Source organism: Arcticibacter eurypsychrophilus (genome assembly GCF_001730525.1).
GTDB classification, from domain to species: domain Bacteria; phylum Bacteroidota; class Bacteroidia; order Sphingobacteriales; family Sphingobacteriaceae; genus Arcticibacter; species Arcticibacter eurypsychrophilus.
In genome coordinates, this window is sequence record NZ_MDFN01000001.1 from 1 (window position 1) to 57,671 (window position 57,671).

At 37.2% G+C, this 57,671-nt stretch carries 49 protein-coding genes (1 of these 49 running past the window's edge); 10 read left to right on the forward strand and 39 right to left on the reverse strand.

The window, feature by feature from the left end:
• Together BFL47_RS19955 and dinB are read left to right on the forward strand one after the other, a co-directional pair.
• Positions 1 to 195 (forward strand): hypothetical protein (locus BFL47_RS19955; RefSeq protein ID WP_211480903.1); only part of this gene is annotated, 195 nt, incomplete at its 5' end.
• A 396-nt stretch (positions 196 to 591) separates the two neighbouring features.
• Positions 592 to 1,698: a DNA polymerase IV gene (dinB, locus tag BFL47_RS00010; RefSeq protein ID WP_069657745.1), complete on the forward strand. Its 1,107-nt coding sequence runs from the start codon at positions 592 to 594 to the stop codon at positions 1,696 to 1,698.
• A gap of 92 nt (positions 1,699 to 1,790) precedes the next feature.
• Here dinB and BFL47_RS00015 read toward each other — a convergent pair whose 3' ends face one another.
• From BFL47_RS00015 to BFL47_RS19660, 3 genes are all read right to left on the reverse strand, one after another.
• The gene (locus tag BFL47_RS00015) at positions 1,791 to 2,186 is read right to left on the reverse strand and encodes an META domain-containing protein (protein WP_069657746.1); all 396 of its coding nucleotides are present in this window, start codon (positions 2,184 to 2,186) and stop codon (positions 1,791 to 1,793) included.
• A 415-nt stretch (positions 2,187 to 2,601) separates the two neighbouring features.
• Positions 2,602 to 2,790, reverse strand: a complete 189-nt coding sequence (locus BFL47_RS00020; RefSeq protein WP_069657747.1) for a hypothetical protein — start codon at positions 2,788 to 2,790, stop codon at positions 2,602 to 2,604.
• 650 nt (positions 2,791 to 3,440) lie between these two features.
• A complete protein-coding gene (locus BFL47_RS19660) occupies positions 3,441 to 3,590 on the reverse strand; it encodes a hypothetical protein (RefSeq protein ID WP_170827230.1) in 150 nt (49 codons plus the stop codon).
• 164 nt (positions 3,591 to 3,754) lie between these two features.
• On the opposite strand from BFL47_RS19660, the gene BFL47_RS00030 reads away from it, so the two are divergent.
• On the forward strand, positions 3,755 to 4,990 hold the full coding sequence (locus BFL47_RS00030; protein WP_069658019.1) for a PQQ-dependent sugar dehydrogenase: 1,236 nt from the start codon (positions 3,755 to 3,757) through the stop codon (positions 4,988 to 4,990).
• A 492-nt stretch (positions 4,991 to 5,482) separates the two neighbouring features.
• On the opposite strand, the gene BFL47_RS19425 is transcribed toward BFL47_RS00030, so the two are convergent.
• From BFL47_RS19425 to BFL47_RS00085, 10 genes are all read right to left on the reverse strand, one after another.
• A complete protein-coding gene (locus BFL47_RS19425; protein WP_139125704.1) occupies positions 5,483 to 5,647 on the reverse strand; it encodes a HipA domain-containing protein in 165 nt (54 codons plus the stop codon).
• A 99-nt stretch (positions 5,648 to 5,746) separates the two neighbouring features.
• The gene (locus tag BFL47_RS00035; protein WP_211480904.1) at positions 5,747 to 5,950 is read right to left on the reverse strand and encodes a hypothetical protein; all 204 of its coding nucleotides are present in this window, start codon (positions 5,948 to 5,950) and stop codon (positions 5,747 to 5,749) included.
• 410 nt (positions 5,951 to 6,360) lie between these two features.
• Positions 6,361 to 6,549 carry a hypothetical protein gene (locus BFL47_RS00045; protein ID WP_069657750.1) on the reverse strand — a complete coding sequence of 63 codons (189 nt, stop codon included), beginning with the start codon at positions 6,547 to 6,549 and terminating at the stop codon, positions 6,361 to 6,363.
• Positions 6,550 to 6,861: 312 nt separating this feature from the next.
• Positions 6,862 to 7,239 (reverse strand): hypothetical protein, encoded by a 378-nt coding sequence (locus BFL47_RS00055; protein ID WP_069657752.1) that lies wholly within the window; start codon positions 7,237 to 7,239, stop codon positions 6,862 to 6,864.
• Between the two features lie 123 nt (positions 7,240 to 7,362).
• Positions 7,363 to 7,749, reverse strand: coding sequence for a hypothetical protein (locus BFL47_RS00060; RefSeq protein ID WP_069657753.1), 387 nt, complete (start codon positions 7,747 to 7,749; stop codon positions 7,363 to 7,365).
• A gap of 11 nt (positions 7,750 to 7,760) precedes the next feature.
• A complete protein-coding gene (locus tag BFL47_RS00065) occupies positions 7,761 to 8,126 on the reverse strand; it encodes a 5-methylcytosine restriction system specificity protein McrC (protein WP_069657754.1) in 366 nt (121 codons plus the stop codon).
• On the reverse strand, positions 8,093 to 8,296 hold the full coding sequence (locus tag BFL47_RS20430; protein WP_170827231.1) for a hypothetical protein: 204 nt from the start codon (positions 8,294 to 8,296) through the stop codon (positions 8,093 to 8,095). Before BFL47_RS20430 ends, BFL47_RS00065 begins: the two co-directional genes overlap by 34 nt.
• A 797-nt stretch (positions 8,297 to 9,093) precedes the next feature.
• Positions 9,094 to 9,642: a DUF3427 domain-containing protein gene (locus BFL47_RS19960; RefSeq protein WP_317042920.1), complete on the reverse strand. Its 549-nt coding sequence runs from the start codon at positions 9,640 to 9,642 to the stop codon at positions 9,094 to 9,096.
• 3 nt (positions 9,643 to 9,645) lie between these two features.
• The gene (locus tag BFL47_RS00080) at positions 9,646 to 12,237 is read right to left on the reverse strand and encodes a DEAD/DEAH box helicase family protein (protein WP_211480906.1); all 2,592 of its coding nucleotides are present in this window, start codon (positions 12,235 to 12,237) and stop codon (positions 9,646 to 9,648) included.
• Between the two features lie 32 nt (positions 12,238 to 12,269).
• Positions 12,270 to 13,370, reverse strand: a complete 1,101-nt coding sequence (locus BFL47_RS00085) for a Fic family protein (protein WP_069657757.1) — start codon at positions 13,368 to 13,370, stop codon at positions 12,270 to 12,272.
• Positions 13,371 to 13,668: 298 nt separating this feature from the next.
• Between BFL47_RS00085 and BFL47_RS00090 the strand changes: the two genes are divergently transcribed.
• Together BFL47_RS00090 and BFL47_RS19435 are read left to right on the forward strand one after the other, a co-directional pair.
• Complete coding sequence (locus BFL47_RS00090; protein WP_069657758.1) at positions 13,669 to 14,220, forward strand: hypothetical protein; 552 nt, start codon at positions 13,669 to 13,671, stop codon at positions 14,218 to 14,220.
• Entirely contained in the window at positions 14,192 to 14,380 is a 189-nt protein-coding gene (locus BFL47_RS19435) for a hypothetical protein (RefSeq protein ID WP_139125706.1), read from the forward strand. The genes BFL47_RS00090 and BFL47_RS19435 overlap by 29 nt, the downstream gene beginning before the upstream one ends.
• Before the next feature lie 18 nt (positions 14,381 to 14,398).
• On the opposite strand, the gene BFL47_RS00095 is transcribed toward BFL47_RS19435, so the two are convergent.
• The 19 genes from BFL47_RS00095 to BFL47_RS00180 all read right to left on the reverse strand — a co-directional run bounded on the left by BFL47_RS00095 (position 14,399) and on the right by BFL47_RS00180 (position 42,950).
• On the reverse strand, positions 14,399 to 15,391 hold the full coding sequence (locus BFL47_RS00095; protein WP_083256909.1) for an McrC family protein: 993 nt from the start codon (positions 15,389 to 15,391) through the stop codon (positions 14,399 to 14,401).
• 400 nt (positions 15,392 to 15,791) lie between these two features.
• A complete protein-coding gene (locus tag BFL47_RS00100; RefSeq protein ID WP_170827232.1) occupies positions 15,792 to 17,093 on the reverse strand; it encodes a hypothetical protein in 1,302 nt (433 codons plus the stop codon).
• Positions 17,047 to 17,322 (reverse strand): hypothetical protein, encoded by a 276-nt coding sequence (locus BFL47_RS00105; RefSeq protein WP_069657761.1) that lies wholly within the window; start codon positions 17,320 to 17,322, stop codon positions 17,047 to 17,049. The genes BFL47_RS00100 and BFL47_RS00105 overlap by 47 nt, the downstream gene beginning before the upstream one ends.
• A 97-nt stretch (positions 17,323 to 17,419) precedes the next feature.
• On the reverse strand, positions 17,420 to 18,262 hold the full coding sequence (locus BFL47_RS00110) for a hypothetical protein (RefSeq protein WP_069657762.1): 843 nt from the start codon (positions 18,260 to 18,262) through the stop codon (positions 17,420 to 17,422).
• Between the two features lie 623 nt (positions 18,263 to 18,885).
• Complete coding sequence (locus BFL47_RS00115) at positions 18,886 to 19,623, reverse strand: DUF559 domain-containing protein (protein WP_069657763.1); 738 nt, start codon at positions 19,621 to 19,623, stop codon at positions 18,886 to 18,888.
• Between the two features lie 700 nt (positions 19,624 to 20,323).
• Positions 20,324 to 21,979: a hypothetical protein gene (locus BFL47_RS00120; RefSeq protein WP_069657764.1), complete on the reverse strand. Its 1,656-nt coding sequence runs from the start codon at positions 21,977 to 21,979 to the stop codon at positions 20,324 to 20,326.
• 4 nt (positions 21,980 to 21,983) lie between these two features.
• Positions 21,984 to 23,114: a UvrD-helicase domain-containing protein gene (locus BFL47_RS00125; RefSeq protein ID WP_170827233.1), complete on the reverse strand. Its 1,131-nt coding sequence runs from the start codon at positions 23,112 to 23,114 to the stop codon at positions 21,984 to 21,986.
• A 31-nt stretch (positions 23,115 to 23,145) separates the two neighbouring features.
• Positions 23,146 to 25,593 carry an Hsp70 family protein gene (locus BFL47_RS00130; RefSeq protein WP_069657766.1) on the reverse strand — a complete coding sequence of 816 codons (2,448 nt, stop codon included), beginning with the start codon at positions 25,591 to 25,593 and terminating at the stop codon, positions 23,146 to 23,148.
• A 279-nt stretch (positions 25,594 to 25,872) separates the two neighbouring features.
• Positions 25,873 to 27,246 carry a 5-methylcytosine restriction system specificity protein McrC gene (locus BFL47_RS00135; protein ID WP_069657767.1) on the reverse strand — a complete coding sequence of 458 codons (1,374 nt, stop codon included), beginning with the start codon at positions 27,244 to 27,246 and terminating at the stop codon, positions 25,873 to 25,875.
• The gene (locus BFL47_RS00140; protein WP_069657768.1) at positions 27,246 to 29,207 is read right to left on the reverse strand and encodes an AAA family ATPase; all 1,962 of its coding nucleotides are present in this window, start codon (positions 29,205 to 29,207) and stop codon (positions 27,246 to 27,248) included. The genes BFL47_RS00135 and BFL47_RS00140 overlap by 1 nt, the downstream gene beginning before the upstream one ends.
• A gap of 724 nt (positions 29,208 to 29,931) precedes the next feature.
• Positions 29,932 to 30,114, reverse strand: coding sequence for a transposase (locus BFL47_RS19440; RefSeq protein ID WP_139125720.1), 183 nt, complete (start codon positions 30,112 to 30,114; stop codon positions 29,932 to 29,934).
• 106 nt (positions 30,115 to 30,220) lie between these two features.
• Positions 30,221 to 30,568 carry an IS66 family insertion sequence element accessory protein TnpA gene (gene tnpA / locus BFL47_RS00145; RefSeq protein WP_139125707.1) on the reverse strand — a complete coding sequence of 116 codons (348 nt, stop codon included), beginning with the start codon at positions 30,566 to 30,568 and terminating at the stop codon, positions 30,221 to 30,223.
• A gap of 76 nt (positions 30,569 to 30,644) precedes the next feature.
• A complete protein-coding gene (locus BFL47_RS00150) occupies positions 30,645 to 31,532 on the reverse strand; it encodes a hypothetical protein (protein WP_139125708.1) in 888 nt (295 codons plus the stop codon).
• A 152-nt stretch (positions 31,533 to 31,684) separates the two neighbouring features.
• Positions 31,685 to 33,613 carry an ATP-dependent helicase gene (locus BFL47_RS00155; protein WP_069657771.1) on the reverse strand — a complete coding sequence of 643 codons (1,929 nt, stop codon included), beginning with the start codon at positions 33,611 to 33,613 and terminating at the stop codon, positions 31,685 to 31,687.
• Entirely contained in the window at positions 33,595 to 35,691 is a 2,097-nt protein-coding gene (locus tag BFL47_RS00160; RefSeq protein WP_069658021.1) for an ATP-dependent nuclease, read from the reverse strand. Before BFL47_RS00160 ends, BFL47_RS00155 begins: the two co-directional genes overlap by 19 nt.
• Positions 35,692 to 35,783: 92 nt before the next feature.
• Complete coding sequence (locus BFL47_RS00165; protein WP_069657772.1) at positions 35,784 to 38,813, reverse strand: Eco57I restriction-modification methylase domain-containing protein; 3,030 nt, start codon at positions 38,811 to 38,813, stop codon at positions 35,784 to 35,786.
• 638 nt (positions 38,814 to 39,451) lie between these two features.
• Positions 39,452 to 40,810 (reverse strand): tRNA uridine-5-carboxymethylaminomethyl(34) synthesis GTPase MnmE, encoded by a 1,359-nt coding sequence (gene mnmE / locus BFL47_RS00170; protein WP_069657773.1) that lies wholly within the window; start codon positions 40,808 to 40,810, stop codon positions 39,452 to 39,454.
• Positions 40,811 to 40,821: 11 nt separating this feature from the next.
• Positions 40,822 to 41,763 (reverse strand): TIGR02757 family protein, encoded by a 942-nt coding sequence (locus BFL47_RS00175; protein ID WP_069658022.1) that lies wholly within the window; start codon positions 41,761 to 41,763, stop codon positions 40,822 to 40,824.
• 44 nt (positions 41,764 to 41,807) lie between these two features.
• On the reverse strand, positions 41,808 to 42,950 hold the full coding sequence (locus BFL47_RS00180; RefSeq protein ID WP_069657774.1) for a cystathionine gamma-synthase: 1,143 nt from the start codon (positions 42,948 to 42,950) through the stop codon (positions 41,808 to 41,810).
• Between the two features lie 75 nt (positions 42,951 to 43,025).
• On the opposite strand from BFL47_RS00180, the gene egtB reads away from it, so the two are divergent.
• Complete coding sequence (egtB, locus tag BFL47_RS00185; RefSeq protein WP_069657775.1) at positions 43,026 to 44,186, forward strand: ergothioneine biosynthesis protein EgtB; 1,161 nt, start codon at positions 43,026 to 43,028, stop codon at positions 44,184 to 44,186.
• An 8-nt stretch (positions 44,187 to 44,194) separates the two neighbouring features.
• The gene (locus BFL47_RS00190; RefSeq protein WP_069657776.1) at positions 44,195 to 45,175 is read left to right on the forward strand and encodes an L-histidine N(alpha)-methyltransferase; all 981 of its coding nucleotides are present in this window, start codon (positions 44,195 to 44,197) and stop codon (positions 45,173 to 45,175) included.
• 119 nt (positions 45,176 to 45,294) lie between these two features.
• Here BFL47_RS00190 and proS read toward each other — a convergent pair whose 3' ends face one another.
• Positions 45,295 to 46,767, reverse strand: coding sequence for a proline--tRNA ligase (gene proS, locus BFL47_RS00195; protein ID WP_069657777.1), 1,473 nt, complete (start codon positions 46,765 to 46,767; stop codon positions 45,295 to 45,297).
• A 160-nt stretch (positions 46,768 to 46,927) separates the two neighbouring features.
• Between proS and BFL47_RS00200 the strand changes: the two genes are divergently transcribed.
• Both BFL47_RS00200 and BFL47_RS00205 read left to right on the forward strand, forming a co-directional pair.
• Positions 46,928 to 47,896 carry a hypothetical protein gene (locus tag BFL47_RS00200; RefSeq protein ID WP_139125709.1) on the forward strand — a complete coding sequence of 323 codons (969 nt, stop codon included), beginning with the start codon at positions 46,928 to 46,930 and terminating at the stop codon, positions 47,894 to 47,896.
• A gap of 23 nt (positions 47,897 to 47,919) precedes the next feature.
• The gene (locus BFL47_RS00205; protein ID WP_069657779.1) at positions 47,920 to 49,392 is read left to right on the forward strand and encodes an OmpP1/FadL family transporter; all 1,473 of its coding nucleotides are present in this window, start codon (positions 47,920 to 47,922) and stop codon (positions 49,390 to 49,392) included.
• A gap of 337 nt (positions 49,393 to 49,729) precedes the next feature.
• Here the strand turns inward: BFL47_RS00205 and BFL47_RS00210 are convergent, their stop codons facing one another.
• The 6 genes from BFL47_RS00210 to argS are packed head-to-tail and all read right to left on the reverse strand — an operon-like array spanning position 49,730 to position 56,766.
• Positions 49,730 to 51,568, reverse strand: coding sequence for a UbiD family decarboxylase (locus tag BFL47_RS00210; protein ID WP_069657780.1), 1,839 nt, complete (start codon positions 51,566 to 51,568; stop codon positions 49,730 to 49,732).
• Positions 51,569 to 51,602: 34 nt separating this feature from the next.
• Positions 51,603 to 52,553 (reverse strand): aldo/keto reductase, encoded by a 951-nt coding sequence (locus BFL47_RS00215; protein ID WP_317042918.1) that lies wholly within the window; start codon positions 52,551 to 52,553, stop codon positions 51,603 to 51,605.
• Between the two features lie 55 nt (positions 52,554 to 52,608).
• Positions 52,609 to 53,301, reverse strand: a complete 693-nt coding sequence (locus BFL47_RS00220; protein WP_170827235.1) for a phosphatase PAP2 family protein — start codon at positions 53,299 to 53,301, stop codon at positions 52,609 to 52,611.
• Positions 53,267 to 54,544, reverse strand: coding sequence for an adenosylmethionine--8-amino-7-oxononanoate transaminase (gene bioA / locus BFL47_RS00225; protein ID WP_069657781.1), 1,278 nt, complete (start codon positions 54,542 to 54,544; stop codon positions 53,267 to 53,269). The genes BFL47_RS00220 and bioA overlap by 35 nt, the downstream gene beginning before the upstream one ends.
• A complete protein-coding gene (locus tag BFL47_RS00230) occupies positions 54,523 to 54,978 on the reverse strand; it encodes an NUDIX domain-containing protein (RefSeq protein ID WP_069657782.1) in 456 nt (151 codons plus the stop codon). The genes bioA and BFL47_RS00230 overlap by 22 nt, the downstream gene beginning before the upstream one ends.
• A 21-nt stretch (positions 54,979 to 54,999) precedes the next feature.
• Positions 55,000 to 56,766 carry an arginine--tRNA ligase gene (gene argS / locus BFL47_RS00235; RefSeq protein ID WP_069657783.1) on the reverse strand — a complete coding sequence of 589 codons (1,767 nt, stop codon included), beginning with the start codon at positions 56,764 to 56,766 and terminating at the stop codon, positions 55,000 to 55,002.
• A gap of 86 nt (positions 56,767 to 56,852) precedes the next feature.
• Here argS and BFL47_RS00240 point away from each other — a divergent pair, with 86 nt between their 5' ends.
• Positions 56,853 to 57,671 carry the 5' portion of an arginine deiminase family protein gene (locus BFL47_RS00240; protein ID WP_069657784.1) on the forward strand. 621 nt of this gene lie beyond the right edge of the window, so 819 of the gene's 1,440 nt are visible here — the first part of the coding sequence; it begins with the start codon at positions 56,853 to 56,855; its stop codon lies off the right edge, out of view.

Sequence of the window (57,671 nt, forward strand, 5' to 3'; positions counted from 1 at the left end):
CATTCGTTTTGGGATTGCAAAAGTGCGCATTATACCCCAGTCCTGCAAGTTTTTCGCAGCCCTTTGAACAGAAAAACAGGTGCAAATCACACAAAACCTGCAGGGACGCTTATCACACAGCGGGTTAAGGAGATAAAAATAATTCAATTATTTATTAATTTAAAGCGACCTAAATGCGAATTCAGCAGACAATAGTTCCCTGTGATGCGAAACAAAAGGAATCAGTGCTGGATATCTATAAAAAATGAAAAGTATTATATTACAGTAAATTGTAAATACAGCTTCATCAAGCGCATTTAAGCAGCTATACAATACATTAAATTCAAATGCCCAGACATAAAACCAGGCTTTTTAGTAAAAAAAGAGATCCCTATTCATAAATTATCTATACACCAGCATACAAGCATCTATTTGATTAAATTTTTAAACACGTTTAAAATAGGATAACATATCAAATTTAATAATACAGGTTTAATGAATTTAAAAACATCAATGGCATCAAATATTCCACTACACCCAATCGTGAAGAAAGCAAACACAAAATATTTTGAAAGAAATGAAACCCTAAATGATCAATATATTTGCATTTAAATGGAAGCAGCCCCGGAAATAACGTATCGAAAAATCATTCATATAGATATGGATGCTTTTTATGCTTCCGTAGAGCAACGGGACAATCCAGAATACAGAGGCAAACCACTTGTAGTAGGCGGACTGCCAGAAGGCCGTGGAGGTGTAGTAGCTACCGCCAGTTATGAAGCCAGAAAGTTTGGCATTCGCTCTGCTATGCCCTCTAAACAAGCCTTAAAACTTTGCCCTCATGCTATATTCGTTCGTCCCAGATTTGAAGCTTACAAAGAAGTTTCCAAAAGGATACGGGAGATATTCAGTAGGTACACTGATCTGATTGAACCCTTATCGCTTGATGAAGCCTACTTGGATGTTACACAGGATAAGCTTCAAATCGGTTCAGCTTTAGAAATTGCCCGACGAATCAAAGCCGCCATAAAAAACGAGTTACAGTTAACCGCCTCGGCAGGTGTTTCCATCAATAAGTTTGTGGCAAAAATCGCATCGGATATTAATAAGCCAGATGGCTTGAAGTTTATAGGCCCTTCATCTGTGGAGGCTTTTATGGAACAGTTACCTGTAGCGAAATTTTACGGCGTGGGCAAGGTAACTTCCGAAAAGATGAAAAAAATGGGATTATTTATTGGCGTCGATCTCAAGAACTTATCCGAAGCCGAACTGAGCAAAAGTTTTGGTAAATCAGGCCGATTTTATTACCAGATAGTTAGGGGAATTGATAACCGTGAGGTACAGCCGAATCGAGAAACCAAATCATTGGCCGCCGAGGACACCTTTGCATATGATCTCAGCACCATGGAAGAGATGGAGGCAGAACTCGATAAGATCTCCAAACTGGTTTATGAGCGCTTGTTAAAAAAGAATTTAAAAGGACGCACCATTACCTTAAAGGTTAAATACAGTAATTTCAAACAGATCACCAGGAACAAATCTTTTCCAATCCCACTTGCTGACCTAGAAACAATTAATGCAACGGCTAAGCAATTGTTAAAGATCATTTTTTCAGAAACTCACCGTGTAAGACTACTAGGCATCTCTTTATCTAATTTTGGAGAGTTGGATACCAGACCAAAAGGTAATAAAAATGCGGATCAATTAAAACTTTTTTAAATAGTCAAATCCAAACTCGTCATACCCTTAACCTGATTAAAGCCAACCTGAGCTTATCATCAAAATCGTTAACTAATTTGAGTTAATTTCCTCTACCTAACAACTTTAAAACGGGCCAATGGTGCCATTCTAGCTCTATTTAGAGATAAAATATCGCCGTTAAGACTGTAATTATCAGCATCCATCAACGCCTTGGTAAGACCATTTTCAACTTCCATATTTTCGCAAGCCATCCAGGTAGACATACCCTGAGAAAATTCTATTCTTCCATTGTCCTGAAACGTAAACCTACCCCGCATTCCATTAAAGCCTCCGGAAGCCAAAAATCGCCCATCTTTTTGCTGAAGTAAAATAAATGGTTCTTTGCCGTTCAGCTTATCAGGTACTGATTTACCTGCAAGTTCAACCAGCTTCCATCTACGCTCGGTAATTACATTGTTTTGTTGACTATCAACACTCGATTTCTTAAAGATATAACATGCACTCATAGATAGCACACAGAAAACGATCGCTAAGCATTCCAATAGTAATTATTTATTCTCACAACTCTTTTACATTGCCTCAAGGTATTCTTGAGTAATTGGAGCACCTCCAAGAGCTTTGCATTCCTCTTAATACTTTAGCGCATTTTTACAATCACTTTTCATTAGATAAACCGATGATAGCTTGAATATCGTATTTTTATTTGAACAAACCACCTAATCCCCCCAAAGACTTAGAAAGGCTTTCTGAAGTAATACTTTGATCATTGGGATCATTCGCTTTGTGAGCAAACTTCTGAAGGATACCCGGTAAAGCAGCAGCAATTGCACCTGTAGGCGCTGGAGGTAATCCTAGCTTACTGCCAAGGCTGCCTACCAGTCCACGGAGATGGCGTTAGTTATTGTACTTCCAGATCCTAAATTACCGATAAGTGAAGATAACAACCCGCCTATTCCTCTTTGTTCCGCCGCATGGTTTTTTTAAGCCATCATTTATATGTGCCGCCACTTCATTACAAACCGCATCCACTTTGTCATTAGGAATGGTGCTGACCACTTCGGGATTACCGCCTAGCTGATTCTTCACAAGATCTAATATCTGACCAAACATGATTTTCTAATTTAAAAGCCTATACTCAAACACTCCCTGATACATCTTTGGTTGCAATATTTTTTTAATCATTCAGCAGAATAACAGGTAGTTACCACAGGAATTAAACTCAGTTTATAACTAAAACGTGCGAATAATGTTTGAACACAAAAGAATACTTACAACTATTATTGACCGCCACAAGCTAAAAATGAAACCTTTTTATCATAGAGGAAGTAAAAGCAAGAATACCATATTCAAAGCATAAGTAATACTGTCCTATCATACTGATAAAAAAACATGGAAACGATCAATCTAAATATAGAAATACAAAAACCTATTATTTCCCTAAACGGGAAGAATTACTTAATTAACACGCACGAAATCGAAGCATTCTTTAAATCTTGTGAGGCCTTTAGCTTATCTTCATCATCAGACCTGGTAACACAAACTAGAATAATTGCAGATACATTGATAGATCAGGCACCGACGAACATTGAAGTAGGAGATTTAAAGAATAATATCAAATTCTTAAGGGAGATTGAATTTCTATTTCGAGATATTCTAACCCCAATTAAGTAGACCTTAATTGCGATCTGATATAAAGTTATTCGATCGGTTGATTATCCGCCAAAAAAAACTTGCTCTGTGAAGCCAAGAGGTCCAGCATTTTATACACCAAAAATCACAACCTCCATTTCTTCCGCCTTTAATTTAAAATATGCCGCTACACTTTTCGCTAAATTTAAATCCAGCACATTATTTTCCGCATCAATATTCAAAGCCAATCCTTGCTTATCAATGTGGTAAATAAACAACACATGATCAGATCATAGCAGGCTTATAAAAAAAGCAACCTTACCAACATATTCTATACTAGTGAGCAATAACTATATAATTATCCGTAAATTATATCCTCGCTGTCAGAACTTTAGGTACGACCTTTGTACAGAGTAGTATGTGCCTGAAATTAAAACTGTCTCATATGAAAAACCACATCCTCATTTGCCTAGCCAGTTGCTTCATACTGGCGACATCCTGTAAAAATAAAAATTCGGAAACAACAACCCCAACGCCAGAAACAATAACACCCGTCACTTCGGTTGAAACCGATCCGCCAAATTCTACCTATCAACCCTCTTTTGTAGGGCAGACCAGGATCAGTGCAGTTAAAACAACCTCAAGCTTTCGATTTACTATACTTACATCTTCCTTAACCAGCCCATGGGGAATTGCTGCGCTTCCAGACGGAAAGTTCCTAATTACCGAAAAAGCAGGCAATATGCGGGTAGTAACCACTTCCGGACAGATAGGCGCCCCACTGCAAGGTATCCCTGCCGTAAACAGCAATGGCCAGGGCGGCTTACTCGGCTTGTGTATCGATCCCGCATTTGCAACTAGTCGTATGGTTTACTGGTCATTTTCCGAAAGCCGTCCGGATGGCAACCTCCTGGCAATTGCGAAAGGTCGAATCTCGGCTAATGAAACAAGCATGGAAAACGTAACTGTCATCTACCGAGCTACACCAGCTTATTCAGGCACAAATCAATACGGTAGCAGGGTTATTTTTGATAAGACTGGAAATCTATTAGTAAGCAGTGGTGACCGTTCTGATCCAGGCATCCGCGAGCAGGCTCAAGCATTAAACTCTTCAATTGGCAAGATCATCAGAATAACCACTGATGGACAACCCGCTCCTGGTAATCCTTTTATCGGGCAGCCAGATGCACGGCCTGAAATTTATTCAAGCGGTCACAGAAACCAGCATGGACTAGCTATTCATCCGGTTACCGGTGACTTGTGGGAGGGTGAGCTTGGTCCACGAGGAGGAGACGAAATAAACATTATACGGCCCGGCGCTAATTATGGATGGCCGGTCATTACTTATGGAATTGACTATAGTGGAAAACCAATTGGTAATGCAGTCCAGCAGCAAAATGGCATGGAACAACCAGTTTATTATTGGGACCCAGTAGTGTCACCTAGTGGAATGACGTTTTACCGTGGTAACCGAATTCCTGAGTGGGAAAATAATTTGTTTATCGCAGCACTAAGCGGACAACATATTGTCAGACTAGTCATCACAGACAACCGTGTCACCGGTGAAGAAAGGCTTCTGGTTAGTGAGGGACAGCGCTTTCGGGATATCATTCAAGGCATTGACAATGCATTATATTCCATAACTGACCAAGGAAGATTATATCGGATCGACAAGGAATAATCAAAAGGATTATCGAATCTAGTGTTTTGGAAAAAGTACCGTTCTTTTATATTTTATGATGTTGTTTATTTACAACATAAATAATAAACTTGTTGTAAATAAACAACATATCTTTATAATCATAAGATAGCAGCACCAACAACCAAGTAATCAACACGATGTTAATCGACTACACTCACCTTCCTAAACTTGAAATTTCATATATTAAAATTTGATTGCGAATGATCGCATAAAATCGATTATACTGCAAAGGTTAAATCTAATGAAAAAATAGATTTTTCAGATTCGTAGAGTACCTTAATTTGATTAAAATCTATAAAGTCCTGTTCAAAAACCATAGCGTTCTCTGATCATTTAGGTCTACAAGATAACTGTCAGGTGTATTCAAATCAAACTCTCTAGCTAATTCACTACAGATAAACTCCTTTGCAATATAACAACTTTGTGCAGCGTTATTGGGTGTAAATAATTTAACCACACAGGGAATCAATGTTAAACCTGCTCAGACCTAGCTATACCTGTTTCATTAGCCATGACCTTCCACTTCGCAACCGCATTTTTAACCTCTAAAATCACAGCCTCCATATCAAAAGCGGGTGACAACCTCCATCCATTATCATGAAGTATAAACATCATCACTACAATACGTTTCCCCATTTCCTCCGGAGTTTTCCATGCAGTTTCAATCTACTATCATATATTCAACACGATGCACATTAAGTAGCTCGATAAAATCTATGAAATCCTGTTCAAATATCATAGTCTTCTCTGGTGTACAACTTTCACCATTTTTTCAGGAAATTGGCCATCTGCCCAGGTAAAATAATTCTTACGTAGACGGCTCACTTCAGAAAGCCTCTCGGAAGCACTTTTACTCAGCCAAAATAAAACATCAAGACTATCTTCGTCCTCCATTTTTACCTGGTTAACCACCATAGCCATCTTTCTTTCGTGTTTCATTTCCATAAGTTAAAGATGTTTAATTTGAATCACATAACAAAAATAGTTAAAAAAACGCAGCAATTTTAACGAGATCAAGTCAGCCCTTAAGTTTAAATTCGGTCTCCCATGCTGGTCTCGATGTGAGTGTATTTGTATCATATAAAAGACTTTTGGCAGATCTTTTACTATAGCCGTTCTCTTCCAGTTAATCAGCTCATTATCATCATTACCCAAAAACAATCTGGCAGCTATTGCATCAGGATTATGCAACAAACTCATCATAAAATTTACATTCCTTTCAATATTCATAATAGCATTTCATCAAATTGATACATCACTATTGGTATGCTTTACAGACTTCACATATCTATCATACATCTCCATAATTTCAATCTATCTACCTTGATTCCTAGTAAGAGGAGTCTCGTTTATTCATGAACTGATATGGATTCTGAATATGCTGAAGTAGTGCAAGTGAAATTCTGCTCATTCCCATCTATATAAAACTCACTTATGTTAACTTGAAAAGTGTCGGATACCCGCTGCAAAAATACGTCAGGCTCCGGATGATACAATTCTGCCGCGCCAACTTCTCTAATTGTTTTTCCTAATCCCATAATAGCATTGTACTATTCTACCTCTTCACAGCTATAAGAATCATCTACCTTTACTACTTTCTTCTTTCCTTCAAGAATGTCGTAAAAGTCATCTCTTGAATAATTCAGTAATCGAAGTAAATTCTTTACTATAAACTCTGGGATTGGGTCAATATGGCTTTGGAAGATTATAGGCCGATTTAAATCTGACCGAAAATATTTATTATGGCCCTTTTCATTCTTAATGAATTTACAATGAGTAAGCTCTAAAAAGGATTCAAATTTCGATATGGTGATATTTCTTAGGTGTCGAGTGCTCATGCAGGCTTATAATTATAAAGCCATTGCAACTTGCTTCGTCTTAGTGCTTACTCCAGGACGATTTAATACTTCTCTATATGTTTCATTGTCCTCAAGTAAATCTTTTTCTTCCGGAGCATGAATACGCCCCTTCTTTTTATTTACTGTCCATCCAAGCTTTTCAAGCTCATCAAAAAGAGTTTTTTTATTCGCAGTGTAATCTATAAACTGTTGTAAATTAAATTCGAAGGATTCTGTTGCCGCTAAGTCTGATATTCCGTAACCCGTTATGTCAAGAGTTGGTGCATACACATAATGCATTTCTTCATCTTGCCATAATAATAAATTTAATCCTATGTCAATCTTATTAACGCCGCGTTCGTATCTCGCTTCAAAATGCTTATTTGCCATTTAGCTGAGCTTTCTTTTTTGAATTTCAATCATACCGCATGTGTATGCGATTTATTATACTGTAAATATGGGAGTTTTGTTCTGTATTAGTGTAAGATAAATGCTATGTTTTTGCATAGACAACTAAGCCCGAATTCCTATCAACCCCAAACCCTTCAAAATATTTACCCCAATCTCTTTATTCAAAAACCCTTTACCCTCATTACTTACCCAAGCATCCGATACAATAATACCACACGCTTTTTCCCCTAAATCACTTTTCTTAAAGTAGCTTACGTTAGTAAAACTACCTTCCTGTAAATCTGCTTTACCTGGGAACAATAAGTAGCACTTAACCGCATCAAAATAATGGTGATAGGCAAACATCTGTTCCCCTAAATCACTTTTCTTAAAGTAGCTTACGTTAGTAAAACTACCTTCCTGTAAATCTGCTTTACCTGGGAACAATAAGTAGCACTTAACCGCATCAAAATAATGGTGATAGGCAAACATCTGCCTAAGGTCATCCATACCCACATTTTTTATTCCTTTTCGCCGGAAATAACTGTCTTTTCAATAACGATATCAGGTTTGAGATAACGATGCGTGGATTGATGGTTCCAGAACTTGGTAGAGCGTTGGTTATGAATCACCAGTGTGCCGTCATTTGCTTTTTGCAACATCCTGTAAATGTATTCCTCCCATAATTTATTCATATCAAACAGAATAGCAATTGAATGAGAAGAATCAGAACTTATATCGGGGCGATAGTTGAGCAAGAACAATTTAGCAATTTGAATCGCAGATTTATATGATTCATATTTCCGATCAAATATCATTTTATCAAAGGTTGAGGCATCTACTTTCAGATCCTTCACGTCAGCGATTGAAGTTGCAACTGATAACATTGTGAAAGCAGATACTGATTATTACAAATTAGTGGTAAAATCTTAATCACTTTACCCAGAATCTGGTGGAGTACATGATCCCGATCATAAGTAGTTTTTGATATATAGAACAGTTCTTTATGCACCACATTTTTAATGATATGCTTCTGTAGTAACAGCCTACCCTTCAAAGCGGTATGTGATGGAATTTCTTTTGATGAAGCCCTTAAATGTACCTCTTGACATCAAAAAAGATAAGAACGCCAAATGTTTTTAACTCCTTGCTGGCTATAAAGGCTTCTAAAGCAGTCGCAATACAAATGTTCCTAGTTTAGTTGGATATATATGATTGTCATAAATTTTTGTGACCAATTGTTTAAAAAGACCACTACGAACGAATCTATCTTCCTCTGTATGAATACTTACATGTTTATATTGTGCTTCAGGTTCATTTAATACATCTGAAATTTGATTATGTAAATAACCCTCGCCCGTATGCTTCATTACTAAGTAACTAGCTTTATGTTCAGAAAAATAGATATCTAGAAGTAAATGTTGAAAAGTATGTCTCGCCTGTTTATCTGTCAATAAGAGAAATAACTCATCAGCGAAGTCACCATAGGCACATACTGCCGCTAAGGTGGTTACGGATTTAATGTGCCCATTAATCTGACATCCCGGATAAGCTTACAAAAACCAAATTTGTGAGCCCGCTACTTTTTCACTCTGTAAATAGAAAAAAGGTTGAGTAAAATCTGCCTGATGTGAAGTTGGCACCAATAATTGCCAATTCTCTTTGAATGTACCGACTAAATCCGCATTGACTTTAATAACGTTTCTTACTACTAGGCCTTTCTCTATTAATTCAATGATGCTTAACAATAAGACAGGCTTATGAGGCGCCCTCCAATAAATTGTATTTGCTCGTTTCAGTCGAGAAAAGGCACTCAAATATTTTTATACTGATTCTTCCAATTCCTTTTTTAGATTACCCTACCGCCAACTTCCCACTCTCTTTCCAAATATAAGCAGGCATAGGCTCCTGAAGCTTCCATTCCACGTTCATTGGCTTCTGACCACTTGTTCTCATAAAATCAGCCTTCCCTAAAAATACATAAGACATGATATTTCCAAACTCATCCTCATTCTGCTCCCGTACAAAAATCAATATAGTTCTTCCAAGAATATGTTGCGAGATATAAGCTTGACCCGATGCATTATCAGGAGATGCTCTATTCTGAGACTGCCAATGAAAAAGCGATTCACTGATAGCATAATCATCATACAATGTAGTTGGCGAATACTCCTTTTCAGATTTCTTCAATGTCACGAATAATACCTCAGTTTTCAGTTCTTTATTTAAAGCAACACCTTCCCTATTTGACGACTTTTTATCAAAGTGATGAAAATGTAAAGCAGTCAGAATTTCATCACGGTTATACCGGCTATGCATCCGTAAGGGCATTTCGTAATGAAGCTCAATATCCTTTTCTATAAAGTCCACTCTATTAATTAATATTGCCAGGACCTCTTCCAGTTCCTAAACCATAACAGGACTCGTCAACAGCGCTGTTAGACTTTCTTCCAAAGAACCAAATTGAAACTTAGGCCCGGCATCAAGCCAGACATCATAGTGAAACATGAGCTGAAAGAGTTGCTCCTCTTCAGTAGCATCCATCAAAACGAATCTTCCAGCAATTAGTCTTTGGATAAACCGAAAATAACTAATCGAATTCCCCTGCATCAACCGTTTAATACAACGGCTAATCTCCCTTTCATATGGCTCCGTAAATGGAGGAATTATCCCGGCATCGGCACATAACATCTTCCAACTTCCTCTTTTGTAAATTTGAGCCAGTTCCAACCGGTAGAAAGCAGTAAAATTTGCTAGATTCAAAACCAGAGTAGATTGGTGACTGAAATTAACGATCTTCGAAATCAGTTGGTTCCTGTTTAAGTTGAACGCCTTTTGGATGTTTTGCAAAATGACTTCCTTTGCCTTTTTCTCTAATATAATAGAACATCCTAGCGGAAGGTGTGGAAAATCATCTTCAATTTCTTTAAGAATTGACGTATGCGTTTTTCCAACTAAGGACCTGAACTTATGTTCAAAGTCGTATTCTGCTCTAGCCTGACCAACGAAATCTAAAACCGTAAGGCAATCTTTACCTTCTGCTAATCTTAACCCTCTCCCTAATTGCTGCAAGAAGATGGTTAAACTCTCTGTTGGTCTTAAAAACAAAACCGTATCCAATTCAGGCACATCTACCCCTTCATTAAAAATATCAACGACGAAAAGATAATTGATCTCTTTATTTCGTAAACGTGATTTGGCTGATGCCCTATGTTCTTTGGCATTTTCACCCGTTAAATAATCAGCCTTTAAACCTGCATATATAAACTTTTCAGCCATATAACGCGCATGTTCCGTACTTACGCAAAAACCTAATGCCCTGACCTCATTTAAATCGGTGAGGTATTTATCACAGTTAGATAGAATCTCTGCGACACGCCGATCATCTTTAGTGTATATTTTTGTTAGCTCTTTACTTTCGTAACGACCATTCTTCCAAGCCACTGTATCAAGATCTATGGTATCTGAAACAGCAAAGTACTGAAAGGGACAAAGAAGTTTCCTATTCATGGCCTCAGGAAGTCTAATCTCTGCAGCAATAACATGACAGAAGTCTCTCAGAATATTGTCACCATCCATCCTTTCCGGCGTGGCTGTCAATCCTAGCAAGATCTGAGGTTCAAATTTCTCTAAAATTGGTCTATAACTACTTGCCGAGATATGATGAACCTCATCTATGATGATAAAATCGTAAAACGATGCTGATAACTGAAGCTGTTCAATTCGATTATTTAAAGTCTGCACAGATGCAAACACATGATCATACGAAGCAGGCTCCAAGCCATCCACCCATAGCTCCCCAAAGTTTGCATCCCTTAACACATGACGAAAAGTTTCTTGAGCCTGAATCAGAATCTCTTTTTTATGTGCGATAAATAAAAGCCTGGAACGAGAAGATTTATCTTTAAATCGTTTATAGTCAAAAGCCGAAATGACTGTCTTTCCGGTACCGGTTGCCGCTACAAGCAAATTTTTATACCGCTGATGAATCGTTCTCTCTGTCGCCAGCTTTTCCAGGATCTCTGTCTGATAAGGATATGGATCCAGATTAAAAAAGGCAGTGATTCCAACAGCATTGTTGCTTTCTTTTGAAATTGCACCTTGTAAACGCGCTTTGTCCTCTCCGAGCTTATAATGTTCAAATTCCTTATCTTCCCAATAGGTGTCAAACGTCTTTTTAAACTTATCAATGATATGGCCAACTTCTTTAGTGGTGACCTTTAAATTCCATTCCAGCCCATTCGTTAAAGCAGACCTGGAAATATTCGAGGAACCAATATATCCAGTATCGAAACTGGAGTTCCGTAGAAACAGATAAGCCTTGGCATGTAAACGTTCATGCGCAGTATTGTAGGAGACCTTGATCTCCGTATTTTTTAAACCAGCAAGAAACTCTACCGCCTTCACATCTGTCGCCCCCATATAGGTGGTGGTTATGATTCTAAGTTTCCGACCACTATTAGTAAACTCCTCCAATTCCTGCTTAAAAATTCGAATACCCGAGAATTTGATAAAGCTCACCAGCCAGCAAATCTCATCAGAAGAAAGGATTTCTTTCTTGATCTCACTTTCCAGGGATAATCCGGAGTTACTTCCAGTGAAAAGCTCACTCTGGCTTAACCTGGTATAAGGCATAATCTGTTTAATCCTTTCGGCTAGATTGGGATAAGGAAAGTCCACTTGATTAAAAACCGCTTGTAAAAGCTTGCCTTCATTCTCGATCAGATTATTTGATAATGTCAAGTCTGGAAGTTCACGAATAAGTACCTGTACTATTTGATTCGATATCTCAATTTTCTTGAGGATATCACCATCGCCCTTTATAGAATTTAAAGCAAAATTTATGGTCTCCGATAAATACTGACTTAGATATCTAGAGGCTTCTGCCTTATCTAAAGCTACACTGCTAATAAAAAAGGTGTTTTCCTTAAGATTCGCAAGCTTATTACTGACAATCTTAGTAATTAGTTGTTCGTAGATTCCTTCTTGTAATGGCATAGCATCTTTATATTTATCAAAAAATGTCACCCTTAAGTTCGTATCAAACTATAGGCTGTATTTCGTCCTCCACCAGTTTCTTTTTCTAATATGCCTTTTTCTATTAGATCTTGTATATCTCTTAGCGCAGTATCCGGAGAACTCTTGGTCATCTTAGCCCATTTTGAACTTGTTAGCTTTCCGTAAAATTCATCGAGTAGTACACTAACCATATATTGCTGACGGCTATTTAACGAAACTCCACGGTTCTTTTCCCAAAAATGAGTTCTGTTTACAACGGCAGATAATGTTTCTTCCGTGTGATCCATGGCGTGAAACAAACAATCTAAAAACCAGCTTAACCAAGGGGTTATATCCAGATCACCTTTCTGGGTTTGTTCCAGCATATCGTAGTATGTAGCTTTTTCCTGTAATATTTGCGCAGACATACTGTAAAAACGCTTGGAAGTTCCGTCGGCACGCGCGAGTTGCATATCGGTAATAGCCCGGGTTATACGACCGTTGCCGTCATCAAATGGATGTATCGTCACAAACCATAAATGCGCTATTGCTGCTTTCAATACCAGATCGATAGTTGGTGCAGCATTAAACCAATTCAAAAACGAGTTCATTTCTGCCGATAATAGTTCAGCCTTGGGAGCCTCAAAGTGAATCTTCTCTTTACCCATTGCCCCTGATACCACTTGCATTGGTCCCGCTTCAGGAGTGCGCCAAGCAGCAACCGTGATTTTATGCATCCCACTCCTTCCAGTTGGGAATAAAGCAGCGTGCCAATCATATAATCGATTTGCAGTTAAATCATCAGAATACCTTTGAGTTGCGTCTAACATCGTTTCAACCACCCCTTCTACATTCCGGTCGGTAGGCACTGCCCCTGCTAATTCAATACCCAGCCTGCGTGCTATAGAAGATCTTACCTGATCGGTGTTAAGCTTCACTCCCTCTATCTCGCTTGATTTAGTAACATCCAATGTTAAGGTGTCTAATACTGCATTCTCCTGTAACTTGAAACCAGCCGAACTCATTAATCCTAATATACGTCCCTGGCGGTGTCGTACTTCACCTAAACGAACATGTATCGCTTCGGTATCCCAATTGAACGAAGGCCAGCCTTTTAACTGATGTATGTACATATCATTGGGGATTATGCGGTAAATATATTCATTTTTCTCCGCAGATTTGCGGACTATATATTACATATCCTTCGCATTGCATCAAATATGTATAAACGTGAGTGAGCTTTTGCTAGCTATGAAGATCGAGCCAATTTGGTGAATACAAAAGGACCCCACTTTAAATGATAATGGAATAGCCTTTTACTTTTCTATTAGTACCTTCCGTAATTTTCATTTCAGATTGTATGTCAAATTGCTAAATTTGAACTTACCTATTCGACTATTTGCAGCACAATTACACATTCAATTAAAGATAATGTTTGATACGTCTTTAGAATATAAATTAGTACAAATCAAGAGAAACCGATTCATTGATAAGGAAAGTTACCTTAAGGAATATATTTACCGTTTTTACAGACATAACTCGAAATGTTGCATCAAGTATATCGTATCTGTAAAAACCTATGAAAATGGATTGATGACGCTGGATTATTATCCTAAGCTAAATTTAACGCCAAAATTTAATTCCTTATATGACATACAGGACTTGCGTTATCGGATGCTGACCCGACAGAATTCATTTGGTGTAATTGGAGGAACAATACTAGACATTATGCTTGAGGTAAATAACCAAACAGGCAATAATGTATGGGGATTTCTTGCCGCAAACTTACCGGATGAAACTTTAAATTCAAATAATAAGCGTTACCAAGTTTATAAAGAAGTTTTGCGCCGTACCTTTATACATCACTTTGAGGTTTTTGGTAATAAGGAAAATAGCGCTATCTTTATGATACCCAAAGCGAAAGCATTAGACGTAGTAAAAATAATAGAACAATATGAACAGATCTTCTCAGAAATCAATTAATGATCAAAAAGCTGTTTATGAAATAGCCAAGGCTGGTTTTACTCCTGATGCCAAAGTAAGAATAGTTCGTTCTGCTAATAGTAGCCACTTTACTGGAATGTCACTTAGCATAGAAAGAGTAAGCGCCCTAATCATACCTGGTTATAAAATCAGAGGCTAATATCACAGCCTCCAAACCTTACAACAACCCTAACCCCCTTAAAATATTCACCCCTATCTCTTTAATCAAAAACCCTGTCCCCTCATTACTTACCCAAGCATCCGATACAATAATACCACACGCTTTCTCCCCTAAATCACTTTTCTTAAAGTAGCTCACATTGGCAAAACCACCTTCCTGTAAATCTGCTTCACCTGGGAACAATAAGTAGCACTTAGCCGCATCAAAATAATGGTGATAGGCAAACATCTGCCTAAGATCATCCATACCTACATTTTTTACCTGGTTACAAATGTTTTTCCATTTTGTATCAATCACCACAAATTCCTTTTCGCCAGAAATAACTGCCTTTTCAATCACGATATCCGGTTTTAGATACCTATGCGTAGATTGGTGATTCCAAAACTTAGTAGAGCGTTGGTTATAAATCACCAGTGTGCCGTCATTTGCTTTTTGCAACATCCTGTAAATGTATTCTTCCCATAATTTATTCATATCAAACAGAATAGCAATGGAATGAGAAGAACCAGAACTTATATCCGGACGATAGTTGAGCAAGAACAGTTTAGCAATTTGAATCGCAGACTTATATGATTCAGATTTCCGATCAAATATTAATTTATCAAACGTTGAGGCATCTACTTTCAGATCTTTCACATCAGCGAAATGAAGTTGCAACTGATAACATTGTGAAAGCAGATACTGATTATTACAAATCAGCGGTAAGATCTTAATCGCTTTACCCAAAATTTGGTGGAGTATGTGATCCCGGTCATAGGTAGCTTTCGATATATAAAACAGTTCTTTATGAACCACATTTTTGATAATATGCTTCTGCAGTAACAGCCTACCCTTTAAAGCGGTATGATTCACTTCTTCGGTTCTATATTTCTTAATTAAACCAGCACGAAGCAGATAATTTACCTCATTAATAAATCGCTCGATATAAAGATCAAGAATAGCGTTACTCTTTAACTTAAAGCAAGCATTACAAACCGATGGAGTATCCAGGGAGCATCAAACACGTAACATGTTTATTAAAAAGCCCTGCCATTTATTATATTCATCCTCATCATTAAAATCAAAAGTCTTATCTGGCTTGGGAAGAATTTCTACAATTAAGTATCTTTTTACCGTTAAACAAACACCTGGTCTTGCGAAAGGAGTGGCTTCGATAAACGTTAATTTCACGGGGCCAAAAGAACCAGAAGAGCACGTCCGTCATTATTCAATCGAAGATTTGCACAGGAATCTCTTTTGGCTATAATACACCGAAAGCTGCCAAGAAAAGAATTGCTCGGATTTATCGAAAAAAAAACCACAGCATCAAATTTACCAACTACAAATTATCCAATTTCCGTGAGTTAATTATGAGCCCTGGTAGCAAGAAGAAGATTAGCTAAGTCGCGTTCTATTTGATATTGCCTTTTATGATATCTTCAAAGATTTGATCGATGTAATTTTGCCAAGCCACAAGTAAGCTGTCTTTCATCAGCGGTTTTCCGGTGCTAATGAAAGATTTAGTAAGCCGTTGTTCGATGACTGGATAATCGAGTAGAAGCATAGCTACTGCAACTTTAGCTGTTTCAAGGGAATCTTTCTCCTTTTTATCATTGTACATGATGGTTATTGTTTTGCCAGCGTGGACAAATTCATTACGCTTTAAATATAATTCTGTAAGAATTTCAGATAGTTGTGGAACAGCTACATTCTTAATTTTGACCAAGCGTGGCAATATGGCTGATAAACGTAAACGCTTTTCATTTTTTGTCTGTGTCAGCAGGCTTTCAGCTGATGTCATGATCATCAGCGTAGAGATAGAAGTGTTTTGAATCAGGGCTTCATTAAAGAGTATCAGTGAATTTAGGAATAGCACTCTTAGCTTGTATGTATTTTCCGCCAAGATCATCGTCCTTATAAATTTCAGCAATTTTCTTTGATGACTTTTTTCCGACAGCCAGTTCAGCTTAAAACGCATTACGGGATTGAAGTTTAGTGGTTCATGTCGCTGCCGCCAATTGTCTTTAGCTAAGATGGCGATATGTGAAGCTGGGTGAGTTGATTTTACAAGCGAAGCTATTGAGTTATAAAGACCATGATTTTCTAAATATATTTGCGCATAATAATAGGTAGTTATCGCATAAATAGTAAGCCTCGAAATATTAAGCGCTTTGAAATGAATATTTGTACTTTGCTGTTTTTCCTTGATGCACAATAAGGGGTATCTTAGAAAGTCGGGCGAACGCGATTTTTCGGTATGTTCAAGTATGGATTCTGCATCTGCGAACTTTTTACCGGAGAATTTTGCAATAAGAATTATCTTATCTTTCCTCGCTATGAGATGCGGAATAATCATGTAATTTCCGAACGCAATGACTTCACTGAAGTCGGCTTTTGGTATGGGCACAATAATCACATGATTAGCAATGTTTAATAACAAATTCTTCCTAACGTACTCAATTATCTCTAAAACCTCATTCTCATCGAGATTTTTAGGAGCTGCCATCCGCTTCGTGATCTGACTTTCTAAAATCCAGTGAAACAGATCATCGTCGTAATACTCCTTTATCTCGGAGATTTTTATAATTTCATTCCCTAGATTTTCGTAAGGTTGGTCATAATCAAAATCAAAATCGCCATCTTTAAAACTGGCGAATATATAGGCGTTAAATAACGATGATAAGACTTTCAATTGTTTTGGTGCTATGGTCATAGTTTTCTATAGTAGTCATTAGCACCGTCGGGTGCATCACGATATCTTTATTATTATTGAACTCCAAAATTTCGTAGTCATTGGCAAAATCATTATCAGAAATGATTAAATATGATTTTAGATAAAATTCAAGGTCGTCTTGCTCTGCGATATGAATCGTGGTGTTGCGGTAGAGCTTCACTTTATCTTTGATATCATAAGTACCAGTATGTTCATTGTAGGTAACCAATGCGAACCTATAAGTAATTACGCCGTAATTTAAATTTCAATAAATTCTTAGGTGCTGCCAGAAATTGACGGCTCTACTGGGATGGTTTGCATATTGATTAAATGAATTTCATTACCAATCTGCAAATGGAGTTTACGCAATCCCTGGAGAACTCGGCCAGCCATTTGTCTGCCTCGTTATCAAAGTGTGATTCGCTGTGACCATTCCTTGCATTGGAAATTGCGTTGGTGATTGTCGGAATAAGTGTTAATACGCCTTCAGGATACTTAATACCCTTTTGATCAAAATCATTTTTAAGAAAATCCCTAACCGCTACCGCCAGTTGATTTAACTTATCTAAATCAGCTTTTTCAGGTATTTTTGCGACAATAAAAGCTTTAAATATTCCTTCTAAGCAACTATAAGCATAAGTTAGGGTGAGATTAAAATTGCCGTTTTTGATTGCGGTATCCATTTTATCCAAAGATTCTTTCAGTTTGGACGCATTCCATATCGACTCCGGCAACACTGATAACGGGACAGCACTGGTGCCGAAATTTCTTAAATTATTTAACCCGTCAATATATTCCTTGGGGAACTCCAATAATTGAAAATCATCAATTACCTCGTCAAAAGGGAGTTGTTCGCTTTTATTATTCCAGGCATTAAATAGCTCAATTATTTTGTAAGTAAGGCTAAAAAACAGATTTCGGTTTTGATTATAAACTAAATTGAGCAGAAGTGTAAGTGCATCCTGGCGATCAAACGGCTCATGGTCCATATCGAAAGAAAAAAATGTCCGATCATTTACGGCCTGCTCATAAACCTGACTCCAGATAATGTGCAAGTTCTCCCGAATCATGAATTTGGAAAATTGGTTTGTCTTTAGAAAATAACCAATATGAACGCCATGTAAGTCATTGACCAGTGGTTCTAATATAGATAAGGGTTTAATAGACATATTTTTGTTATTAAAATGGTTAGCCTTTTTTTAGAAGGTACTTGCGAAATTTATTGATGGTATGGCATTGCCGAAGCAGCTTACATGGAACTTCTATTTGGATAAATACTATAGTCCCTTTGGAAATCACGGCTGCTAATCAGCATAATTTTCCATAATAATAATTACTTATAACTTACTTTCCATCATCTTTTTCCTCAGTTTAAATGGTGTATAGCAAGAGGTCGTTAATCTTTATCAATCTTTTAAGATTTTAGATAACCACTAATTAAAAACACGGTCAAAATGTTTAAAAATCAATAAACCTCCTATTTTTGAATCTATGGTCGAAACGCAATTTGTTTGAAATCCTGCAGAAAATAGTCTTTCATAAATTAATACTTCTGGACTATTAACAAATAATATTGTTGATATCCGTTTGTTCGTTCAACATCAAACCAATTTTGTAAGTGAACTATTTTACAGAGTATTCAACCTATTTTCCCAATACATAACACGAATTGATTTACAGTGCTTTACAAGCTTCGTGGTAAAAATAGAGAACAAAATAACTCCTTACAAATTCGGCTCAAAGACCTTAATTCAAAATTCATTATAGATAAACTTCATATTGATTGCATATGCTATTCGAAAAAGTATAACCCATTGTGTTCATACTTCACACGCTCATGCTGTTCTAATTGTCGGACAAATCTATTCTTGCAGTGTTGGCAAGTGTGATTCTTACGGCTCAAATTCCCATATTGATTCAGGCCGCAGTGAATACATCTTACATCTCCCCATTTATATCCGGTTAAAACCGAGCGTACGTCATATTTAATATAGTTATTTCCAGTAACCAACTGCAATCGTTCCTGGATGACATTGTCTATGCTAGTTAAGAAATCGGAAGTAAAAATTTCATTATTGTGGAACTTTACAATTTCCTCATGTACCTCTTTTGAAGTAAAACGCATCACTAACCAATTTGCAGCTTGAAGGTTGGCATCCTTGCGCCGGTCTTTTCTGGTATGTTTGTGTCCATGCGATCTTATCCCATCTACTTCTATAGCTACTTTTACAGGATCCTTTACCGAACCACCGTAAAGCGCGAAATCAATCTCATACTCAATTCCTGGTACACTCATATCATAAATATCAGGAACTAGCACCATTTCACTCGGTCGAATAATGTAGTCATTATGATCACCTGGAAACTGATTAAGGATCAGAAAAAAGGCTTTTTCGATATCACTTTTACTAGGCATTAAAAGGAAATCATCCAGGTGGGTTAATAAATGATCTTGTATACCTGAGTCATCATGTTTCAGATCGTATTCAATCTGATCCCGCAGGGATTGTATGTAGGGCTTTAAATCCATTTAACGAATCGTGTTAATTTTCAACTATTGATTGTGATACTATTTTTTCCAGTAATTCTGAATATATTTAAGAAAATGCTGAGTATGGCACTTCAGTAACGTTGAATAATGAGATGTCTGAAGATCCTGGCGGCAACTGCGAGTATATTCGGTTGTTTGCGTTACTAGGCAGGCCTATTTCCCAACACAATATCTAACTTCAATTTGAATAACAACGATTTACCGATAGTATAATGTGCTGGAGGTGTACATTATATTTACTATGTGAGCACCCAAGTATCAATAGGGTGTATTCGGTCAAGCGTCGCTGTTTACTCAACGAAACCTCGACGAACTTATCCCCTTTAGCACCTGAAATATACTGCCAATAACGCAGGTCGACTTTCAGCGATGTCGAGATCCTAACCATGGCGTCCAACTCCTCCCCAGAAGCACTGATGGCGTCACAATTAATAGCGATCGTACTTTAAGCTCCCTAAATCAAAAGGCGTAATCCAAAAGTTACCCTAAAGCCTCTCGAATGTTTTCCCTTACACTACTTCCAGTCTTCACCTCTATGATGCTTGTTTTTCCATCGCTTTCTAAAAGACCTCCTCCATAAAGTTAAGAGATTCCAAAACCTTTCTTACTTGATTAATTTATTCCCAACTTTACAATTAGTAATGTAGTAAAGTTTTAATTGCAGATCGATTATAATTCGTCAATTTTTATCACCAGAATCATACATGTTAATTTGATGCTGTTGATTATTAAGGAGAGTAAGTTTAGAATCTTTAAAACTGAAATATTTATCATAATTTAATTGTAAAAATATCAATATTTCAGGCTTTTTGACACTTTTATCATTGTGTGATACCCTTTGATAAAGCTTTGTAATTGGCCCTAAATGCGGTTTTTTTAACTCTAAAGTACCATTCTGTAAATTGGTGATAATGTACTTCAATACTATATCCTCTGGATGCTCCTTTAAAATATATTCATGAACCGATGAAGAACCTAAAGCCTCTGATTCTACATCATTTTCTTCGTTTAATATTTCGTTCTGTACAATTTCCTCAATTTTCTCAATTTGAGGAAATGGATTGACATTTGCTAAATCATGTATGTTTTTATCTAATTCTTCATTAATATTAATTTTTCCATCAGACTCTACACTGGAACCTAAATCCCTCCCTTCATGAACTAAACCGGAATCATTAAATTCACCTTCATAATCGGAAGGAAAATCAATAAAATCTTTTTTCAGAAACCCATCAACAATTGGCTGTAGATTAGTTTTAATATCAACCTTAGTTAAATCAGTTTCTTGAATTGTTCTCTGTCCTGATGTTAACGTATCATCATCTATAATTTTAGTCTTATAGATCTTAACTTCTTTTAGGTTATATAAATCATAATAGAATTTTTTATAGCCAAAATAATAACCAATAAGATTTAACGATTGTAAAAGTTCCCTTACATACATGTTTCGAGTGCAACTATATTCAACAATCACCTCTATATTTGTATCAGAAAGATTGTCTTTGTTCAACAACAAATTTTTAAAGTATAAGAAATAAAGTGCTGTTATATAATCTTTGCTCCCATCAGCTGATGTCAACTTATCCTTCAAGCCCGCTGTCTTCTCATTACTTTCTTCCAATAACGGGATCATTTTCGAAAGTTGTTTTTTATCCTCAAAAAACAATCTATTTTCCTGCAAATAGCTATGTAGTTTACTGCCTTTAAATGATGGACGACCGTTGTAATGGGCCAATATTTGTCCTACATCGTAGAAATACCCGAAATCATTATTAGGAAAAAATTCATCCCTATCATACAATAAAAGATTTTCATAAAAATGTGTCCCACTATGAGAAAAAGATTTTTTACCATTAATTTTCAACTCTATTAAATGATCAAGTGAGAAACTAATGTCAGTCGGGCAATATACTTTATTCGAAAAATACTTTTCAAAAAGCTTCCTTATTGCATCCGCACCTCTTTTATGTTCCTGAATGTCTACATAATTTTGATAATCTTCATAGGCCTCTTCAAAAATTGCATCTTCAAATTTAAAACCAATGTCAAACTTTAACTCGTATGAATGTTTAGCAGCTCTAGTGAGAGGATAGATTTTTAATGCTTGACTAATCCTTAAATCATTAGCTTTTCCAATCTCATCACCAACTTCAATTACTATATATGCTTCGTCACTCTCAAAAAAGGGACAATCTTCTTTGAAAATTTGAAGTAAATAATTTTTGAGAGCATTCAAATCAACTCCACTGAAGCTTGGAATGTATTTCAAAGGAATTTCCCCGAACCTAATCAATGATGCAAATTCAGTCTTTGATAACAATAAATACAGTTTCATAATTTTAAAAATCGAAGTCAAAATCACCTTCTTTATTGGATAATTTTGTAGTAGTTAAATCTATAGATTGACAACTTGACTTGAATTTACTTACTAATGAATGTAGGTAATCACTATATGTAATAAACAAATTCTCATTACTTCTTGTCATTGCTACCATCAATAAAGTATCAGCATTGGATCTAGCAATACTCGTGCTATTGGATAGAAAGGGTAAAAAAACATTTGCAAAATCCATCCCTTTAGCACTATGATAAGTCATAATTATTGTATTTTTTTTCATGGCAGCATTTGAAAATGACCCATAACTATTGCCTACATATTCGAGTTTAACACCTTGCTTTAATAAATGGCTATTAAGAGAGCCATAGTCGAAACTTCCCCAATTATTTTTCCTTACTTCCCATAAAGGTTTATTTAATTTTTTCAAAACCCCATTCGCAAAATCAATTATATATTCATGCTTAGGTAATAGAATTGCAGAGGAGTAACCCTCTGAACTTGCTTCACTTGACTGCTCATATACATACTTAATCTCCTCTTCTTTACTCAAAGCTTTGACTAGTCTGATCGTTACATCCTTTTTACTCATATCACGCTTTGCGCTAAAGATATCTAATCGAGGCATCAATGATGATACTGCTGACATGATTGATCGGGTAAGTCTGTATATTCGCGTTAAAATAAAGGGCCGCGCTGATAATATCCCTTCAGCCTCTAATTCTGTAACAGTATTATCATATATTGACTGATTAACATCTCCGGCTACTATAACGTTATTACAACGATTTTTCATACTAGTCAAAACATCTGCCGGCAAATCCTGAACTTCATCTACCAAAATATAATCATAAGTATTGCTATCTTTCATAAACTGGTAATGAGTCATAACAGGAATTTCTCCTAATCCGATATCCTTCATCCCCTGTTTAAACATATCGATTAACGAATAAGTATAAACTACAACCGCTATTCTAGAATTTTTATTCTCACTAAGTTTTTTTCTAACAACATGTACAAGCATGACAGATTTACCACATCCAGCGAAACCCTTTACCCAAATATTTCCTTTCTTGTTTATTTCATCATCTACGAAACGCTTCTGATCATCATCAAGCTGTTCGTATCTTACCATCCATGACATAGTTTAATTTTGCTAGTATTATTTAAAAGGAATTTAGTTTTTTATTATTTACAGCTTGAGACAAATTTTCGCTATTATATATCGCGTTAGTCTCCTTATTCGGCTCGGCGTCTTCAATCTCTTTTGATAATTCAGATTTACCTAAATAAGCCGCACAGGATGAAAACCAGCTATAATCCCAAGAGTGTAGATCTTTGTCAGAATAACGCTTTTTCCAAGATTCAAACGCCTCATCAATTAATAAACCACCCTTTACCTTCTCACCATTACTTATTAGAAATCTACCGAAATTGAATTTAATAACTTCATCATTAGAATCTAAATTAAACGCTTGTTGAATGAATTTCCCATATTCGATTGCATTATTATTTTTAAAATGCATAGCAATATTAAATGCAACGTTAGCGCTAGGAAACTTATCGAAATGCTTTTTATAAAACTTAATAGCCTTATCTTCCTTACCAGCTTTGCTATAATGCAATCCAATATTATTGAGATTTCCGTTTCCCGGAAACAGTTCTTCCAGTAGTTCTAAAGTTTCTGCAGCTTTGAACTCCCTACCCAAAGTTTCATATATCGTATGTAATTTTCGTAACGAAATCAAAGTAGGCTCTCCACCATTTCTTTCTGATTCTAGATTGAAATCTCGCTCGGCTTTATGCACAATACGGTCCTCTGTGCTCAATTCTTTGTTCGCAAAAGGACTTAGTGGCTCAACCATTATCTTATGATCCCCACAAACGGCCCTAATTTGAAGAATTTTATCTGCATTGATTTCTAACTCTAATCTAATCCTATCAGATGATATAAAATTAGTGCCATCATCCTTGTGCATCTTTATATTGTATAGTATTTTGTTCTTATTTCCAACACAAATAGGCAGCTCAATCACATTTTGGTTATCCCTCTGCACGGTAAGATTATCTATCACGTTAATGTCAGACGGTATTAATGTACCAGCTTCAATAATTGGAGTAACAATTTCCCTATAATCATCCTTATTTATTAGTAATATAGGTTCACTTGTTATTGGCTGAATAATATTCTTTCCATAGCCGTTTAGTACAAGACTATGTATTGCGGCTCCAATTGAGACATGTGCCTGCAAATCTTTCGGTAAAAGAATAGTAGATTCTTTGAAAAAATCCTTCACCGCATATTGAATAAAAGGATTCTTTGAACTTCCTCCAATAAATAAAATATAATCTATATCTACCGGCTTCAATTTTGCTTTTTTTAATGCAGAATTAATCGGATTAAAAATGGAAATAAATTCGTATTCTTTTTCGATCTTGTTAGTAGGAGTCTTTTCTTTAATATTTGTAAAGATTGCATTTACTTTCACAAAATCTCTGATTGACATTTCGGGACCTTTTAAAACCAGTATTCCCTTGGAGGTATGAATTTCAATTTCTTTATTCCATGAAACTTTGAAGTCTTGATTTTTCAAATCCACAAGAGAACTGCTATCTTCTTTTAATGACATAGCCTCACATAACTGAATTTTTAATCGCTCAGCAGCAGCTAGCAGATTAGGTATAATCAACTCTTTGAGTTCTCTTGTTCGGAAGTCCTCTTCATTTAAAAAACTATTTTCAAACAATTTAGGAAGTAAAACATCAATGGCTATTAGTTTATCCACATCATCACCACCTAGTTTATCAAACTTTGATATAGCAATATTTTTTGAATAAACACCATGAACATCTTGTCCAATCTCTAAGATTGAAATATCACAGGTGCCTGCGCCAAAATCAAAAACTAAAACATTAGGGTAATAATTTTCTGGTAATTTTATAACATTATTATTATCATAAGTTGAGCTCAATACATAACTTAAAAATGCGGCATTAGGTTCATCAATTAGCGATTGCCTATTAAGCATAATTCCATTAGCTTCAATACTACTTATTAAATCTTTACGTTGATTCGCCTCAAATGAGGCAGGAATACTGATGGCGTATTCAATATTTTTAGGCAAGTGCTTTTCATCAACATACCTATCAACATGAGTTTTCAAATATCTAAAAAACAGTTTGGTAACATCTGTAGGATTTTGTAGCGTTGGACCAGGATTATCCTTACCTAATTCACTATTGGGGTATTTACACCCTACATCTTCCCCCAATTCCATTTTGAAAGAATGCCATACATTCTTTCCGTACTTCAATTTGTATTTCAATTTCTTTGCACCTTCTCCTATTAACAATTTATTATTATACCAAGCAACAACCGATGGTATACGATAAAAGGAATATGTGGTACCGTCATCTAATTTTTGATTTATATCAATTGATTTGGCGATGATTTCATTCGTATTTTTATCTAACATAGCAATACTTACTACTGTTGTAGATGTTCCAAAATCAATACCGACGAAAGTCTTATTATGTATGTTATCTCTAAGGATATTCAAGTCACTATCACTTTTTATTGGTAATAGATTCTTAATGGTCAGTTCTTTACTCATAATACCATTAATTAAAAGTCGAATTTAATTGAGCCCACACAGTTTCATAAGTTAGTTTCATAATAAAAAGTTTAAAGGTTTTGATAAAATTTAGCAAACGTTCAGATTACACTTAATTAGAAGGTAAATAGTTCTTCATACCATAGTTCATACTAAAAAAGATGCGTCCATTAGTGTTCAGGTATCAACATTCTTCATTTCAAAGATACAATTAGATCTATAAAAAAACATACTAGCTCATTTTTAAACGCTTATGATATCAATAAAATGATTATTAACCTATTTAACAGGTAACTTAATTCCGATCTTATACACTCTACGGTAACCTTTGACTGTATTTTCTGGGGATGTTAGCTCCCCCACTTTAAAACTTTCCAGATCATATCCATTTTGAATATCGGGATAAATAATCAAGCAATCGATCAGTCTATCTTCCTCAAGACCTAAAGCTTTAAATATTTTATCTAACCGCGCATATCCTGATACTTGCCTAATATCATTATGGTCTTTACCATAAATGTATAATGGTTTATATTTTGCATCAATTACCATTTTAACAGAACCAGAATTGACAAGAAAATCAAGCTCGTTTCCATATGTTTTGGTGTGATAATTAAGGTCGTTCTTGTTTGGAAAGCGATTTCTAAGAAAATTATAAGTATAGAGCTCAAACAACTTTGGCATATCTATCCAATAAGGAGGGGTCGTTAGCTGTTGCTTGTTAGTATTCGTTATAGAATAAGCGTATCTTTTTAAGATTAGCTTAGCTTGTTTAATAGCATCTTTATACTCAGCAAAAAAAGGATTTGGTATATGATCTTTTACTTCCAGTATATTAACTTCATTTGAAACAGCATCAAAAGCTGGCCTGCAATAATTAAGTAAATTTTCAAAATGGTCAATGGAATCATTAAAAACTTTTTTATGATTATCAATATAGGCATGTGAAAACTGTAGTGCCTTCTTTAGTAATCGGTTTTCAAAACTATCAATACCAAATTCTTCAAACTGACACAATGTAGTGGTAAATTTGTTCTTAAAAACGTTCTGCTTTAGGTTTTGCCCTATTAGTACCTTACCTTTTATTTTACAATTGAGATTTTGGCTAACCTTGTAATACGATTTTTTTAATCCCTTAGCTACAAGCCTCTTTAAAGTATTCAAGAACTGAACAATTAATAATGGACTTAGCCAGTCATGCTCTTGGTTGATAGGAACCTCTTTTGCATTCCAGTTAATGTAAATCAGTTTATCGATTTCCTTATAAAGAAAATCAACTGAAATACATTGATTTAGCATAGCTATATAATCAATTGCAACGTTAGCTCCATTGTCATGATTATTCTTAAGACCTTCATCTACATCAATTTCTTCATCACCATTTTCCGCTAACTCCCCTTTAATAACCTCTATCCTTGTATCTAATTTAGGCGCTACTACAATTGAGCAATCACCTTCAATGAGCCAATCAACACCAATGTAATAACCTACTTCAATTTTAATATATTCTTTTAACTGCGTAGATTTATAACAATGCAAATTAGGGTTTGAGCCAAAAAACCGATTGGTAATTTTTTCAGGATTACTAAAACTATCCAACGTAATCTGATTCGCCAAATGTTCCCAATAATCAAACTGCTTAACTTTATTCATTAAGGAAACATATTTTTAATAGATTCAATTTTTTCCCTTAATTCTGAAGACTCTTTTAGCACACCATCTTTAATGTATTCTTCCAAAACAGGAATAATTTCATACTTTAAGCGCAGAGCAGTATTTGCTTCCGGATTTTTAATGAAATAACTATGCCCAAGCCATACGTCCTGAGGCCTAAATTCTGAAGATAGATATTGTGAAGGTTCAAGCTTTGCAGAATAAGGATCAATAACAAATAGCTTAGATACCTCAAAAAACAAATCAGTTTCAAATGGAACATTCTCTAACTTTTCTGGAAGAACATCAACAAATGCAAATCGTCTTCTTATTGCATAGTCAATATGGCCAACACTTCGATCTGCAGTATTCATAGTGCCAATTATGAATAAATTAGGTGGTAATATTATTTTCTTGTTACCATCTACTTCATACATACTGTCTACCTCTTCACCTCTATATTCTAAAGCATAAATTAATTCTCCCAAAACAGATGAAAGATTAGCTCTATTGATTTCATCAATAATTAAAACATAATTTTTCAAGGCAGTTTTCTCTTCCAGTTTGCGAGTATCAATTTCCGCCTTGCTTGAAGTAACAAATTCATTAAACTTTTCAACAGTATTAAAAAAGTATACAGCATGCTGTTTTGTTAAGGCTTCTAAACCCTCAACATTTTCCATATCGGCCCTTATTTTTACTTCAGCGAGAATTAACTTTTCAAGCTCAGAAAACTTCATATTTAGTCCTTTTTCATGAGCTACCCAGTTATCCCCCTTATACTTAAATCTAAGTTCGTCGCATTCAAAAAGGTAAACATTTTCTGTTAAAGAATATTTATGGTTTTCATTATTTGAAATCACATCATTGACATGTTCAATAAATCTATCTAGATCGCTTCTTGCTTGAATTATTTTTTTTGATTCATCTTTTTGGGATTGGCTTAACTTGTAATTTTCTAAAGCTTCAATCGCTAACTTTGCAAGTAAATTATTTCTACCTTCATATAATATCCCATCACCATCTAAATTTGGAACAGCCACAATACCCCTTACGAAATCCTCATAAGTGTATGAAGGATGAAACTGGATCAATTTATATGAATCAGATGATTCAATATTATTGGTTGTCAATCCTATGTTATCGTAAATATATTTTGCTACCGCTGCGCTATAAGGATGCAGTTGATTTTTTTGTTCCCCTTTAACACTCCATCTTTTACTTTTGTACCATTCAATAATTTCCTTAAAGTTAGGAGAGTAAAAAGAGGTACCTACTTTTAATTTGACATTATTATCTGTTATCTCCTCAATCACGTAGGTAGCTTTCTCTGCAACACTTTGAAATTGATCTCCAACCTTTAAATGCTTTTTGATATCTACGGCAGAAATAGTATCAGGTTTTTTAGCAGAAACTTGTTGGTGATTAACAAGTGCACTTGCTATTTCTTTCGCAAGTCTTGTTTTTCCAGTCCCCGGAGGACCCTGCAATATAATCTGTTTTTTGTATTTCAACAGTTCAACAATATTGTCTAATTTCTTCATTTCTAATTTCTTATTCACTCTTTGAATCCATTTTTTCGCAAAAGAACTGTCACTAATACTAGCAAAGGATGCTAGCTGAAATATGCCGTCTATTTTCCTTCCTAACTCTTGTTGTACATTATCAGTGAACCATTCTACAACTTCAACTTTTCTTCTATTTGAAAACCAGTCTAATTCCCAATTAGGATTTTTTACAAATTCTGCATTTCCTGTAATCCTAACTAAGGCCAGAGGTCCATTACTTCTAACGATTACGTAGTTTCCAATCTTAAGTTCATCTTTGAACTGACGTATTTGCGCTTCTCCCTCCTTCCACTCACCAATACCTATATAACTGGTTTTTTCTAGAACTTCTTTTATTTTATTAGGTCCCCAAGTTTTATCATTAGGATGCAATTGAATATGCCAAACACTCATATTTATTTTTAATTAATTATCGAATAATATTTCTTAATCTATCTAGAGGCTATAAATTATAACTTGCTTCCAAGTATTTTTCTTGTTTCTGGTAATAATATAATCCTACTCGTTAGCAGTAAGCGCTTGGTAGGTTTAAATTACACCAATTGTCAAAATGGCTACTGGTAACAATTATGTCAATATGAATATTGATGATATAAGGTAAAGTATTGAAGCAACAACATGGCTAAGAAACAAAACCAATAGATATTCCTAGAAAAAGTAGTGATAAGACACTAATGGATTTGAAGATTGAGTTCATGAACTGCGGTTTAGATTCGCAAAGTACATTTTTTATGCAGTTAAAAAAAATATATTTCTTTTCTAATACTTAATATAAGCTTTCAAGCAATGATCGACAGTTTGAGCAATGTTTAACTAAAGAGAAGGCAAAGCAATCACAACATTATTCAACCATTAGACAATGATCCATCCACCGAATTAAACCTCATATTATCAATAATTAAACAAGATTTGTCTGGATATATACCCGGATCTATGTATTAAAGGCGAGCATGTAGTGGATATTCTAGACAGACTGAAGGAAGAATGCGAATCTGTACCAGAAAAAATACAAGTGGACATTGGAAGTGAATTCATCTTTAAAGTATTAGATGTAGATATCGGCGATACCGGGGCCAAGGGTATCGCTTGAAGGTTGTTCTTCCTCACTTTGGGTGGGTTAGACAGGAGTTAACACTAGCCGTCGTTTCAGTGGATCGAAACTAGCTCTTCCATACATCTGACGCTTTAATGTCTTTAACCTGTTGACGTTTCCTTCAAACGGACCATTAATCCAGCGTTTGTTGAATGCATTTTTTACAGCATCAAAGTCAGACAAAAGACCTTTTGCAAAACCAGCTATCTCTTTACTATTGAATCAATGGCAAGCTTAATCCACTTGTAAATCCTATCACCGTTCTTCTCTGTCATTAATAATTAAAATGCTGTAATCAGAGTCAAAGACTACGCTATTTTGGAAGATTGATCACACAGTCCTTTGAGCAAGCAAAACTTCGTATAACACTTTTTTGAATAAATTCAGGATCTATAGCACCATAAAACTTAATAGGATTCCTGTGGGACTGATCAGTTCTATCACTGGATGAACGGATGAACGGATCGCTGCGCTGAATTCCCCCCACTTTCATAGAAACAAAACCTTGTTTAGATTTCTCGGAAGGACGTGCTTTACGTGCCCAATAATTGAATTTAATGAAATTGATGCCTTTTTCCTGACAATAGCCGATCTGGCTTAAGCCGATATGGTGCCAATCGTTTACGTGGCGTGACATCTCTGATTGTAATTCCTGGTTCATGCTCCTGATTGTTTTATTTTCATAAGCGAATCTAGAAACTTAGATAATCTGACAGGGAACGGTTTTTACCAAAAACTTAGCGCTTAAGTAGATTTTTCACATCAAACTCAATGATAAGTTTTGAATTTATGAATTCAACCTTAAGTCTTTTAAGCGATCGAATATTCATTGTTAGTTCTGCTATTTCATCTTCAATTTCGCCAATTTTTTGAACGTCAAATTTATCCTCCTCATAAACTATCAATAAAACGGGCACAGGTGTTCTCAGTAAATTTCTTTTGTAATAAGACACCACACTTTTTAGCTTCATCAACACCTGAGCAACGTTTGCCGGCAATATTGCGCCCCTAAAATATTTAATCTCAACTATGCGATCGAGATATCCGCTTGCTGTTGCTTTTAGTAAAACATCCACTTCAAACCGATTACCTAAACGTTGTTGTGCAAGTATTCTATAATTGGGGCTGTTATAGGCTTCAAACCTAGCAATTACATCTTCCTCCACTTTTAAATAATGAAAAATAATTGATTCATCAACTGATTTTGTGATTTTATTTATTTCATTACCCGCTTCCAGTTCATCTTTTACTTTTTCAACTACTTGCACCGGAGTTAAAGCCTTAATCTCCAAACCCAACTTTTCAATTTCCTTTTTAAATTTTTCATTTATCACAGCTTGCCACTTAGCCCACCTGATTAAGCCTTTTATTAATGAAAATGTGCCAACACCAAAGATTACGATGCAAATTCCCAAAACGTATTTTTGTATGAACAAAACTTTGTCAATTTTATCGGTTATTAGGTATTGAACGGCTGGTTGATATTTATGTATTGCCATAGCCTCTACATACAGCCCAAAATCCTCTTTTAAATAAAGATAAGGGGCTAAAAAACTAATAGCAATCAACGCAATTCCAATTGAAACTAGGAACTTATTTATATCACCGTATTCAACTTTTTCCATAAGAGTTTTTTTGGCTTCGAAGCCTATAAAGATAATTAGAATCACATTTACTTTAGTCCTATCTCTAATACATAGAACTAAGCACCTTTCCTCCCAGTACAAAAAACAAAGCAATACTGATTATTAGATAGCTATCATAACTAATGCAAAAATTAGATTTCAATTACGTTACCATTAGAAAACCACTCTTTTGCTTTTTCTATTACCTGTGCATCTGGATTGTGGTAGTATACCGCTAGATTCTTTTTTGCTCTGGTACAACAGACATAAAATATTTTTTGAGTTCTTTCTAATACAGTCGCCAAACCCGTTTCTAAAAAAAGATTTCCGAAATTATAATTATTCCAACCACCATTGTCCAGAATAACCAAAACATTATCAAATTCAGCACCTTTAGTTTTATGTTGTGTTGAAAATGGCGTTTGCCCTTCTAAATATTCAAATAACTTTTGAAATTCACTAAATCTGACATCTTTTACACGATTGTAGAGATATCCTTTCTTCTCTTTGAAATCAATGAGTTTGTCATCAATAATACAAATGCCTTTCTCGTTGGCATCAGTAATTACTTCTTCTATTGTTTTATCGCCAACTTTTACAAGGCTATCAATATTTTCTCTTAGTGTTCTTTTACTTGCTATACTTATTATATTATAACGATAGTCAGTGGCTCTTAGAAACTCATTATACTTTCTATTTTTATACAGAGAAATATTAATTTGAATTTTAAATAGATGCTTTATTAGATTATCTCTTTTAGAACCCTTCTTATTGCCATCATCTTCATCATTTTTTTTATCATCAAGTAACTGGTCTTTATCTACATACATTTTAGAAAATTCAGAGTATTTTAACGATTTTGCATATTCAAATAATTCTGCATTAATACCAATAAACGCCCGCATTGTATTAGTAGGACTAACAGCATTCATCTCTCTACCACTTTTGCCTGACTGCAATATTTGAATTACCTCACCGAATGTGTTTTCTGAAAAATCAGTCGGAAGAGCATTCTCTTTTATGAATTTTTTAATTCTATCTCTAAAACCTATTATCTGGTCTTTATCGTAAATATCCATTAACGTTCTGAACCCTGCTTTGCCTGCTATTAAATTATGAGTGAGGTTTAATTCTTTTGTCTCTTTTGAATTATGGAAATCCCAATCATAATTCTCTTTTAAGAATTCCTCAACCTTATTAATATTACCATCAGTAGAATGCAAAAACAATACACTTCCCTGCTTTACAACACCTCCAAACATATTGGGTGCATTTGGGTCGGTAGAAGGTTCTTGTATAATACCATCTGTACGGAGTTTATTAGCTAAATTTATTACTAGTTGAGGGTTTCTTCTGTTCTGTGTCTTTGAAATTTCATTTACAGTACCTGCATCGTCTCCTTTGTACTCATTTAAATTTCCAATCCCATCTTCATAAATTGATTGCATTGCATCGCCAAAAAAGCCGATAACATTTCTCCTTTCGCTTTTCTTAAAGTGATTGAGAAATGTATCCACAACAGTTTTACTGGTATCCTGGTATTCATCAATAAATATGAACTTATATTTATCCTTTACAATACTGCTAAGTTTGGGGTAATTCTTAAAAAGGTAGTTTGCAACTATAAGCAATTCATCGTGGGAAATTATTCCTTCACGCAACCGCATAAACTCTTTGTATTGTATACCATCTGGTAAGTTGTCGAAGAAATTATCAGGAACAGAATTTAGATTATCAATTAATATCTTGCTAACGTCTTCAGTATTCGCTAATGAAATGATTGCTTCTTTAAGTTCTTTTTGAAAGTGCTTTATACTATCCCATAAGAAGTCATGAATTGTAGATACATTTAGGTTCTTATGATTTACTCTTTCTTCAATTTCTTTCACTGCTGAATTGGTATATGTCATACAAGCTACCTTTGCTGTCGAATTTTCAGCTAGTACCTGACGAATAACACTTACCAGTGAATAGGTCTTACCACTTCCTGCACCGCCACTTAAAAGAAAGTTTCTTCCAGCATCAATTGATTCGAAGATTTTCTGTACTTCGGGTTCCAAGTTTAATCTTCCTTCAACCATAATAAACCATTTTTGATGTATGAAGGAATATTCCAATTACTAAATTCTTTATCACTATGATATAAAATATCTAATGCAAAATGAGTTTTCTTTTTTATACACGAACTTGCTAATAAATAAGCATTACTTACAACGTCATCAAATAACTTTCGGTTTTGTAGCCCTTGAAATTCATCTTTATTACCATTTACAAATGCACGATTAATATGAATAAATGCATCTTCAAAACTCCTAGCATTATACTTTTCGTCGTTTTCGTTTAATTCGTCCTGCTGATAGCATATACAAACAGAAGAGCCTCCCACAATAATAATTCTGTTGGCTATGGGTAATGCCATCAAGTCGTTCCAAGCAATTTCTTTTAAAAAATGATTAATCGCTGAATTACTTGTTTTTGTTCCTTCAACAACAGGACAAGCTCCCCAAACATCTTGCCCTTTGTCATCTTGTTTTAATACTTTAATTGCATCGATATCTGTTAAAATCAAAGATTTAACACCTAAAAAATCGATAAATTTCTCAAAGATTTGAGAGTACGCTCCTACTTCAATTATGGATATATTTTGAGATAATAGCGGCAGAAAAGTGTCTTCGTTACCTTCTGCTTTTAAACGAGTTTCTTCCTCTAAATCTACTTTCCGCATAAAGGTTGGTATCAATATTCTTTCAGTATCCCCCTCAATAAGAACCGCCTTATCAGCAAAGAAAATTTCAGCCCTGCTAATAGTTAAATACTGCTTTAAGAATTGATATTGTTTTGGATCAGTATCATATTGCTTTCTTAAATCAGACAAATTTTTTGCAACAACATTATTTTTGTTTTCTGCTTTTAAATATTTGATATCATTGAAATCACTATCAGCAACAATGTGAGATGAATGTGTTGTTATTATGTATTGAAGTGGTCGATTTATTCCATCCTCTCGTTTTACACCTTCACCAAGCAATTTTTTTATATTTTTTATAAAAATATATTGCATTTGTGGATGAGTGTGTGCTTCCGGTTCTTCTATAATGAGCAAATTTATATCTGCTGGCTTTTTTTCTTTGTCTCTTTTGAAATCTTGCACGAGAATTTCGATTTCAAAAATCATACTTATCAGATTCATATACCCTAAACCATTATAGTGTTCTGGTAGCTTATGGTCATCATGGGTATATACTACAGTTGTGTTACCTTCAAGTAATTCCCTATGTTGTAATGTTGAAATAATTGCTATATCCGTATCATTAAGCTTGATCCCCCCAAAATCTTGTACTTTTTTAATTACATCACTGAACAAGTCTTTGTATATATTGCTTAATGTACTATCAGTTTCTGAAAGTTGGTCTTTGAAATTTTCAGTAGCATGATTTTTTTCGGCGTTATCTTCTTGTTTTTTATAAAGGTTGGATGTATGCTTAGACAATGTATTTTCCTTTTCTTTATTAGTTACATCTCGTCTTGCACTAATATATTTGAAGCCTAAAATATCTTTAATACTAATCCCTTCACTTTCAAGGTCTATGAAGTTTGCATCATTAGCTTTATTAGAAGCCACATCGTATTCAATAGATAGTTTATGAGTAAAAAAATAATTTTCTAACTCTTTCCTTAAAAAATCATTTAGATTACCAGGTTTGCTTTTCTTTCCGTCATCAACTTTTATCTTTTCTTTTGTTGTATATATTGCAAAGTCAGCTCTAAACTTCAGGAAGTCATTATAGCTTACTGTGTATTCAAACCCCAACACAATCTTATTGTTTTCAGGGTCTAAATCCATTAATACTCTACTAACATTTGATAAATCATCTTTTTCGTTGTATTCAATAAACACCTTTAGCTTGATACCTTTAGGTGTAAATACTTCAGGAATAACCTCAGATTTTATCAGACCTTCTAGTTCGTTTTTAAAGTCTATATTCAAATCATCATAAGAAAATTTACTTTTCTCATTCAAAAATTTGTCGAGAACAGCAAGGATAGATGTCTTTCCAGTGTTATTTTTTCCAATGACCAAAGAAAGTTCTTCTTCCAAATCCATAGAAAAATCTTTTAACAATCTAAAATTCGTAATTGTAAGTTGCGTTATTTTCATAAATTGAATAGAATTTTTTGAACTTGACTTAGAAAATATGTTAATGAGAAAAGAGGTAAAATTTATATTACAATAATACTGAGAATTAACAATTAGCAATTCTCAACAATGTGTATTTCATCTGCAGTCAAATCATAAAGCTTATATACTAAAGCATCTATTTTTTTGTCCGTACTATCTATTTCTGCTTTCAATGATAAAACTTTTTTTACTTCCGCAGTAAAAAACCTTTCCCACTTCACCTCTTGATCAAGCGATAGTTTTACTTTTTGTTTCTCTAATTCTTTTATAAAATCGGCATAAGACAAGAAATACCAATCTTGTAACCTTCTAGGTAAAATTTCCAAATCAAAATTTCTTTGTAATATTCTTTGAAACATTTGAGAATGTTCTTGTAAATCTATGTTTAATGATAACATTAAATCTGCTTTTTCAAGAAACGGAGCTTGTTGTTCAACAGTAATTTCAATAATTGGAAGTTTCCGTATATCTCCAATTAAAATCTTTGGAAACGTTAATCTATTTCCTTTAGGAGAATTCATTATATTAAACCATGATAGAAGCTTAGAATTTATTAATGTTAGAAGGTATTTTGTGTTTAGACAAGAAATATTTATACATGATATTATTCCAGGATCATGAAATAATTTACCTGAATAATTAATTGCTGAAATTCTTGGAGGTTTACCACCAGTTATTTCTTGAATCAAAATTCTGTCCTCAAAAAAATATTTAAACTTTCGTGCACGATGTAACCAAGCACCATAATTTAAGTATTCATTATTGGAAACGTTTAAAGTATACCGCTTTATTGCTCTTCCTTGAATCCAAACTCCATAATTCTCATCTAAAGGCTGATTGTAGTGATAAACTCTGTTTTTTACTTCTTCTTTTGTTAGGTATTCCGTAGAGTATGGAACAATCCCTTGACAAACATCAATAAATTTACTTGCGACTTGAGATTTTGAGTTTATTTTATTAATAATTAATATATCTGCTTCATTTTGTAAAACTTGAAATTGTTTGTCTTCTGAATTCTTCCAATTTTTTATAAAGCCTACTTTGGTAATATTTGACACATTTGAAAGATTATCAACTTTAGAATCAAAATTTACAATTTCACATTCCTCATTTTGTCCTTCTAATGTTAATATAAAAACTATCGCATTCAAACTTGCATCTTCAAAAACTGAATTTTTAAAAATTACTATGTTATTAAGTCCATAAAGTTCTAAGATATGTTCTCTTAATTTTTTTGCTTGCGGAATGTTTATCCAAGTATCAGGAGTTATAAAACCAATTTTTCCTTTTGGTTTTATAATAGAACTTATTAGTTCAATAAAAAAGAAATAAATTTCAAAGTTGCCTTGAAAGGTATTGAATTTTTTTTGATAATAATTTTTACTTATTTTATCAATAAAGGCACCATATGGTGGATTTCCAATAATGACGTCAAAACCACCGTTGTCAAATATTGCAGGAAACGCCATTTTCCAATTAAATGCTTTCTCTCCTGCAATGGCAACATCATCTATCAATGAATTTCCACATTTAATATTGTTGTTTAAATCGTTTAGTTTTCGGTTTGGTCTGGCTGTTTGTAACCATAAAGAAAGTTTTGCTATTTCTACACTTTCCTCATTCAAATCAACACCAAAAAGATTGTTTTCTAAAATGCTCTTTTCAATATCACTTAACACCAATGCTTCCCCTAATAGTTTGGCTTGTAATTCGTCTATGTACCTATGTTCGGCAATTAGAAAATCTAAGGCTTGGCTTAGAAAAGCTCCACTTCCACAAGCGGGGTCGCATATCTTAATATTTAGAAGCCAGTTACGGTAATTGATTAATTTATTTAATAAAGGTTTTTTAGTAAGTATATTTCTTTTTTTGTCAGTAAAATATTCTTCTTCAATAATTTTAAATTCTGCTTTTTTATCAGTGCACAATTTACCGATAGTATTATCAACAATGTATTTCGTTATGTATTTTGGAGTGTAAAATACACCATCTTTTTTCCTTTTAGTAGTTGCTTTGTCTATTACTGTTCCCTCTAATCGTGCTTTAATTTCATCCAATTCATTTAATGAATTCTCGAAAATATGGCCGAGAATATTTACGTCAATTTCACTTTCAAAATCATATTCTGATAATTTCAAAGTGTGTTTATACAATAGCTCGTCATCTATTCTGATAATGTCTAAAACCTCATCCGGCTTAAACAAGCCACCATTATATGCAAAAACATCATAACGCTTGCCCTTAAATCCTGTATTTAGGTATTCAAAATACTTTTTAAATCTATTGTACAGAGGTACGTTCTCATCGCGTTCTTGTAAATCTCGCCAGTCGTTCAAAATCAAGCGTACAGAATTAGGTGGCAACAATTGGCGGTCTTCAGCAAAGAACAGAAACAAAAATCTATCTAATAATTTTTGTGATTTTTTGAATAACCCTAATGCCTCAAACTGAGGATTTTGTTTTACTAAATCTCGATGCAATTCCCTTTTGAACTCTGAATAATCAGAATATAAAGCTTTAGTAATGTCTTTTTCTTTGCTTAAAGATTGTTCTTTTAATTTCTTAGGTATATCATTTGCAATACTATCATAAGACAAACATAAATAGAGCAATTCAAATTCTTTTTCTGTAAGCAGGAATAAATTAAACTCTAAAAACTCTGTTGCGTTGTCTATATAAAACCTCAACTTTTCAAAGTTCGAAGTTATTACATAAACGCACTCTGGTTGATTGTTTTTATATCCAAATGCTTGAACTTCTATTTTGCCTAAATCCGTAGTATTTGTTCCTTTTAGTTCAATTACTGCTTTAACTTTGTTACTGATAAGAATAGCTCCATCAGCCTTTTTACTGTCTTTAACATTCTTATATTCAGATGTTAATGTAAAGTTTGGTGTAGGATTTTTCACATAGCCTAATACATAAACGAACAAATCAATTAAGAACTCTCCCTGATATTGCTCTTCTTTACTGTTACGAATATTATCTTGGATTTGTGTATTGTGAAAGTGGTTCTTAAATATATTCCACTGCAACATCAATTTTGACCTATCTTGACTTTGAAGTTGCTTTGTAATTACTGAATTTTGAAATAATGACATAAAGGCGTTGCTCTGAAAAAATTAACGATGATTTGCTAATTTAAGCAAGAATACTTTAATACGATAAAAATAAGTTATGTAATTGCCACTGCAAGTTAGTAAATAACTATTTTAATAAATGTTTGCAAATAATCTATTGCTTCTTTTAAACAACCTCTACACTATAACACAACAATCGTGACATTATATCTAGAGCATAACAGGTTCTTCTTCAAGTAATTTCGAAAGATTGCTTTCCATAATAACCATTTCTTCAAATTTTCTTCCACTCAGCTTAATGTTCAAATCAGCCACATTATTGTCTACTCTATTTTCTATGGATAATCTATTGCTTTATCAGGCATTTTATCCACTTTAGCCCAATCTAAAATCTGCGTTGATAAAAGATAAGATGAAAGAATTCGTTCAAATATAGCATCATTGTAATCTTTCATGTTGAGTTAATTTATGCACGTTTCGCAAAAACATTGATGGCAATACAATCGCAAAACCCTTATATAGTTGCTGGAGTTCATCAAATAGCTTTCTCAGGGGAATAAATCCTTAAAATTGTTATCGAGTTCTTTTCACTTAAGATTTAGATGGTTCAAATTATACTTAGCAATGTGTTTGAGATTTTCAGAACTTTCAATCCTTCATTATTTCCCAATACAAAACTTTGAAAAAATATTCTCCAACAAATCATCCGTAGTCACCGCCCCAGTAATTCCCCCCAAATAATACAACGCCTGCTTAATATCCATCGCCAAAAAATCAGATGTAACCGGATTATCCAAACCATACAACACCCGATCCAACGCCTCTTCCGTCTTCCTTAGCGCTTCTACATGCCTGATATTGCTTACAATAACTTCATCATTATTAATCCGATGTAAATTCACTTTCCGAAGTACCTCAACCTTTAACTCCTCAATTCCAACCTTTTCCCTCGCCGAAATAAAGACCAACTCCAACCCCTCCATAACTTCCATCACAGCAGGAGCCAATAAGTCACTCTTATTCACAATTCCAACAATAGGAATACCCAACGAAGCAAGTTCAGCAAGCTGCACCTCTATTTCTTCAACCCCTTGTTCCGGATCAAAAAGATACAGGATCAATCGAGCCTGCTTCATCTTTTCCTTTGTCCGCAATACGCCCTGAGCCTCTATCACATCAGCAGTCTCCCGAATCCCTGCCGTATCAATAAACCGAAATACGACCCCATTGATAGACATCTCATCTTCAATCGTATCCCTGGTAGTCCCGGCAAATTCAGAAACAATAGCCCGCTCCTCATTCAACAAAGCATTCAACAAAGTAGACTTACCAACATTAGGCTTACCGGCAATAACCACAGGAACCCCATTCTTCATCACATTTCCCTGCTCAAAAGAACTGATCAACCGATACAACACCGCATGAATCGCTAAAGTCAAACTCCTCAACTGATCCCGGTTTGCAAACTCCACATCCTCTTCCCCAAAGTCAAGCTCTAGCTCAATCATTGAAGCAAAATGAATCAGCTGATCCCTCAAACCCTTCAGCTCAGAAGAGAACCCTCCCCTCATCTGCTGCATAGCAACTAAATGCGAAGAAGCCGAATTCGAAGCAATTAAATCTGCAACGGCCTCGGCCTGCGACAAATCCATACCTCCATTTAAAAAGGCCCTTAACGTAAATTCACCTGGCTTTGCAGCCCTTGCTCCTGTACGGATAAATAACTTAATGATACTTTCGATGATATAAGCGGATCCATGGGTAGAAACCTCCACCACGTGCTCTTTGGTATAAGAATGCGGACCGATAAATAAGGAAACCAATACCTCATCCAAGATCACCTCCCCATCCCGGATCGTTCCGAAATGAATCGTATGAGAGGCCTGCTTACTTAAATCCTTTCCTTTAAAAACAGTTTTTGTAATTGTAATGGCATCAGGTCCTGATAACCGGATTACTCCAATGGCTCCACTTCCTGATGGTGTAGCTAATGCCACAATTGTATCGTTATTTGTCATACTAATTCTCTTTAAAACTTCTCTTCTATCCCCAAACCAAAAAGAGCAAAATCATATCGTACCGGATCTACAGGATCAAAGGACCTCAAGCGATCAGTCAATTCCACTGCCGTAAGCCAATCTGTTTGTTTCCTGTTGATCAACATTAATTTTCGAGCTACCCGGTCTACATGTAAGTCACAAGGACAAATCAATTGCGATGGCGAAATCCTGTTCCAAATTCCAAAGTCTACTCCTTTATCATCCTGACGAACCATCCAGCGCAAAAACATATTCAACCTCTTGCAAGTCGACTTTTGCAAAGGAGAACTTACATGTTTAATCGTCCTCCTTGGAAAATCAGGCAAACTAAAAAAGTAACTCCTGAAATGATTCAACATCTCTTCTGCTGAAAAATCAACTGAAGGGAACGGGGCAGAATCTTCACCAAATGAACCCTGAACAGTAGAACCTTCTTCAACAAACGGACCGTTAGGAGCTCGACCTTCTTCAAAGCACGAAGCTTTATCCCATATCCACTCTTCAAAAGAAGTAGCAATACCGGAATTACTTAAACCTAACCTTAACTTAGAAGATGGCAAAAAAGCATCCTCCAATGAATCAAACACCCTATAATGCGTTCTAAAGAAACTCACAAAGTACAAAAGATCCGTATCATTAAAAGTCCTATGCTTAAAACCTAATAGCGCTTTCAAATCTGTATCCTGATGCCCCATGATAAACTCATAAGGCGACCCAGACATCCTTTCAATCAAATCCCTGCACTTATTGATAATCGTCTTCCTCTGCCCCCAAGCCAATATCGCAGCAAAGAAACCCATGATCTCAATATCTTGTTTCCGCGAAAACTGATGCGGAATCACAATCGGATCAAACTCAATAAACGAAGGCCGGTTATACAGTTCCACCTTCTCATCCAAAAACGCCTTCAAATCAAGCGAATCTAAAGTCAAGCCCCGAGAATCTAACGACGAAATAATCGAATGAATACTCAAAATTACCCCCCTATTGCCTGCTGCAAATCTTCCAGCAAATCATCAATATCCTCTATCCCAACACTCAACCGCAACAAATTATCCGTTACCCCAGCAGCTAAACGAAGCTCCAAAGGTATAGACGCATGAGTCATACTCGCAGGATGATTAATCAACGACTCCACTCCTCCCAAAGATTCAGCCAATGAAAATACCTTAAATGACGAAGCCAACTTAAATGTCCTCTCCAAATCAGCATCTATAAGACTAAAAGAAATCATCCCCCCAAAATCCCTCATCTGCTTTACAGCAACTGCATGATTCGGATGATCTTCAAATCCCGGCCAATAAACCTTATCCACTAGAGGATGTGCCCTAAGATACTCCGCAACTAAACGTCCATTTTCACAATGTGCTTTCATCCGCAAATGCAGCGTCTTAATTCCTCGTAAAACCAAAAAACTATCCTGCGGACCTGGTGTTGCCCCACAAGAATTATATATAAACCACAACCTCTTATACAACTCTTCATCATTCAACATCAAAGCACCCATTACCACATCGGAATGTCCTCCAAGATACTTAGTTGCCGAATGCATCACAATATCTGCTCCCAAATCCATTGGATTCTGCAAATACGGCGAAGCAAAAGTATTATCTACCGCAAGCAGCACCCCAGCCTCTCTAGCAATCACAGATACCGCCTTAATATCAATAATCTTCATCGTCGGATTAGTAGGTGTCTCTATCCAGATCAACTTAGTCCTAGCATTCAAATACTCCCTAATCACCAACGGATCCGATAAATCAATAAAATGAAACTTAATTCCGTAATTAGCAAAGATCTTCGTAAAAATCCTATACGATCCTCCATATAAGTCATTCCCAGTAATCACTTCATCTCCCGGCAACAGTAACTTCAATACCGCATCAATAGCAGCCATCCCACTTGAAAATGCTAATCCAAACCGGGCGTTTTCCAATGCAGCCAAACAATCTTCCAAGGCCTTCCTTGTCGGATTAGTTCCACGCGAGTACTCAAACCCTTTATGGTCACCCGGCGATTTCTGCCAATAAGTAGATGTTTGATAAATTGGTGTCATCACTGCCCCTGTTGTTGGGTCAGGATGCTGACCCGCATGTATAGCCTTTGTTCCGAATTTCATAATCTTCTCTTGTAAATGCCAAAATTAAAACAATTTCATGTTTAAGCACTTAATACATGAATTAATAACTTGAATATGTTATTTGCTCGATATCTTGCGGTGAGAAAGCGTACAGAGTGGATTTGTGCTCCATTGAAAACGGAGGATTATGTCGTACAACCTGTAGACTTTGTAAGTCCGCCTAAATGGCACCTTGGTCATACGACCTGGTTTTTTGAAACCTTTGTTGCTAAGCCCTATATCTCTGACTACAAGGAATATGACCCAAATTATAATTTTGTATTCAATAGCTATTACGAAACTTTAGGAGCCCGCGTCATCCGTACGGACCGTGGAAACCTGAGCCGCCCATCTGTAGAAGACATCTATACCTACCGTAAATATGTAGATGAAGCAATGGCTTCGTTTTTAAACCAGGGTGTGATTACAGACCACGATTTAAGAGCCACTATCATTTTAGGTCTTAACCATGAAGAGCAGCATCAGGAGTTATTATTCACCGATCTCAAGTATATTTTAGGCCATAACCCTTTGTTTCCTTCCTATTATCAGGATAGAGAGAAAGTAGAGATTAAACAACCTGCTATCCCCCTGGATCCATTTCTGACCATTGGTGAAGGAATTTATAAGATCGGGTACAAGGACAAGGGATTCAGCTTTGATAATGAGCTTGGCCTGCACAAGGTATTTCTGGGGGAATACTCCATCAACAGGAACCTGGTGACCAATGGGGAGTACCTGGAATTCATTCAGGATGGTGGCTACCAGAACTTCCGGCATTGGCATGCGGAAGGTTGGGATTGGGTGAACACGCATAAAACGAAAGCTCCTTTATACTGGCACCTCATCGATGGCAAATGGTTTAACTACACACTGGATGGACTGATCGAAATAAATGAACATGAACCTGTTAACCATGTCAACTATTATGAAGCGCACGCCTATGCGGAATGGAAAGGCCAACGCCTTCCTACTGAGTTCGAATGGGAAGTAGCCGCACCTGATCTATCCTTTGGAAAGCGCTGGGAATGGACTGAAAGCGCCTACCTTCCCTACCCCGGTTTCCAACGTGCCGAAGGCGCTATTGGCGAATATAATGGCAAATTCATGATCAATCAAATGGTTTTACGTGGCTCCTCAGAGGTTACCTCCCCGGAGCATAGCCGTATTACCTATCGCAACTTTTTCAATGCCCATTTAAACTGGCAATATACCGGAATCCGTTTAGCAATCTAAATCTACCTATGAATACTGAAACTGAATCTTCCCCGGAAACTTACGTCCTCCCTGAGCAATTAAAAGTCGATGTCCTTACTGGCCTATTGGCCTCTCCTAAATACATGCACGCCAAATATTTCTACGATGCAAAAGGCGACGAACTGTTCAGGCAGATCATGAAAATCCCTGAATATTACCTCACTGATTGTGAGATGGAGATTTTCAAAGACCGCTGCATGGATATTTTGCATACCCTCTCCATCTTCCCGAATGGCTTTGATCTGATTGAACTCGGTGCAGGTGATGCTATAAAGTCTTCCGAATTACTGAAATGCCTGGTTCACAACGATATCAACTTCACCTATTATCCCATTGATATTTCGGGAAACGTCATCCAGTTGCTTCATGATGAGCTTCCTAAACGCATTCCGGGGATTAATTTACAAGGAATCCAGGCCGAATACTTTGAAGGATTAAAAGAAGTGGTTTCCCGATCTGATCGTCCTAAATTAATACTCCTTCTGGGTGGAAACATCGGCAATATGCCCCCTGATGAAGCCTTGGAATTTTGCACTCTCCTGAGGGATCATTTAGCTGAAGGGGACTTTTTACTAATTGGTTTCGACTTAAAAAAAGACCCCTGGGTTATTTTCAATGCCTATAACGACCATCAAGGAATCACCGAACAGTTTAACCTGAATTTACTAACCAGGCTAAACAGAGAGCTGGGTGCGGACTTCAACCTGCAAAATTTCCGTCACTATGAAAGTTACGACCCAGAAACCGGCTCCTGTAAAAGTTACTTGTTCAGCAAAACCAAACAAACCGTACAAATCGCCGGAGAACAAATCATTTTCGAGGAAAATGAATGCATCTTCACCGAAACCTCACATAAGTATTCGTTGAAAGAGGTGGATCAGTTTGCTTCTAAATCAGGTTTCGAACCTGTATTGCATTTAATGGATTCAAAAAAATGGTTTACTGATGTCATCTGGAAAGCGGTTTAAACAATTTATACTTAACATATACAAAAGGCGGAGATCACAACAAGCTAAATTGCCTTGTTTATGATCCCCGCCTTTTCTTCAAATCCCAAAATGCTTGTTAAGACACCTTTAAACCTCTTTTAATATGCCCTCGCAAATAAAACCCGTTGCTTAGACGGTTTACCTGAATAAATGCATACCCCATCTTCCAATTTATTATCTAATGGAATACAACGGATCGTCGCTTTAGTCTCTTCTTTTATCTTTTGTTCCGATTCTGGTGTTCCATCCCAATGCGCGGACAGAAATCCTGGTTTTTCGTCCAGAAGCCTTTTAAACTCATCATATGTGTCTACTTCCACAATGTTCTCCGCTCTGAACTTGTACGCCTTCGAATAAATATTAGTTTGAATATCGTCCAATAATGTTTCAATGTATCCGGCTAATCCATCGCGACTAATCGTCTGCTTTTCTTTTGTATCTCTCCGCGCAATTTCTGCCGTTCCATTCTCCATATCACGACCACCAAGGGCAACTCGAACCGGTACACCTTTTAACTCATATTCGGCAAATTTGAATCCCGGACGTTGTGTATCCCGATCGTCATATTTTACCGAAATATCTTTGGCTTTCAATTCCGCAACCAATGCCTTAGCCACTTCGGAGATCTGAGCCAGATCTTCGTCATTCCGGTAAATCGGAACGATCACCACCTGGATAGGTGCCAATTTAGGAGGCAATACCAAACCTGCGTCATCAGAATGTGCCATAATCAACGCACCCATCAAACGAGTTGACACGCCCCATGAGGTAGCCCACACATGATCCAGCTTTCCTTCTTTACTGGTAAATTTCACATCGAATGCTTTTGCGAAATTCTGTCCCAGGAAATGAGATGTTCCCGCCTGCAAAGCTTTTCCGTCTTGCATTAAAGCTTCAATACAATAGGTTTCTACCGCACCTGCAAAGCGCTCATTGGCTGTTTTAATCCCCTTAATTACCGGCATAGCCATCCAGTTTTCTGCAAAATCGGCATACACATTCAGCATACGTTCTGCTTCTTCCACTGCTTCTGCTGATGTTGCATGCGCGGTATGTCCTTCCTGCCACAAAAACTCAGTGGTCCGTAAAAACAGACGGGTACGCATTTCCCAGCGCACTACATTGGCCCATTGATTGATCAATAAAGGCAAATCCCGGTAGGATTGGATCCAGCCTCTGTACGTATTCCAGATGATAGTTTCTGATGTTGGACGAACAATTAATTCTTCCTCTAATTTTGCATCCGGATCCACAATAATATTACCGTTGCCATCGTTTTTTAATCTGTAATGAGTAACCACCGCACATTCAGTAGCGAATCCTTCTACGTGAGCAGCTTCTTTAGAGAAAAACGACTTGGGTATAAAAAGAGGGAAGTAAGCATTGCTATGACCGGTGTCCTTGAACATTTTATCTAAAGCTGCTTGCATTTTTTCCCAGATTGAATAACCGTACGGCTTGATTACCATACATCCTTTCACTGCGGAATGCTCTGCCAGATCTGCTTTTGTAACAAGTTCATTATACCACTGGGAATAATCGTCGTTTTTGCTTGTAATACCCTTACTCATAGTAATTTTTTATAGTTTTTTTCGTATTTTTAACACAATATTAGTGTCCGTAAAGTTATAAAACAAACCGGGCTATTTTAAACTAATCGACGTAACGTTTTCCCCGGATCTTACGTCATAGTATAGAGACAGGGAAACTGGAGATCTAACACACACGACAATGAAAAAATTAATACTTCCCATGATTGCAGCAGTCGCTGTATTATTGGGGTCCTGTTCGACCATGCAGGTGGCACAGCAGTCCGCAGATAACGATGATGTTTACAATGCTCAGGCTAAAGCCAGAGAGGTTGATTATCCGGTTGCCCCGGAAAAAACCTATCGTACCGAAGAGCAGGTTTATGGAGGTACTGATTATGCGACAGGAGACACAGATTATGCCGCCAATTCGTATAGCGACGGGGATAACAACGATTATGACTACGATTACGGTTATGCTTCCCGCATAGACCGCTTTCAGTATGCTTCTCCATACAGAAGTTACTATAACGACTGGTATACCTACAGTTACAACCCATGGTATGGTTACGGATATGATCCATTTTTCTATAATCAAGGTCTATTCAGTCCGGGTTATTCCATGTGGTTTGGTACCGGCCTCTTTGGTGGTGGCTTCGGCGGAGGATTCGGATATAACTCATGGGGTTATGGAAATCCTTATTACGGCGGTTACTGGGGTCCTACTTCCTATTACGGCGGCGGATATGGTGGTTACGGATATGGATATGGCAATGGTGGATATGGTTACGGTGGCGTAGTCGGCAACCAGAGAAATAATAACCCGCGCCCTTATTTAGGTTCAGGAAACCCGAACTTGATTAGAAATGCGAATCGGGGTTCGCGTGCTGTTGGACGTACAGAGAATGGTACTATTTATGAACGCACAGGAAGACCTGGAAGCACTTCTTCCAACGGCAATTATGCCAGGCCTTCACGTGCCACTCGTCCCGCTACTACTCAACAGGCTCGGCCTACACGAGTTGAAAGACCCGTAAGAGATCCATATGTAGACCGCACGCCCCCAACACAATCAAGTTCACCAAGATCATCTGGAGGAAACAGCAATGGTGGTGGTGGAAACAGTAATGGTGGTGGCGGAAACTCGAGACCAAGCAGAGGATCCAGGTAACATTTTATTTAAGAAACCATACTATGAAATTTAAAAATATATTATTGATGCTCGCAGCTACTGCGTTCAGTCAGTTCTCTTACGCGCAGTTCAACCAGGATGCTTATACGTTTTCAGGATCTACTCAAGGCTCAACTTCAAGAATCAAAGCTATTGGAAACGCATCAACCGCTGTCGGCGGTGACCTAAGCTCTATTAGTGGTAATCCAGCAGGACTTGGCTTCTTTAATAAGTCAGAATTTAGCATTACTCCAGAGTTTAATTCCAGCAAGACTTCTTCCTCCTATTTCGGACAAAATAGGACTGATACTAAAGATCAGTTAAATTTGAATAATGCTTCCATTCTGTTTCATTCTGCGAAAAGAGTCCCAGTAGGCGCCGAAACATCACAGGGCTTTCTGAATTTTAATTTCGGAATCTCTTTTGGCAGAACGAATAACTTTTATGACAATTTGTATCTGGCTGGCCAGAATCCTAATAATTCAATAGCTGATTTTCTTGCCGAAAATGCAAATGCCGTTGGTGGTAGTGTTGCCGATCTCAACAATGCATATAATCCACTGGGATGGTGGGGATACGAACACTATCTAATTGATTCGGTAGGAAATAACTCTTACGGTAATATTTATGCACCTAATACCTATCTGAATTCTGATCAAACGCTGTCTAGAAGCAGAACCGGTGGACAGAACGAGTTTAACATAGCTGTTGGAACTAATTATAGTAATAAGTTATATTTAGGTCTTACGCTTGGTTTGACTAGCTTAAGGTATAACTCCTATTCAACCTTTACAGAAGTAGGAAACACAGAACCAGATGCCGATGAATATACCACATTTTACGATTTCAATCAGGAGACTACAGGAAGCGGGTTTAACTTCAAATTAGGTATGATTTACAAACCGGTAGAAGCTGTACGCCTGGGTGCTTCTTTCACAAGCCCCACTTGGTATGACATTGAAGACAATAGCACTTTGGCTTTAGAGACCTCATATTTAGGAGGTGATAGATTCCCTGGAAAACCGGAACCTTTCAATAGTAATTATACATTGCGAACTCCTATGAAAGTGAATGGTGGGATCGCAGTATTCTTTCAACAGTTAGGATTTCTATCAGCTGATATTGAATATGTGGATTATGCAGGGATGAAGTTGGGTAATTATTCTACCTCGTCTGATGATAACATGAGAATCTCTGATCTTTACAAATCAGTTGTAAATGCAAAAGTGGGTGGTGAAGGAAGGTTGAATGAGAACTTTTACCTGCGGGCAGGCTATAATTACTTGTCGAACCCAGAAAAAGGTATAAGTGGTGCTACAAACATCATCAGTGGAGGTTTGGGTTACCGTTATAGTAATTTTTACTTGGATGCTACTTATGCAAACGCTTCCAGAAAACAGACTTTTTATCCTTATGAGCTGTCTTCTGCAAGTCCTCAGGCTAACTTGAAAAACACAAGTGACAACGTATACTTGACATTTGGGGTACGTTTTTAATCCCAGTCCTACTGCCGTCTCAAATACTACTGAGGCGGCTTTTTTTTTATCCAGAATTATTAAGTAGATTTAAACTAGCTTCATCAAGCTATTGTTTTGAGTAGAATATAGTACTTGAGTACGATCTGTTTGGAGACAGAGACGGAACTGCTGTACAAAGTATCCGATCGTTATTCGCTCCTTACTCGTTTCAGCTGGCTTCTAGCTTCGGCTCGAGTCGAAGCTAGAAGCCAGCTGACTGGGTGAAGCAACGAACAAGGGACGACCTTTGGATACAGCTGTCTCCTAGCCGATCCCTATCTGTCCTCTAAAAGAATAGATTCCTTTATTTACCGAATTAGATTACGCCATACAACGAACCGCCTTGAGTAGCCAATTGGTCGATTCGGTTCTCTACTCCAGGATCTTTAATTAACTCAGGTGCGTGATGAGGCTTTTTACGTGCGTCTATAATCACGGGACCAATACATCCCCAATGTTTATGCTCGATAAAACTGTTGATACCATAGATATCATGCGAGGGATTGCTTCGTGTGAAGGTAATCCATACCAGGTTATTGATATGAGCGGCCGTAAATTCAGCGTCATCACATAAAACCATTAATGCCAAGCCATTTAGCTCAGCTGATTTCAAGTGTTCATTCAACTGGGCCATTTCATTTTGAGCCGATTGTGTAGAAGTATAAGGTATTCCTTCCAGAGTAACTACGCCCGGTATTGCTAATGTGGCTTTTCCAAAAGAAGCAGGGGTACTAAAATGAGAAGGAATTTCCTTCCACAGTTCCCGCTTTTTCTCTCCTGCGGCTGCAAATACAACCTTCGATCCGGAGTTCAACCCATCGCCACTGTAGTCCAGCGTGTCAATCGTCGTATTGGTATGAAAATGAAGGTCTCTTTGAAAGTCAATTCGTTCCAGGATATGGACCAGAAAATCGGCAATATTATGCGTATGTAAAGCAGGGTCATCTTCCTTTGCCGCAATGAACAGGTATTTAGCCAGACTCAGCTGACTTTTTCCTAATATATGATTGGCAATGGTTAAGATTTCCTGCGGCCTGCGGTTATTTAAATAGGGGGTATAACGTTCACTACCAATAGCAAATAACAAAGGGTGTACACCTGCGGCATCTACTGCGTTCACTTCGTGCAGTCCGGGAATTTCCTTTGGCATCGCCGAACCGGTTATTTCGTGGATCAGTGCGCCAAAACTGGTATCTTCCTGTGGAGGTCGCCCAACGACAGTAAAGGACCAGATCGGATTCTTCTTGTGATACACCTTATGGATCTTCATGACTGGGAAAGGATGAACCAGGCTATAATAACCCAGGTGGTCGCCAAAAGGTCCCTCTGGTTTATTCTCCTGTGGATAGATCGTTCCTGTAATTACAAAGTCTGCATCTGCTGAAATACAAAAGCCATCCGCATCGTAGAAGTATCTGAAACGCCTGTTACCCAATGCCCCTGCAAAGGTCATCTCCGACAATCCTTCAGGTAAAGGCATCACGGCAGCAAGCGGATGGGAAGGGGGACCGCCAACAAAAATGCTGACTTTCAAAGGTTGCCCTTTAGCATTGGCTTTACTTTGATGTACCCCTATTCCACGATGAAGCTGATAATGCAGACCAACCTCACGGTCCTGCAAATAGTCGTTTCCACCCAACTGGATGCGGTACATGCCTAAGTTGGCATTCATGATACCGGGGTGGTCGCTATCTTCAGTGTATACTTGAGGCATGGTGACAAAGGGACCACCATCCATGGGCCAATTTACAATTTGAGGAAGGGCACTGATCTTAGTTTGTCCGTAAAGAATGGCTGCAGTTTTCCCCACTTTCATGGGCAACGCGGATAAAGCGGTTAAGGCCACATTCATGTATTTGAACGGGTGTTTGATTGCTTTAATGGGATCGTTCTTCAGTTCTACCAGGGTTTTAATCTTTTCCAGTGAATCCCTGAACATGAATTTAGAACGATCCAGCGTACCAAACAGATTAGAAACTGCGGGAAAAGGACTGCCCTTAATATTCTCAAAGAAAAGAGCGGGCCCCTGTTGTTCGTACACGCGCAAATGAATGGCGGCCATTTCCAGATAAGGGTCTACTTCTTCTTTAATCCGAATCAAATGACCGTTTTTCTCCAGGTCATTTACACAAGCTTCTAAACTCTGATATCCCATTGGGGGCTAAGTTAAAAATTAGGATGCAAAATTGTTATACACTCGCTTCATTCAGTTCAGCTATTTCTTCTGCGGATAACCTTAAAGAGGCCGCTTTTGAGATATCGTCGAGCTGATCGATACTGGTTGCACTGACTACCGGTGCAGTGATTCCGGGCTGGGCGATTATCCAGGCTAATGCGACTTGTGCCGGCGTAGCGTTATGTCGGGTCGACACATTATCCAAAGAAGTAAGCACATCTATCCCTTTTTCGTTTAAATATTTCTTCACTCCCTGACCTCGCGTACTCTTGGAAAGATCTTTCTCTGAACGGTATTTTCCGGTGAGGAAACCACTAGCTAAGGAAAAATAAGTGGTTACTCCTACGTGATACTGCGCTGTCAAGGCTGCATATTGTTTTTCGTATGCTTCGCGTTCTACGAGGTTATATTGCATTTGAAAATTTTCGTATTTGGGCAGCCCTTTGTCACTGGCATCCAATGCTTGTTTCAAACGCTCCGGACTAAAGTTTGACGCTCCAATGACCCTGATTTTACCTGCACTGATGAGTTTAGCATAGGCTTCCAAAGTTTCTTCTACCGGAGTTTCCAGATCATCAAAATGAGATAGGTATAAGTCGATGTAATTGGTTTGTAATCGCGATAGGGAATCTTCTACGGCTTTTGTGATATAAGCACTGGAAAGGCCTTTAAGTCCGGGTCCCATTTCTGATCCACCTTTAGTCGTCAGCACAATTTGATCTCTCTTGTTGTTTTGCTTGAGCCAAGACCCAATAATACTCTCAGAATCACCACCTTTATTTCCTGGTGCCCATTTGGAATATACATCTGCGGTATCGATAAAATTAAATCCAAGGTCTATAAACTCATCCAAGATCCGGAAGGACGTTTGCTGATCTACTGTCCAGCCAAATACGTTTCCTCCTAAACACAGAGATGACACTTTAAGTGCGGAATTTCCTAAATTACGTTGTTCCATTTTCATGATTGTTTATCATGTAAAAAACGAGAAAAATGACCCGATAATCAACAGATCATTGTCATTTACGCCTTTCCATCCGGTTGAGGAATTCCAGGGATAGGATTAACCAAACGACACCCATACAGTAGCCAGCCAGCACATCGCTGGGATAATGCACGCGCAGATAGATCCGGCTAATTCCGATGAGCAGGATCAGAGCAACTAGCAGACAGATCAGTAAAATTCGGACTATTTTATTGACTGTATGTCCGTGTACAAAATAGATCAGCAGGCCAAAAAAGGTCACACTAGTCATGGCGTGTCCGCTTGGGAAGCTTAAACCTATAGCAGGTTCCAGTAAGGGGATCAGGGGCCTTGGTCTGTTAAAGATGAGTTTTAACAGGTGCATCATCAGGACGCTGCTTAAAGCAATCGCACCGATCTTGATGGAGTACCATCGATGCTTCCGAATAAAAAGGAAGTAGAGGATCAGCAGAATATTGGCCGGCAACATAAAACGCGTACCTCCCAGTTCCGTAATGGCGGCCATGATCCGCGTGGTTGTGGCATTGGAATAGGGTTCGATGAACTGACATATGGTCTGGTCAAAGGCTTGATTATGATCAATAAGAACTAACTTAACCAGTATAAAGAAGATAGTCAAACAACCGAAAAGGGCAAGGACGACAATCAGTTCGGTAGAGAACAGTCCTATAATAAAAGCTGTTTTATCTGGTTCAGAAGATGTCGAGGGCCTGTTCAATTTTCGCATAGATGTAATCCAGTTCGGCATCTGAGATGCAATAAGGTGGAAGGATATAGATGATGTTTCCCAGGGGACGCAAAATAATCCCTTCTTTTAAAAAGAATTGGTATAAGTTGTCCCGGAGCGAACTGAAATAAGAGGTATCATCCCCTGTTTCCCATTCGAAAGCAATAATCGTTCCTGTCTGCCGAACCGCTTTCAGTTTCGGATTATTTTGAATGTGAAGGGCAAAAGCGGCATGCCTGGCGCAGATTCGTTGGATATTATCTTGCGTTTCTTTAGAGAGCGTCAGATCTAAACTGGCCAGGGCAGCAGCACAGGCTATTGGATTGGCGGTAAAGGAATGTCCGTGGAAAAGGGTCTTGAGTTTATCGTCGGATAGAAAGGCATCAAAAATCTCTTGTGTGGCGGAGGTTACACCCAAAGCCATCGTACCACCTGTAAGTCCCTTGGACAGGCAAACGATATCAGGTTGATGCTCCATATAATCAGAAGCAAAAAGTTTACCGGTACGTCCGAAGCCGGTCATGACTTCATCTGCGATCGTCAGGATGCCTAACTCCCGGCAAATACCAAGGAGTTGATCCAGCCATTTGGCTTCATACATCAGCATGCCTCCGGAACCCTGAATTAAGGGCTCATAAATAAATGAAGAGATATCTGCTGCATTTTCCCTGAGATAGGCTTTAAGTTTTTCGATATTGCCGGCATGTGGTGTTTCGATATATTCCACATCAAAGAGCAGACTTTCAAAGGCGGCGGTAAAGGCACTTCGGGCACTTACGGCCATGGCACCAAAGGTATCACCATGATAGGAATGCTGGAATGCAAGTACCTTATTGCGGGACTGGTTCTTATTGGAGCGATATTGAAAGCACATCTTCAGGGCTACTTCCACAGCGGTAGAGCCATTATCGGAATAAAAGATCTTCGCCTGATTAGGGGGTAAAATTTTCAGTAGACCTTCTGCAAGTTCTACTGCGGGAGGGTGTGTAAACCCGGCAAAGATGGCATGCTCCAATATACTGGCCTGTTCCGCTACCTTTTTAGCGATATGGGGATGGGAATGTCCGTGCAGGTTGACCCACCAGGAAGAAACGGCATCGAGATACTTTTTACCGTTTTCATCAATGAGATAAACACCCTCTCCCCTTACAATGGGGATCGGCAATCCGGCCGTTTTCATTTGTGTATAAGGATGCCAGATGATCGCCTGGTCACGTTCGCTTAGACTTCTTTTTTCTTCCATGCAGCTTGTAATTTTTGTATAGCGATCTTATCGGTTAAAAAGGTGACATCATCCTCAGAAAGATTTTCAATAGGGATCCAGCGGAAGGATTGTTTAATCAGTGCTTGCCGGCTGAAATCAAATGCGCTGGTTGAAATCAGGCAATTCAGCGGCTGCACGGGTTTAACCAAATAATAGATACTGATGATCTGGCTTTCGTTGAAGGATGATTTTTCGAAAAAGTCTGTGGTATAAACATGATCCAGCACATCTATCTCCGTTTCACATTCCTCCATGAATTCGCGTTTTAACGCGTCAGTGAGTCCTTCGCCATACTCAAGTCCGCCACCGGGAAACTTGCTGAAGCGAACGGTCTGATGTTCTTCATCACTAATCAGAATTTGATTCTGTTCATTAATTAAAAGGCCGTAAACCCGAACGTTAAATAAAAACATGAGCTGCTATTTTAATTGTTTTTACATCCTTTGTGGAACATCAATACCTAAAAGATCCATGCTTCTTTGGATTACGGAAGCAGTAACCGATGAAAGAGCCAGACGAATCTGACGAAGCTCCAGGTCCTCCTCTTTTAAAATCGGCTCCTCGTGGTAGAACTTGTTGTATACCTTGGCCAGTTCGTATACGTAGTTGGCAATTAGTGCGGGACTGTATTCCTTTGCAGCAGTTAGGATGACTTCCGTGTATCTGCTTAGCGTTAAGATCAACTCCCTTTGAACCGGAGATAGGTCCTTTATGCCCTCAAAAGAAGGAAGTGGTACATCCGCGCGACTCAATACAGAACAGATCCGGGCATGTGTATATTGAATAAAAGGTCCGGTATGTCCCTGGAAATCGATTGATTCACTCGGGTCAAACAGTAACCGTTTTTTAGGTTCTACTTTCAGCAGGAAGTATTTTAATGCACCCAAACCGATCATACGGTAGAGTTCTTTTTTCTCTTCCTCAGTGAATCCGTCCACTTTACCGAGTTCTTCGGTGCGCTGACAGGCGGTATCAATCATTTCCTGGATCAGGTCATCGGCATCTACCACGGTGCCTTCTCTGGACTTCATTTTGCCTGATGGAAGGTCGACCATGCCGTAAGAAAGATGGTAAAGTCCCTGAGCCCAGGTTTTGCCTAGTTTATTCAGGATCAGGAATAACACCTTGAAGTGATAGTCCTGTTCATTCCCCACTACATAGATGGATTCATTCATCTGGTAGTTATCGTATTTCAATTGAGCGGTACCCAGATCCTGTGTAATATAAACGGATGTTCCATCACCACGCAGTACCAGTTTTTCATCCAGACCGTCTGCGGTCAGGTCAATCCATACCGAGTTATCCTCTTTTTTAAAGAATACGCCTTTCTCTAATCCCTCATCGATGATATCCTTGCCAAGCAGGTAGGTATCCGATTCATAATAAAACTGATCAAATTCAACCCCTAAGCTCTTGTAGGTTACGTCAAAGCCCTTATAAACCCAGGTATTCATGGTTTTCCAGAGCGATGTCACTTCCTCATCCCCTGCTTCCCATTGCTGAAGCATGGTTTGCGCTTCCTTAATTAAGGGTGCATTTTTCTTTGCTTCATCTTCCGTTTGTCCGGCTGCTTTCAGCGTTTCAATTTCTTTTTTATATTCCTGATCAAACTTGACGTAGTAGTTTCCTACCAGCTTATCACCTTTTAGACCGGTACTTACGGGCGTTTCCCCATTACCGAATTTCTGCCAGGCGAGCATAGATTTACAGATATGGATGCCTCTGTCATTCACCAGGTTTGCTTTAATCACTTCATATCCGGATGCAGCGAGAATTTTAGCAACAGAGTAACCTAACAGGTTATTCCGTACATGTCCAAGGTGCAAAGGTTTGTTGGTATTAGGGGAAGAATACTCAATCATGACGCGTTTGCCATTAGCAGGCAAAACGGCGAAGTCAGGTTGAAAGATCGTTTTTTTAAATAGATCGAGCAGATAAGCGCTGGTTAAGGATAGATTTAGAAATCCTTTGATCACATTATATCCGGAGACTTCAGGTACATTTTGTTGCAAATATTCGCCAATTTCAATACCTGTTTGTTCGGGAGACTTCTTAGAAATGCGCGTTAAGGGAAAAGTAACAACGGTTATTTCACCGTCAAATTCCTTGCGGGTTTCCTGAAGACTTATACTATTTTCGGGTAAATCAATATCATACAGGGCCTTAACTGCTTGAATGGTGTATTTGACAATAAAATCCATGGTTCAAAATTAATCATTAGACCGCTAATCACCCCTTAATAATGCTGATAATTTGGATTAGATTTGTTTTAAGCATCAAAATCAGCATGACACCTGCAAAGTTAGATATTAGTGTAAATTCAGAAATTGGTACCCTTAGGGCAGTTATGATCCACAGTCCGGATAGCGGAATTGGTCGTGTAGCCCCATCGAAAGCACAGGATTGGCTTTTTGAAGACATTATCCATCTGGACACCGTTCGGGCAGATGAATATGATCATTACGTGAAGCTGCTTTTATATTTTTTAGATCCGTCGAAGATCAAAGGCAAACTAAATAACCCGGTAGATACGCTGGCAGATAAACGAGAGTTTTATAAACCGGGAAAACCCGGCTATTTCAATTCGGATAAAGTGGTGGAGGTAGAAAAGCTGTTGGCTGACATACTGGAAGTTACAGAGATCAGGAATAAACTTTGTGCTGCTATTTGCGCCATAGAGGAATGTAGTTATGCGCTGCAATTGGAACTTGCGGCTACACCGGCGGGTTTGTTATCGCGCATCCTGATATCGGGATCTATGCCTGATGGGGAGATGTTGTTCCCCCCTATTCCTAATCTGATTTTCACCAGAGACATTGGCATCACGATCAATAACTTTATACTGCTGAGTAAACCAGCTAAAAAAGCGAGGGGCCGGGAGGCGCTTTTATCGCGGTATATTTTTTATAACCATCCTTTGTTTAGTGCTTCTACACACAAGATTTTGGAGTTTCCGCATGAGGTGAAATATTTTCTGCGTCCGGGTGACGGGCAGGAGGAAAAAGCAACCCTGGAGGGAGGTGATGTCATGGTGATTAGTCCGGATCACATCCTGATTGGTTGTTCCGAACGGACATCACCCAGTGGGGCCAATGAGGCCATCCGA

Excerpts from the sequence above, each read along its gene's own strand:
- dinB (WP_069657745.1), top strand. The coding sequence starts at position 592 with ATGGAAGCAGCCCCGGAAATAACGTATCGAAAAATCATTCATATAGAT.
- BFL47_RS00015 (WP_069657746.1), bottom strand. The coding sequence starts at position 2,186 with ATGAGTGCATGTTATATCTTTAAGAAATCGAGTGTTGATAGTCAACAA.
- BFL47_RS00020 (WP_069657747.1), bottom strand. The coding sequence starts at position 2,790 with ATGTTTGGTCAGATATTAGATCTTGTGAAGAATCAGCTAGGCGGTAAT.
- BFL47_RS00030 (WP_069658019.1), top strand. The coding sequence starts at position 3,755 with ATGAAAAACCACATCCTCATTTGCCTAGCCAGTTGCTTCATACTGGCG.
- BFL47_RS19425 (WP_139125704.1), bottom strand. The coding sequence starts at position 5,647 with ATGGGGAAACGTATTGTAGTGATGATGTTTATACTTCATGATAATGGA.
- BFL47_RS00035 (WP_211480904.1), bottom strand. The coding sequence starts at position 5,950 with ATGAAACACGAAAGAAAGATGGCTATGGTGGTTAACCAGGTAAAAATG.
- BFL47_RS00045 (WP_069657750.1), bottom strand. The coding sequence starts at position 6,549 with ATGGGATTAGGAAAAACAATTAGAGAAGTTGGCGCGGCAGAATTGTAT.
- BFL47_RS00055 (WP_069657752.1), bottom strand. The coding sequence starts at position 7,239 with ATGGCAAATAAGCATTTTGAAGCGAGATACGAACGCGGCGTTAATAAG.
- BFL47_RS00060 (WP_069657753.1), bottom strand. The coding sequence starts at position 7,749 with ATGGATGACCTTAGGCAGATGTTTGCCTATCACCATTATTTTGATGCG.
- BFL47_RS00065 (WP_069657754.1), bottom strand. The coding sequence starts at position 8,126 with ATGTTATCAGTTGCAACTTCAATCGCTGACGTGAAGGATCTGAAAGTA.
- BFL47_RS00080 (WP_211480906.1), bottom strand. The coding sequence starts at position 12,237 with ATGCCATTACAAGAAGGAATCTACGAACAACTAATTACTAAGATTGTC.
- BFL47_RS00085 (WP_069657757.1), bottom strand. The coding sequence starts at position 13,370 with ATGTACATACATCAGTTAAAAGGCTGGCCTTCGTTCAATTGGGATACC.
- BFL47_RS00090 (WP_069657758.1), top strand. The coding sequence starts at position 13,669 with ATGTTTGATACGTCTTTAGAATATAAATTAGTACAAATCAAGAGAAAC.
- BFL47_RS19435 (WP_139125706.1), top strand. The coding sequence starts at position 14,192 with ATGAACAGATCTTCTCAGAAATCAATTAATGATCAAAAAGCTGTTTAT.
- BFL47_RS00100 (WP_170827232.1), bottom strand. The coding sequence starts at position 17,093 with ATGACCATAGCACCAAAACAATTGAAAGTCTTATCATCGTTATTTAAC.
- BFL47_RS00110 (WP_069657762.1), bottom strand. The coding sequence starts at position 18,262 with ATGTCTATTAAACCCTTATCTATATTAGAACCACTGGTCAATGACTTA.
- BFL47_RS00115 (WP_069657763.1), bottom strand. The coding sequence starts at position 19,623 with ATGGATTTAAAGCCCTACATACAATCCCTGCGGGATCAGATTGAATAC.
- BFL47_RS00120 (WP_069657764.1), bottom strand. The coding sequence starts at position 21,979 with ATGAAACTGTATTTATTGTTATCAAAGACTGAATTTGCATCATTGATT.
- BFL47_RS00125 (WP_170827233.1), bottom strand. The coding sequence starts at position 23,114 with ATGGTAAGATACGAACAGCTTGATGATGATCAGAAGCGTTTCGTAGAT.
- BFL47_RS00130 (WP_069657766.1), bottom strand. The coding sequence starts at position 25,593 with ATGAGTAAAGAACTGACCATTAAGAATCTATTACCAATAAAAAGTGAT.
- BFL47_RS00135 (WP_069657767.1), bottom strand. The coding sequence starts at position 27,246 with ATGAATAAAGTTAAGCAGTTTGATTATTGGGAACATTTGGCGAATCAG.
- BFL47_RS00140 (WP_069657768.1), bottom strand. The coding sequence starts at position 29,207 with ATGAGTGTTTGGCATATTCAATTGCATCCTAATGATAAAACTTGGGGA.
- tnpA (WP_139125707.1), bottom strand. The coding sequence starts at position 30,568 with ATGAACCAGGAATTACAATCAGAGATGTCACGCCACGTAAACGATTGG.
- BFL47_RS00150 (WP_139125708.1), bottom strand. The coding sequence starts at position 31,532 with ATGGAAAAAGTTGAATACGGTGATATAAATAAGTTCCTAGTTTCAATT.
- BFL47_RS00155 (WP_069657771.1), bottom strand. The coding sequence starts at position 33,613 with ATGGTTGAAGGAAGATTAAACTTGGAACCCGAAGTACAGAAAATCTTC.
- BFL47_RS00160 (WP_069658021.1), bottom strand. The coding sequence starts at position 35,691 with ATGAAAATAACGCAACTTACAATTACGAATTTTAGATTGTTAAAAGAT.
- BFL47_RS00165 (WP_069657772.1), bottom strand. The coding sequence starts at position 38,813 with ATGTCATTATTTCAAAATTCAGTAATTACAAAGCAACTTCAAAGTCAA.
- mnmE (WP_069657773.1), bottom strand. The coding sequence starts at position 40,810 with ATGACAAATAACGATACAATTGTGGCATTAGCTACACCATCAGGAAGT.
- BFL47_RS00180 (WP_069657774.1), bottom strand. The coding sequence starts at position 42,950 with ATGAAATTCGGAACAAAGGCTATACATGCGGGTCAGCATCCTGACCCA.
- egtB (WP_069657775.1), top strand. The coding sequence starts at position 43,026 with ATGTTATTTGCTCGATATCTTGCGGTGAGAAAGCGTACAGAGTGGATT.
- BFL47_RS00190 (WP_069657776.1), top strand. The coding sequence starts at position 44,195 with ATGAATACTGAAACTGAATCTTCCCCGGAAACTTACGTCCTCCCTGAG.
- proS (WP_069657777.1), bottom strand. The coding sequence starts at position 46,767 with ATGAGTAAGGGTATTACAAGCAAAAACGACGATTATTCCCAGTGGTAT.
- BFL47_RS00200 (WP_139125709.1), top strand. The coding sequence starts at position 46,928 with ATGAAAAAATTAATACTTCCCATGATTGCAGCAGTCGCTGTATTATTG.
- BFL47_RS00205 (WP_069657779.1), top strand. The coding sequence starts at position 47,920 with ATGAAATTTAAAAATATATTATTGATGCTCGCAGCTACTGCGTTCAGT.
- BFL47_RS00210 (WP_069657780.1), bottom strand. The coding sequence starts at position 51,568 with ATGGGATATCAGAGTTTAGAAGCTTGTGTAAATGACCTGGAGAAAAAC.
- BFL47_RS00215 (WP_317042918.1), bottom strand. The coding sequence starts at position 52,553 with ATGAAAATGGAACAACGTAATTTAGGAAATTCCGCACTTAAAGTGTCA.
- BFL47_RS00220 (WP_170827235.1), bottom strand. The coding sequence starts at position 53,301 with ATGCGAAAATTGAACAGGCCCTCGACATCTTCTGAACCAGATAAAACA.
- bioA (WP_069657781.1), bottom strand. The coding sequence starts at position 54,544 with ATGGAAGAAAAAAGAAGTCTAAGCGAACGTGACCAGGCGATCATCTGG.
- BFL47_RS00230 (WP_069657782.1), bottom strand. The coding sequence starts at position 54,978 with ATGTTTTTATTTAACGTTCGGGTTTACGGCCTTTTAATTAATGAACAG.
- argS (WP_069657783.1), bottom strand. The coding sequence starts at position 56,766 with ATGGATTTTATTGTCAAATACACCATTCAAGCAGTTAAGGCCCTGTAT.